Source organism: Enterobacter sp. PL1, assembly GCF_945957325.1.
GTDB lineage: Bacteria > Pseudomonadota > Gammaproteobacteria > Enterobacterales > Enterobacteriaceae > Enterobacter > Enterobacter roggenkampii.
Window position 1 is genome coordinate 1 of sequence record NZ_CAMFKT010000002.1, and the last position, 57,671, is coordinate 57,671.

Here is a 57,671-nt window from a genome sequence, read left to right on the forward strand (position 1 = left end):
TCTCTTCAACCGAACCGCTTGTTGTGTAAAGTGATTCACATCCGCCGTGTCGATGGAGGCGCATTATAGGGAGCCGCCGAGGAATGACAAGCGGAAAAATGCATTTTTATTTCAACCGCTCACCTTTTCACCAAAAAGGCTATTTTTGGTGCTTTTTAATCTCTTTTGGCAGATCGGCCAGACTATTAATCACCCAATCCGCCGCATTCTCAGCTTCTGGCGTCACTGGCTTGCCGGTACGCACTAATATTTTAGTCCCTACACCCGCGGCTGCGGCTGCCTGCATATCTTCCAGTTTATCGCCCACCATATAAGAAGCCGCCATATCAATGTGCAGGAACTCCTGCGCAGAGATAAACATCCCCGGATGCGGCTTACGGCAATCACAGGTCTGACGATACGCTTCTACGGTGCCCTGCGGATGATGCGGACAATAGTAGATGCCATCGAGATCCACACCGCGGTCGGCAAGTGACCAGTCCATCCATTCGGTCAGCGTCTCGAACTGCGCTTCGGTGAATTTACCGCGTGCAATACCAGACTGGTTCGTCACAACCACCAGCGCATAGCCCATCTCTTTCAGCTGGCGCATGGCATCTATTACGCCCTCGATAAACTCGAACTCATCAATCTCATGGACATAACCGTGATCCACATTAATAGTGCCGTCACGATCGAGAAAAATTGCGGGTACTGATTTTGCCACCGGTTTGCTCCTGAAAAAGGCATGTTCAGCTAGTATCTCATGAATCGCAGCGCAATAAAGTGCTCATCGTACAGAGTTGGATTGATTTAGACGTCTGGATGCCTTAACATCCGTTTTGTTTACGGTCATCACCCGTATCTGGCAGAAGAAAATGCCACGGCTAACTTACATACGATAAAAATAATCTAATGATTAAACTTTCCAATATCACCAAAGTGTTCCAGCAGGGGAACCGAACCATTCAGGCGCTGAACAACGTCAGCCTGCATGTTCCTGCTGGTCAAATTTATGGCGTCATTGGCGCATCGGGTGCAGGTAAAAGTACGCTGATCCGTTGTGTTAACCTGCTTGAGCGCCCAACCCAGGGCAGCGTAGAAGTTGGCGGCCAGGAACTTACCGCCCTTTCAGAGAAAGAACTCACCAAAGCGCGTCGTCAGATTGGCATGATCTTCCAGCACTTTAACCTGCTGGCTTCCCGCACCGTGTTCGGCAACGTTGCCTTACCGCTTGAGCTGGATAACACGCCGAAAGAAGAAGTGAAGCGTCGCGTCACCGAGCTGCTCGACCTCGTAGGTCTGGGCGACAAACAGGATAGCTACCCGGCAAATCTGTCCGGTGGGCAAAAACAGCGTGTGGCCATTGCCCGCGCGCTGGCAAGCAATCCTAAGGTGCTGCTGTGTGATGAAGCCACCAGCGCACTGGATCCGGCAACCACGCGTTCGATTCTGGAACTGCTGAAAGACATTAACCGTCGCCTGGGCCTGACGATCCTCCTTATTACGCACGAGATGGATGTGGTGAAACGCATCTGCGACTGCGTGGCGGTCATCAGTAACGGTGAACTGATCGAGCAGGACACGGTAAGCGAAGTGTTCTCGCATCCGAAAACCCCGCTGGCGCAGCAGTTCATCCAGTCCACGCTGCATCTGGATATTCCGGAAGACTATCTGGAACGTCTGAAAACAGAATCCACAGCTGACAGCGTCCCGATGCTGCGCATGGAGTTCACCGGTCAGTCCGTTGATGCTCCCCTGCTTTCCGAAACCGCACGTCGCTTTAACGTGAATAACAACATCATCAGCGCGCAGATGGATTACGCCGGTGGCGTGAAGTTCGGCATCATGCTGACAGAAATGCACGGCACACAAGAAGAAACCCAGGCAGCCATTGCCTGGCTGCAAGAACATCACGTAAAAGTAGAGGTACTGGGTTATGTCTGAGCCGATGATGTGGCTGCTGGTTCGCGGCGTTTGGGAAACGCTGGCAATGACCTTTGTCTCTGGCTTCTTTGGTTTTGTGATTGGCCTGCCGGTCGGCGTGTTGCTGTACGTGACGCGTCCGGGTCAAATCATTGAGAACGCGAAGCTGTACCGTACGCTCTCTGCGCTGGTGAACATCTTCCGTTCTATCCCGTTCATTATTCTGCTGGTGTGGATGATTCCATTTACCCGCGTGATCGTCGGAACGTCTATCGGTCTGCAGGCGGCGATCGTTCCGCTGACCGTTGGCGCTGCGCCGTTTATCGCCCGTATGGTGGAAAACGCCCTGCTGGAGATCCCAACCGGTTTGATCGAAGCGTCCCGCGCGATGGGCGCCACGCCGATGCAGATCGTCCGCAAGGTTCTGCTGCCTGAGGCACTGCCAGGGCTGGTGAATGCGGCAACCATTACGCTTATCACCTTGGTCGGTTATTCCGCGATGGGCGGTGCCGTAGGCGCGGGCGGTTTAGGTCAGATTGGTTACCAGTACGGCTATATTGGATATAACGCGACCGTGATGAATACCGTTCTGGTATTGCTGGTTGTTCTGGTTTACTTAATCCAGTTCTCTGGCGATCGCATCGTCAGGGCTGTTACGCACAAATAACGTTACACACAACATAAACTCTACGAGTTAAGGATAAAACATGGCGTTTAAATTAAAGACCTTCGCAGCAGTAGGCGCGCTGATCGGCTCTCTGGCACTGGTGGGTTGCGGTCAGGATGAAAAAGATCCGAACCACATTAAAGTGGGCGTTATCGTAGGTGCAGAACAGCAGGTTGCAGAAGTTGCTCAGAAAGTAGCGAAAGAGAAATATGGCCTGGACGTGGAGCTGGTGACCTTCAACGATTACGTTCTGCCGAACGAAGCGCTGAGCAAAGGTGATATCGACGCGAACGCCTTCCAGCATAAACCATACCTGGACCAGCAGATCAAAGATCGCGGCTATAAACTGGTGGGCGTGGGTAATACCTTCGTTTATCCAATTGCCGGTTACTCTAAGAAAATTAAATCCCTGGACGAACTGCAGCCGGGCTCTCAGGTTGCCGTCCCTAACGACCCGACTAACCTTGGTCGTTCCCTGCTGCTGCTGCAGAAAGTGGGCCTGATCAAACTGAAAGACGGTGTTGGCCTGCTGCCAACCGTTCTGGACGTCACCGAGAACCCGAAAAATCTGAAAATTGTTGAGCTGGAAGCACCGCAGCTGCCACGTTCTCTGGACGATGCGCAGATTGCCCTGGCCGTTATCAACACCACGTACGCCAGCCAGATTGGCCTGACGCCAGCTAAAGACGGTATCTTCGTTGAAGATAAAGACTCTCCATACGTAAACCTGATCGTGACTCGCGAAGACAACAAAGACGCGGAAAACGTGAAGAAATTCGTACAGGCCTATCAGTCTGACGAAGTTTACCAGGAAGCCAACAAAGTGTTTAACGGCGGCGCTGTTAAAGGCTGGTAATCTCACCTCAGTGTAATATCATCAGGACGGGCTTATGCCCGTCTTGTCATTTGTGCAGTCAACTGATTCAATATCTGACGTTTTGATTATCCATTGAGGAAATATTATGCGTGCTTTACCGATCTGTCTTTTAGCACTCATGCTGAGCGGCTGTTCTATGCTAAGCAGATCTCCCGTTGAACCTGTTCAAAGCACGGCAACCCCGCCAAAGACCGAGCCTGCGAAACCGAAAGTGGTTCGCCCTGCGCCGGTTCGCATTATCACGAAAGCGGATGAACTCGTCGGTAAACCGTTCCGTGAACTGGGCGAAGTGAGCGGCGAATCCTGTCAGGCGACCAATCAGGACTCACCACCGAATATCCCGACAGCGCGTAAACGCATGCAGATTAATGCCGCAAAAATGAAAGCCAACGCGGTCCTGCTGCACAGCTGTGAAGTCACCAGCGGCACGCCGGGCTGCTACCGTCAGGCGGTGTGCATCGGTTCTGCGCTGAACATCACGGCGAAATGAGTGCATTTCAGTTCGAGCAGATAGGCGTTATCCACTCTCCTTACAAAGAGAAGTTCGCCGTCCCCCGCCAGCCCGGTCTTGTCACCAGCGGACGCGGTGAGCTTCACCTGATTGCGCCTTACAATCAGGCCGATGCGGTACGCGGGCTTGAGGCGTTCAGCCACCTGTGGGTGGTGTTCGTGTTCCACCAGACGATGGAAGGCGGCTGGCGTCCTACCGTGCGTCCTCCTCGTCTTGGCGGCAATGCGAGAATGGGGGTGTTTGCGACGCGCTCGACCTTCCGTCCAAACCCGGTTGGCATGTCGCTGGTTGAACTGAAAGGCATACGCTGCCAGAAAGATCGGGTGATACTGGAGTTAGGTAGCATGGACCTGGTAGACGGCACGCCGGTGATCGACATCAAACCCTATTTGCCCTTCGCCGAAGCCCTTCCGGACGCGCGTGCAAGCTATGCTCAGGACGCCCCACAGGCGGACATGCCTGTATATTTTACGCCTGAGATAACCGCTCAGTTCGGCCAACTGGAGAAACGCTATCCTCGCTTACGGGATTTCATCACCGAAGTTCTGGCACAGGACCCGCGTCCGGCCTACCGTAAAGAAGAGGAAGCAGGTAAAACGTACGCCGTCTGGCTGCTGGATTTTAACGTTCGCTGGCGCGTCACCGGGGCAGGTTTTGAAGTGTTTGCCCTTGAACCCAGGTAATTTTGTTCTCCTCTCTTTTGGCATCTTTGCCACACTGGTAAACTAAACCACTTTTTTTGTGTCAGGCTGGTGTTTCAGCCTGTTCCAATCGTCGAAATGGAACCGTAACAACATGCGTACTAGCCAATATCTGCTCTCCACTCTGAAGGAGACGCCTGCCGACGCCGAAGTGATCAGCCATCAGCTGATGCTGCGCGCCGGGATGATCCGCAAGCTGGCCTCCGGGTTATACACCTGGCTGCCGACCGGCGTGCGCGTCCTGAAAAAAGTCGAAAACATCGTGCGTGAAGAGATGAACAACGCCGGTGCTATCGAGGTGTCCATGCCCGTGGTTCAGCCCGCTGACCTGTGGCAGGAGAGCGGTCGTTGGGAACAGTATGGTCCTGAACTGCTGCGCTTCGTCGATCGTGGCGAGCGTCCGTTCGTTCTCGGCCCAACGCATGAAGAAGTCATCACCGACCTGATTCGTAATGAGCTGAGCTCTTACAAACAGCTGCCGCTGAACTTCTTCCAGATCCAGACCAAGTTCCGTGACGAAGTTCGCCCGCGTTTCGGCGTCATGCGCTCTCGCGAATTCCTGATGAAAGATGCCTACTCTTTCCATACCTCTCAGGAATCCCTGCAAGAGACCTACGACAAAATGTACGCGGCGTACAGCAAAATCTTTTCCCGCATGGGGCTGGATTTCCGTGCTGTGCAGGCTGATACCGGCTCCATCGGCGGTAGCGCATCTCATGAATTCCAGGTACTGGCGCAGAGCGGTGAAGACGATGTGATCTTCTCTGACTCTTCCGATTACGCGGCGAACATCGAATTCGCAGAAGCGCTTGCACCAAAAGAACCACGTGCTGCGGCAACGCAAGAGATGACGCTGGTTGATACGCCAAACGCGAAAACCATTGCCGAGCTGGTTGAGCAGTTCAACCTGCCGATCGAAAAAACCGTGAAGACGCTGCTGGTGAAAGCCACCGAAGGGGGCGCTTACCCGCTGGTTGCCCTGCTGGTGCGTGGCGATCACGAGCTGAACGAAGTGAAAGCTGAGAAGCTGCCGCAGGTCGCCAGCCCGCTGACGTTCGCCACGGAAGCGGAAATCCGCGCCGTGGTCAATGCTGGCCCAGGTTCTCTCGGTCCGGTGAATATGCCGGTGCCTGTTGTTATTGACCGCACGGTAGCCGCGATGAGCGACTTCTCCGCCGGTGCTAACATCGACGGTAAACACTACTTCGGCATCAACTGGGATCGCGACGTGGCGACGCCGGAAGTAGCAGACATCCGTAACGTGGTCGCAGGCGATCCAAGCCCGGACGGTCAGGGTACCCTGATGATCAAGCGCGGCATTGAAGTCGGTCACATCTTCCAGCTGGGTGATAAATACTCTCGCGCGCTGAACGCCGCTGTTCAGGGTGAAGATGGCCGTAACCAGATCCTGACCATGGGTTGCTACGGTATCGGGGTGACGCGCGTGGTAGCTGCCGCCATTGAGCAGAACTATGACGAGCGCGGCATCGTCTGGCCAGACAACATCGCGCCGTTCCAGGTTGCGATTCTGCCAATGAACATGCACAAGTCTTACCGCGTGCAGGAGCTGGCCGAGAAGCTGTATGCCGAGCTGCGTGCGCAGGGTATCGAAGTGCTGATGGATGACCGTAAAGAGCGTCCGGGCGTGATGTTTGCCGATATGGAACTGATCGGTATCCCACACACCGTCGTGATCGGCGACCGTAACCTCGACAGCGACGAGATTGAATACAAATACCGTCGCAGCGGCGAAAAACAGATGATCAAGACCGGCGACATTCTTGATTACCTGGTGAAAGCCATCAAAGGCTAAACAAAAAACCCCGCTCAGGCGGGGTTTTTTTAATGGCTCAGCGTCAGCTTATTTACTGTTACAGTCTTTACCCGCAACAAACTTCGCGTCTTTATCTGCCACCAGCGTTTTCACCATCTCTCCACTATCCGGGTTTGGCTCCAGCGTAAAGTGACCGTCCACCGTCAGCAATACCGGTTTGCTGTCATTGCCGCGCGCCACCGCGTAATCACGTTCAAGCTGCGCATTGTTTGCCACGCTGACCTTCTTACCGGTTGCGCAGTCGGTAAAGATCGCCGCATCCGCCATATAGAAGTACATCCCCCGCATCGCCATCGGCGTCGCGGGCAGAGCCGCTTTTACCGGTGCCAGCGTGTAGTTGAACTGGGATTCAATTGGATTGCCTTCACGATCCAGCATCTCCATCCCCTCGCCTTTGGCGCGGAAATAAGTTTTCTCGCCAGCGGTATCCGTCAGAACCAGCTTCTCCGCCGTTCGCGCCCATGTTCCATAAGTTGCAAAAGAAGAAGGCTCTTTTGCACCCTGATAGCGCTGGTTCATCACCCAGGTGCCGTCTTTTTGCAGGAACAGGGACGTTTCAATGCCTTCACAGTCCGCGCAAGGCAATACGCCGCGCCAGCTCTGCTGCATCGGTTTTAATTCTTCCGTCTGCGTGGGTTGTAAAACCTGCGTTTCGGAGCGGTTGTTACACCCGAAAAGCGCAAACAGCGTACTCACTGCCAGCGCTGACCATAATGCTTTTTTCACAATGAATTCCTTATGAAAAGTGTGTTCCCTTTCGTCACTCTGTGGGGCGACGAACTTTACCGCGTAGTGCTTTCACTGTGGATTTTTGGGCCTTCGAGGCCAGCCGACGCTCTTTCGATGCGCGGGTTGGCCGCGTTGCCCGGCGGCTTTTTTGTACTGCCGTTAATTCTTTGATGACCGCCACCAGCCTGGCTATCGCCGCTTCCCGGTTGAGCTCCTGGCTGCGGTATTCCTGGGCTTTGATCACCATCACGCCATCGCTGGTGATCAGGTGATGGCTGGCAGCAAGCAGACTTTCTTTATAATACTCTGGCAGGCTTGAGGCCCGAATGTCAAAACGCAAATGGATTGCCGTTGAGGCCTTGTTGACGTGCTGCCCACCTGCCCCCTGAGCACGGATGGCGGTGATCTCCAGCTCGTTGTCCGGAATGCTGACGTTTCGGGACAGGACGATCATGAGGCCGGTTGCCACGCCGTCAAATGAATTTCCAGATTATTCTGAGAATCAGAGAGCCAGATGGCACCGTCCTGAATCGTCGCCTGCAACACCATGGTCCGGCTGGCAAAGTCGCTCAGCTGCGCCAGTTGCTCATCATCCAGATACCAGACCGTGAGATTTTTATACTGTCCGCACTTGCTCTTGTTTTGCTGCCACCAAATCTCCGCAGCGCGCTGATTATACGCGAATAAGGCCACTTCAGCGGACTGAGTGCAGGCCTTCTTAATTCTGCGCTCGTCCGGCAGTCCAAGTTCGATCCACAAATCGATACCCAGATGATCGTTGCGCAGCCAGGCTTCTGGCTCGTCTTCTGCGCTTAACCCACGGGTAAACTGCAGACGCTCGTCAGCGTACTTAATCCACGCCAGCAGGCGCAGCATCATGCGCTCCTGGGTTTCGGAGGGGTGGCGAGCCAGCGTCAGCGAGGCGTCCAGGAACTGGTTGCGATCAAGATCGGCCACATTGACCACTGCTTTATAAATTGTCGCTTTCAGCGCCATGAGAGAACTCCATTCGAATCAGGCGCTCATTGTAGCGAAAACCGTGGCAAAAGGCTGTTGTAGGGTGATAAATACACCGCTATCAAGGCGCTGATATTGCTTAAATGAGTATGGTATAGTCACCTTGCTAAACCGAGTTTATCTTCGTAGGCTTAATGATATCTCACAGTAAGTCAGTGCGCTGGCGGGAGGGGATGTGAATAATTATTGTGAGTTAATTCGCAAACGGTATGCGGAAATCGCCAGCGGAGATCTGGGGTATGTCCCGGACGCGTTGGGCTGTGTATTGAAAGTGCTTAATGAAGTGGCCTCTGATGAGAGCCTTTCAGAGTCGGTCAGGGAAAAAGCAGCGTATGCTGCGGCGAATTTACTGGTGAGCGATTATGTCGATGAATGATACTTATCAACCCATCAATTGTGATGACTATGACAACCTCGAACTCGCCTGCCAGCATCATTTATTACTGACGCTGGAGCTAAAAGATGGCGAAGTGTTGAAGGCGAAGGCCAGCGATCTGGTTTCACGTAAGAATGTGGAATACCTGATAGTGGAAGATGCCGGTGCGACGCGTGAGCTGCGTCTGGATAAAATAGCCAGCTTCAGCCACCCGCAAATCGGCACCGTCGTGGTGAGCGAATCCTGATGACATTAACGGGCAGCCAGGCTGCCCGTTACGCTTTCTGCCACTCAAACCTAGCACCCTCTTCCGCCCATCCCGCTTCCGTGATGAAAATGCCCGCAGCAGCAATCAATGTTTCACCATAGAACAACAGCGGCGTGGTGTCGCGCAGCCACGGCGGCACGTTGCACTCCTGCCAGATTTTCTTCAGCTTGCGTCCCCCGTTGCGTCCGACAATATGCAGCATGCCGCCAGCCCTAAAGCGTACCGTTACCGGTTCACCTGCCTCTGGCAGCCTCACATGACCAGACGGTATAAGAGAGACACGTCCTGCCTCACTGGGCAATATCAGCGGAAGCGCAGGTGAAAGCCAGTCGAGCACCACATCGGTCAGTGAAGGCGTTGATTTTACCCACCAGAGTTCCCCTTTGTAGCGCCTTACATCAAAACCGTTCAGGTGGACGCACGGGGAAGCATCCTCCCGCGCCAGGGCAACCTCGTCCCAGATACGGTTTAGCATCGCCCGCGACGGCATCGCGGCGTGATGAGAGGCCAGCCAGCGCCGTAGCAGCGCGGCGCGGCGCACCGGGCTCATCGCTTTCAGCGGTGCAATCGCCAGCGCTCCGTCTTCAGAAATCAGTTCAGCCAGCTCGTCACTCAACAGCTCGTCCAGCAGCGATTCCTGTTCGGCGCACAGCATAGCGCTTCTTGCCGTCGCGTCGGCGAAATGCGGCCAGCGCTCGCTCAATAGCGGGAGGACACGCAGACGCAGAAAGTTACGGTCATAGCCGTCATCCTGGTTGCTCTCATCTTCAATCCAGCTGAGCTGATGTTCTCGCGCCCAGGCCTCAAGCGAGGCGCGCGTCTCGCCAAGCAGCGGACGCAGTAACGTTGTACCGGCAAACTCAGAACGCTCAGGCATGGCTGAAAGCCCTGCCGGTCCGCTGCCCCGCTTAAGCGCCAGCAGAAAGGTTTCACACTGATCGTCCAGATGCTGGGCCGTGACCAGGGCTTCTCCTGTACGCAATGCCTCGGCAAAGGCGGCATAGCGAGCTTTACGCGCCTGCGCCTCAATGCCCAGCCCTTCCTCCGCAAGCGTGACGCGCTCGACGAGAAGCGGGATCGCCCACGCCGCACACAAGGCTTCGCAGTGCGCCACCCACTCCTCTGCGTGAGGACTTAATCCGTGATGAATATGTATCGCCCGCAGCTGGACGTCAGGCTCCTGGTCGCGCCAGCGTTTAAGACGATGGAGCAGAACGGTGGAATCCAGGCCACCGCTAAACCCCACCAGCAGCTGGCGGTACGGTGAAACGGCGTGTGCGATAGCGGGTAAGGTCATAGGGAATTACACATAAAAAATGCCCGAACTGAGCGGGCATTATCACACAGGACGAAGATTACTGCTGATAAAGCTCCAGCGGCAGGCCGTCCGGGTCGTTGAAAAAGGTAAAGCGCTTGTCGGTAAACGGATCGACGCGGATTGCTTCACACGTCACGCCGTGCGCTTCCAGATGTTTTACTGCGCTATCCAGGTCATCGACGCTGAAGGCAAGATGGCGCAGGCCACAGGCTTCCGGACGGGACGGACGCGCAGGCGGAAAAGGAAAAGAGAACAGTTCAATCACATACTGCCCGTTTAACGCCAGGTCGCCCTTCCAGGAGTCGCGCTCCTCACGGTAGGCCTCGCTCAACAGCGTGAAGCCGAGAATATCGCAGTAGAAGGCCTTACTCTTCGCGTAATCGGTCGCAATGATCGCAATATGATGAACCTGTTTTAAACCCAGCATAGCTTCTCCTTTTTATGATGCCTGAACGTTACAACCGAAAACCCGCACCTGGCAAGCGGTCACCCTTATTTTAGGACTCGCACCCAGTACACGCCGTTTTCGTCGCGCTTCGCACCGTGGATATCCGTCTCAAAACCGGGATAGTGACGCCCTACCGAACAGAGCATCAGCAGGAAATCGAGCACGGCCCGACTCTCTTCGGTAATCATCTCTCCCGGCATCAGGAGCGGTACGCCCGGCGGATACGGCAGGATCATGTTGGCCGATACGCGCCCAACCAGATTTTCCAGCTCGACGGTTTCGACCTCCCCCCTCACCTGGCGCTGCCACGCCTTGTGCGGGGTAAACTTCATCTCCGGCAACACATCGAACGCCTGTAGCATCAGACGCGGCAGATCGTGCTGACGGATCAGCCTGTGGATCCCCTGGGCCAGATCCTGAATACGCATATTGCGGTAGAAGTCAGGATCTTCCGCGTAGAGATCCGGCAGCATGTTCTTCACCCGCAGGTTGAGATCGTAGGCGCGCTTAAATTCCATCAGACCGCGCAGCAGCCCCATCGCCCGGGTTTTATCAATCCCGATGCTGAACAGAAACAGCAAATTATAGGGGCCTGTTTTCTCCACCACCACGCCGCGTTCATCAAGGAATTTCGCCACCAGCGCAGCCGGGATCCCTTCCTCGCTCATCTTGCCCTGCTCATCCATACCCGGCGTCAGGATCGTCACCTTAACCGGATCGAGGAACATATGGTCACTATCGGCATCCCGGAAGCCATGCCAGTCTTCGGCGGGCGAAACCGGCCAGCATTCTGCTTCATCAATCTCTTCCGGCTGCCAGATATCAAAGAACCAGCCGTCGGCTTCCTCTTTCAGCCGCTGAACCTCTTTACGGAAATGCAGCGCGCGCTCCACAGAGCGATTGATAAGACGTTTACCGGGATTGCCGCGCAGCATCGCCGCAGCCGTTTCGATAGACGCCACCAGCGGATAGCTTGGTGAGGTGGTGGTATGCATCATAAAGGCTTCGTTAAAGGTCTCTTCGTCGTATTCGCCTTTGATGTGAATCAGCGAAGCCTGGGAAAACGCGGCCAGCATTTTGTGCGTCGACTGCGTTTCGAAGAACACTTTACCCGGCACGCGTTCACCGCTCATGCCGCTTTTACCCGCGTAAATCGGGTGGAAATTGGTGTACGGTACCCACGCGGAATCGAAGTGGATCGACGGCACGTCCAAAGTCTTTTTGATCCAGTCCGTGTTGTACAGCAGACCGTCATAGGTCGAGTTGGTGATCACCGCATGGACAGGCCAGCCTGCGCCGGGCACTGCCGCGACCTTGCGTTCAATCGCGTCATGGGCGAACTCCCGGCGTGGAATGCCGCCAAGAATACCGAGCGCGTTGCGCGTGGGCGACAGCCAGAGCGGTACAACGTCGCTCATCATCAGCAAGTGCGCCAGCGATTTATGGCAGTTACGGTCAATCAGCAGGGTGCTCCCCGCAGGCGCGGCATACATTCCGACGATTTTGTTCGAGGTCGAGGTGCCGTTGGTCACCATATAGCTCTGCTCGGCCCCAAAGGTGCGGGCGATATACTCTTCAGCTTCCAGATGCGGTCCGGTATGATCCAGCAGCGAGCCTAGTTCGGTGACTGAAATGGACACGTCCGCTTTCAGCGTGTTGCCACCAAAGAAATCATAGAACAGGCAGCCCACCGGGCTTTTTTGGTAGGCCGTTCCCGCCATATGCCCAGGCGTACAGAAGGTATATTTCCCCTCTTTCACGTAGGTGAAGAGCGCCCGGGTAAAGGGCGGCGTAATGTTATCGAGATATTCATTCGTGTATTGCTGAATTCGGGTCGCAATGTCTTCCGCCACGCCGAGGGAATATTCAAAGAACCACAGTGCCATACGCATATCATTGGCGCTGACGTCCATGGTTGAGTGGGTATTAATAAACGCGTACAGCGGGAGATATTCGTTCAGCTTGTTGATGTCGCTGCACAGTTCGAGGTCATATTCATCCCAGTCGAAGATCACGCCGCAGATACGCGGGTTATGCTCGATGAACTTCAGCAGATCGGCGCTGTTGTGCGGCCAGATTAGCTGATACCCACGCGACTGCAGGGCTTGCTCCAGCTCCTTAATCGGCTCATCTTTATAAAAGACGCCGTGTGGCCCCATAACGGCAATGATATTCATGGGCTTCCTCCTTAAAAAACATTAGCTAAGCATAGTCCGGCTAAACCGCAGGTATAAAAAAAGCCGCAACATTGTGCGGCTTTTCAGATAATTGTGAGGCTTACGCGTAGCCGTAGGTCATCAGACGCTGGTAACGGCGGTTGAGCAGATCTTCTTTGCTCAGCACATCCAGGTCTGCCAGATCGGCCAGCAGCTGCGCTTTCAGAGACGCTGCCATCACTTCCGGCTTACGATGAGCCCCACCCAGCGGTTCCGGGATGATGGAATCGATCAGCTTAAGCTCTTTCAGGCGTGGCGCAATGATGCCCATCGCTTCGGCAGCCAGAGGCGCTTTGTCGGCACTCTTCCACAGAATGGACGCGCAGCCTTCCGGGGAGATTACGGAATAGGTGCTGTACTGCAGCATATTCACTTTATCGCCCACGCCAATTGCCAGCGCACCACCGGAACCACCCTCACCGATAACGGTACAGATGACCGGCACCTTCAGACGAGACATCTCGCGCAGGTTGCGTGCGATGGCTTCAGACTGACCGCGCTCTTCCGCGCCCACGCCTGGGTATGCACCCGGGGTGTCGATGAAGGTGATGATTGGCATGTTGAAACGCTCAGCCATCTCCATCAGACGCAGGGCTTTACGGTAGCCTTCTGGTGCTGGCATACCGAAGTTACGACGGATTTTCTCTTTGGTTTCACGGCCTTTCTGATGACCAATGATCATCACCGGGCGTCCGTCCAGACGCGCGATACCACCAACGATAGCTTTGTCGTCAGCGTATGCGCGATCGCCTGCCAGTTCGTCAAATTCGTCAAACGCCAGGCGGACATAATCCAGGGTGTACGGACGCTGTGGATGGCGTGCCAGCTGGGCCACCTGCCATGCGCCGAGATCGGCAAAGATTTTGCGCGTCAGCTCTACGCTTTTCTCGCGCAGACGATGCACTTCTTCGTCGATGTTAATATCCAGTTTTTCATCCTGACGGCTTACCGCTGTCAGAGAATCGATTTTCGCTTCCAGCTCAGCAATCGGCTGTTCGAAATCAAGGAAATTCAGACTCATAGTATTCCTGTATTAGTCAAACTCCAGTTCCACCTGCTCCGAACCAATGAGGCCACGGAGATCGTTCAGTAAACGATCGCTCGGAGAGACACGCCACGTTGCACCAAAGCGCAACCGCGCACGTGCATCCGCCCTCTGATAGTAGAGATGTACTGGAATTGTCCCCGAGCGGTGGGGTTCCAGAGACTGACGGAGTCGGTTTAAAAGCTGGTCATCAATTTGCCTGTCCGTCAGCGAGATAGCAAGCCCGCGAGCATATTTTTCCCGGGCTTCGTCAATGTCCATCACTTCGCGGGCGGTCATTTTAAGCCCCCCACTGAAGTCATCAAAGCTGACCTGTCCGCTGACGATAAGTATGCGGTCTTTTTCCAGCAATTGCTGGTATTTATCCAGCGCGTCGGTGAACAACATCACCTCCAGACGCCCGGAACGGTCATCCAACGTACAGATGCCGATACGATTGCCGCGCTTGGTGACCATAACCCTTGCAGCAATCACGAGCCCCGCAGCCGTGGTGATTTTACCACGTTCTGTCGGATGCATGTCTTTTAGCCTGTGGCCGCCGACATAGCGCTCAATTTCTTTAATGTACTGGTTGATCGGGTGACCCGTCAGGTACAAACCTAACGTTTCACGCTCGCCGTCCAGCACCACCTGTTCTGGCCACGGCTGGCAGTTGGAATACGACTGCTCAATCTGCTCCGGCTCTTCCGCCAGCACCCCGAACATATCCGCCTGGCCAATGGCTTCCGCTTTCGCGTGCTGATCCGCCGCTTTCAGGGCGTCGCCCAGCGAGTTCATCAGCGCGGCGCGGTGCGGCCCCAGCCTGTCGAACGCGCCGGACATGATCAGTTTTTCCAGCACGCGGCGGTTCAGCTTTTTGGTATCGGTACGGGCGCAAAGATCGAACAGCTCGCGGAAATACCCGCCGTTGTTGCGCGCTTCGATGATCGCCTCGATCGGCCCTTCACCTACGCCCTTGATCGCGCCGATCCCGTAAACGATCTCCCCGTCGTCGTTGACGTGGAAATGGTAGAGACCTGAGTTAATATCCGGCGGCAGGATCTTCAGCCCCATGCGCCAGCACTCATCCACCAGGCCCACCACCTTCTCGGTGTTGTCCATATCGGCGGTCATTACCGCAGCCATAAACTCCGCAGGATAGTGCGCCTTCAGCCACAGCGTTTGATACGACACCAAAGCATAGGCGGCTGAGTGAGATTTGTTAAATCCGTACCCGGCGAATTTCTCCACCAAGTCGAAGATTTTCATCGCCAGCTCGCCGTCGACGCCGTTTTTCTTCGCCCCGTCTTCAAAGATGGAACGCTGCTTTGCCATCTCTTCCGGCTTTTTCTTACCCATTGCACGACGCAGCATGTCCGCGCCGCCAAGCGTATAGCCGGAAAGCACCTGGGCGATCTGCATCACCTGTTCCTGATACAGGATGATGCCATAGGTTGGCTCCAGTACCGGCTTCAGGCTTTCGTGCTGCCACTGAACGTCCGGGTAGGAAATCTCTTCGCGCCCGTGCTTACGGTCGATAAAGTTATCTACCATCCCTGACTGCAAAGGACCCGGACGGAACAGGGCCACCAGTGCGATCATATCTTCGAAGCAGTCGGGCTGCAGGCGCTTAATCAGATCTTTCATGCCGCGGGATTCAAGCTGGAAGACAGCAGTGGTCTCCGAGCGCTGCAGCATGTCGAAACTTTTCTTGTCGTCCAGCGGGATGGCCGCGATATCCAGCGGCGGCTCGCCGTTCTTCTCGCGGCGGGCGTTGATCATCTCCAGCGCCCAGTTGATGATGGTCAGCGTACGCAGGCCAAGGAAGTCAAACTTCACCAGCCCGGCGTATTCTACGTCGTTCTTGTCGAACTGGGTGACCGGATGCTGGCCCGCTTCGTCGCAATACAGCGGCGCGAAGTCGGTGATTTTGGTCGGGGCGATAACCACGCCCCCCGCATGCTTACCGGCGTTACGCGTGACGCCTTCCAGCTTGCGCGCCATGTCGATCAGCGCTTTGACCTCTTCGTCCGCTTCATAGATTTCCGGCAGCTGCGGTTCAGCCTCAAAGGCTTTTGCCAGCGTCATGCCCGGATCGGGCGGCACCAGTTTAGAGATGCGATCGACAAACCCGTAAGGGTGGCCCAGCACGCGGCCCACGTCGCGGATAACCGCTTTCGCCGCCATCGTACCGAAGGTAATGATCTGCGATACCGCATCACGGCCGTACATGTCGGCCACGTGCTCGATCACCTGGTCACGTTTCTCCATGCAGAAGTCGACGTCGAAGTCGGGCATCGAGACACGTTCCGGGTTGAGGAAACGTTCGAACAGCAGGTCGAATTCCAGCGGATCGAGGTCGGTAATTTTCAGCGCATACGCCACCAGCGAACCTGCGCCGGAGCCACGCCCCGGTCCAACCGGCACGCCGTTATCCTTCGACCACTGGATGAACTCCATAACGATCAGGAAGTAGCCCGGGAAGCCCATCTGGTTGATCACCTGGAGTTCAATGTCCAGGCGTTCGTCATACTCCGGGCGACGCTTTTTACGCTCTTCTTCATCCGGGAACAGGAATTCCAGACGCTCTTCCAGACCTTCTTTCGATTTCATGACCAGGAAATCTTCCGTGGTCATGTCACCCGTCGGGAACTGCGGCAGGAAGTATTCGCCAAGGCGGACGGTGACGTTGCAGCGCTTGGCGATCTCTACGCTGTTTTCCAGCGCTTCGGGGATATCGGAGAAGAGCTCACACATCTCCTCCTCGCTGCGCATGTACTGTTGAGCGGAGTAATTACGCGGCCGCTTCGGATCGTCGAGGGTAAAGCCATCGTGGATCGCCACGCGAATTTCGTGAGCGTCAAAATCGCCCGCCTCAAGGAACCGCACGTCGTTGGTGGCCACTACGGGCAACCCGCGCTCTTCTGCGAGCGCCACCGCGGCATGAAGATAGCTCTCTTCATCCTGACGGCCGGTACGGATCAACTCCAGGTAATAACGATTAGGGAAATATTCTTCATAGAACGAGACGCATTGATCCACCAGCGCGCTGTTACCGCGCAGCAGGGATTTGCCGACGTCCCCCATCCGGCCGCCTGAGATCAGGAGCAGCCCTTCGTTCAGTTCAGCCAGCCAGTCGCGGTCGATCCACGGGCCCAGCGCACCATATCCGCGCTGATAGGCTTTTGAGATAAGCAGTGTGAGGTTTTGGTAACCCGTGTTGTTCATCGCCAGCACGGAGATTTGCGTCAGTTCATCCCCGATGAGGTCGCTCTGCACGTGGAAATCTGCGCCGACGATCGGCTTCATCCCCGCGCCGTGCGCCGTTCCGTAGAACTTCACCAGACCACACAGGTTGGTAAAATCGGTGATCGCCAGCGCAGGCATGCCAAGCGAGGCCGCCTTTTTTACCAGCGGCCCGGTCTTCGCCAGCCCATCGATCATGGAGTAGTCGCTATGCACCCGCAGGTGTACGAAACGTGGTTCAGCCATCTTCAGATTCCGCGTTACTTAATTGCTTGCGTAATGATTCAGGACACCCGTCCCAGGGCGCGTTTTACCGGGCCAAAACTGCGCCGATGGTGTTCGGTTGCGCCATGTTCAGCCAGCCTCTCCAGGTGGAAAGGTGTGGGATATCCCTTATGCTGGGCGAAACCATACTGAGGGTAAGTGAGATCCAGCGCGGCCATTTCGGCGTCGCGTGTCACTTTGGCAATAATAGAAGCTGCGCTAATTTCTGCGACCCGGCTATCGCCTTTGACCACTGCCATTGAAGGCATGGGCAATGCCGGACAGCGGTTGCCGTCAATCAGGACATATTCAGGGGAAATTTTCAGCCCCGCCACCGCACGCTGCATCGCCAGCATCGTGGCATGCAAAATATTCAGCTCGTCTATCTCATGCGGTTCAGCACGCCCGAGGCTCCAGGCCAGCGCTTTCTCCTGAATCTCACTAAACAGCGCCAGCCGGCGCTTTTCAGACAATTTTTTTGAGTCATTCAGCCCGACGATCGGCCGAGCCGGATCGAGGATCACCGCAGCGGTCACCACGGCTCCCACTAACGGACCACGACCCACTTCGTCCACACCCGCCACAAGGTGGGTGTGAGGATAAACAAATTCCATCATTTTGCTAACTCCAGCACCGCATCGGCCGCTTGCTCATCAGCATTACAGCGGATCAGTTGATGCAGTTCGCGGAAGGTATCGTGCATCTGGTGGCTGGTTTTACCGTTGGCGAGCAGCGGCAGCAGGGCCTCCGCCAGCGCCTGTGGCTGGCATTCATCCTGCAGGAGCTCTTTCACCAGCTCGCGACCCGCAAGCAGGTTTGGCAGGGAGACGTAATCTGTTTTCACCAGACGTTTTGCCAGCCAGAAGGTAAACGGCTTCATGCGGTAACCGACCACCATCGGGCATTTCGCCAGCATACACTCCAGCGCCGCCGTGCCGGAGGCCAGCAGTGCGGCATCGCTCGCATACATCGCTTCCCGCCCCTGCCCGTCCAGAAGACGGACGTGAAGATCCGGGGCGACGTCAGCTTTGATGCGCTCAAACTGCTCGCGGCGTTTGGCATTCACCAGCGGCACGACCACTTCAAGATCGGGATAGGTCTGGCGAAGAATTTGCGCAGTCTTAAGAAAATCGGCGCTCAGCATCTCAACTTCTGCGCCACGGCTGCCTGGCAGTAAGGCCAGACAGTGCACATCATGCGGGATGCCCAGCGCGTCGCGCGCCGCGTTTTTATCCGGATCCAGTGGCATCGCATCCGCCATGGTATGACCGATAAAACGGCACGGAACATTAAATCTGTCGTAAAACGCTTTTTCGAAAGGCAGGAAAGCCAGCACCAGGTGGGTGGACCGTCCGATTTTGAAAACGCGTTTCTGTCGCCACGCCCAGACGGACGGACTGACGTAGTGAATCGTTTTAATGCCCTGCTTTTTCAGGTTCCCTTCGAGGGTAATGTTGAAATCAGGTGCATCGATACCGACAAACACATCGGGTTTGAGTTCGGTAAAGCGGCGGGTGAGATCGGCACGGATGTGCAGCAAACGGCGTAACCGTCCCAGCACCTCAACGATCCCCATCACGGCCAACTCTTCCATTTCATACCAGGCCTCACAGCCTTCGGCCTGCATCAGCGGGCCAGCAACACCGACGAAGCGAGCATTGGGTACGCGAGCCTTAAGCGCACGGATGAGACCGGCACCAAGAATATCGCCGGAGGTTTCTCCGGCGACCAGGGCTATCGTAAGCGGACGACTGTCGACCATTAACGAATCAGACCCCTTGTTGAACGGTCAAAGAACTCCATGAACGCGTCCACTTCCGGGTGCTTTTTCGCCAGTTCGGCAATTTCCGGCTTCGCCTCTTCCAGCGTTTTACCGCTACGGTACAGCAGTTTGTACGCGTTGCGGATGGCAGTAATCGCTTCGCGACTAAAACCACGACGCTTGAGGCCTTCGATGTTCACGCCAAACGGCGTGGCATGGTTGCCCTGCGCAATCACATACGGTGGGACGTCCTGCGCCACACCGGAGCATCCGCCGACCATCACGTGCGCACCAATGATGCAGAACTGATGGACTGCGGTCATGCCGCCAATAATTGCGAAGTCATCAACTGATACGTGTCCTGCCAGCGTGGCATTGTTGGCAAGGATACAGCGGTCACCCACGGTACAGTCGTGCGCGATATGCGCATTCACCATAAACAGGTTATCGCTGCCCACCTTCGTCAACCCACCACCCTGTACTGTTCCACGATGAATGGTGACGCTTTCGCGAATACGGTTACGATCGCCGATTTCCACACGGGTCGACTCACCAGCATATTTCAGATCCTGGTTAACTTCGCCGATGGAGGCGAACTGATAGATCTCGTTATTGCAGCCAATGGTCGTGTGACCATTCACCACAACGTGAGATTTCAGTACTGTACCCTCACCAATTTCGACATGGGGTCCAACAATACAAAACGGGCCAATGTGGGCGTTAGCACCAACGATGGCACCCGTTTCCACAATGGCGGTAGGATGAATAAAGGCGGATTTATCAATCACGTATCAGGACTCCCGGCTACGAGCACACATCATCGTCGCTTCGCAAACAACTTTACCGTCAACCAGCGCTACGCCTTTGAAGCGAGTCAGGCCACGACGCGTTTTTTCAAAAGTGACTTCCATGATCATCTGATCACCAGGCACGACAGGGCGCTTAAAGCGCGCTTCGTCAATACCCGCGAAGTAATACAGCTCACCGGGTTCCAGTTTACCGACGCTTTTAAACGCCAGAATACCGGTAGCCTGAGCCATCGCTTCCAGAATCAACACACCCGGGAAGATAGGTTTACCAGGGAAGTGCCCCTGGAAGAACGGCTCATTCACGGAAACATTTTTCACTGCGCGCAGAAAACGACCTTCTTCAAAATCCAGCACACGGTCTACCAGCAGAAACGGGTAGCGGTGCGGCAGAAGTTCTAAAATCTCTTCAATATGCAGAGTATGAGTGTCAGTAGTCAAAATACTCTTCCTGTCAAAATGTACTGATAACAATAATAACACGGCCTGCCGGTTTATTAGAAAGCCGACAGGCCGGGAAAAATAGCGTTAAACGGATGACGCTTAGTCTTGTTGATCGATCTTGCGCTCAAGGGACTTGAGGCGCTTGCTCATATCATCAATGTTCATCACCAGAGCTGCTGTTTTACGCCATACTTTGTTGGGCTGGAGCGGAATGCCAGAGGAATAGACGCCAGGTTCAGTGATAGGACGCATTACCATGCCCATTCCCGTCACGGTCACCTTGTCGCAGATTTCCATATGGCCATTAATCACGCTCGCACCGCCAATCATGCAATAACGGCCAATTTTCAGGCTGCCCGCCATGATGACGCCACCCGCAACCGCGGTATTGTCGCCAATCACAACGTTATGCGCAATCTGGCACTGGTTATCGATGATAACACCATTGCCAATGATCGTGTCGTCAAGCGCGCCACGGTCAATGGTGGTACAGGCGCCGATCTCCACGCGATCGCCAATAATAACGCGACCAAGCTGCGGGATCTTAACCCAGTTACCGCGATCGTTAGCGTAACCAAAGCCATCAGAACCAATCACGGTGCTGGACTGGACGAGGCAGTTTTCGCCAATTTCAACGTCATGGTATACGGACACATTCGCCCATAAACGGGTCCCGGCGCCGATTTTCGTATTTTTCCCAACGAAGCAGCCCGGGCCAATGACGACGTTATCGCCCAGCTCGACGCCGGATTCGATAACCGCATTCGCACCAACGGCGACGTTGTTACCCAGCCTGGCCGTCTCATCAATCGCTGCGCTGGCAGCAATGTTCTGGGCCGGTTGCGGCGTGGTATCAAGAATTTGAGCCATGCGTGCATACGTCAGGTAGGGGTTTTTCACTACCAGCGCGCTTACAGTGGCAAATGGAAGATCGTCCTGCGTCAGAACAACAGCTGACGCCTGGCATTGAGCCAGTTGCTCACGGTACTTAGGGCTTACCATGAAGGTAATCGTGCCAGCTTTAGCAGATTGCATGGACGCAACAGCGGTGATGACGATATCGCCATCACCGTGTAATTCTGCATCCAACTGCTGAGCTAAATCAGCCAGTCGAATTGAAGGCATTACTTATTTAACCTGTTTCAGAACGTCAGCAGTGATGTCTTTAACATCTTTGCTGTTGAAAGCGACGGCGTTCGCATCAACAACCAGATCGATGCTCTGATCGGCAGCCACTGCTTTAACAGCGGTCTGAATGCGAGTCACCAGCTTGCCGCGTTCTTCGTTAGAACGACGCTGACGATCCTGCTCGAAAGCCTGCGCTTTCTGGGAGAACGCCTGGCGCTGAGCCATTACGTCTTTTTCCAGCTTGCTGCGGTCGCTTGCCTTCATGGTAGAACCATCACGCTGCAGACGCTGCATTTTGGACTGAAGATCGTTTTCCATACCCTGCAGTTCGCTTGCACGGCCTTTGAATTCGTTTTCCAGCGTCGCAGAAACACCTGTTTTCTGTGCAACCTGCTGGAACAAATTACCCATGTTGACGATTGCAATTTTGTCTGCTGCCTGAGCAGAAGTTGCCATCGCTAAACCGAGACCTGCAGCTAATAACCACTTTTTCACAATTAACTCCTTACCATCCCATTGGCACCAGAAGGTACCGTTCTTTGCGTGGCAAGGCGACCGTTTTACCGATCGCCAGTTGTCAGCGCTACACTGCCAACGCATTCCTTTGCAGCGGATTATTACCAGGTTTTACCAATGTTAAACTGGAATTGCTCCGCTTTGTCTCCATCATATTTCTTAAACGGCTGGGCGTAAGAGAAGACCAACGGCCCCAGCGGTGACATCCATTGTAATGCGATACCGGCAGACATGCGAATATTGCTCGGATCGCTGTAGTCAGGAACGCCAGCTGCACGCATCTGGGCAGTGTTCTCCCAGTTGGTATCCCACACCGTACCCGCATCCCAGAAGAAGGATGTACGGACGGAGTTCGCATATTTATCACTAATAAACGGCGTTGGCGTGATGAACTCCAGGCTCGCCACGGCCATAGCGTTACCGCCGACTGCGTCATCAGAACTACAGACTTCTGATGAGGAAGACTTATCGCAGTTATCTTTGTCGTTCCCGCCGTAGTAAACCGCTTTCGGACCAATGTTGTTGGACTGGAAGCCACGAACGGTACTGGAACCACCGGCATAGAAGTTTTCATAGAACGGCATCTCTTTGCCGCCTAAACCATCACCATAACCCCAACGGGTACGACCCAGAACCACCCACTTGTGATCGTCATCGATCGGGAAGTAGGACGCAGTATCGAGCGTCACCTTATAGAACTCGTTATCGGAACCCGGGACGGTAATTTTACCGTTCAGGTTGACGCGAGAACCTTCCGTTGGGAAGTAACCACGGTCGAGACGGTTATAGGTCCAGCCGTAGTTGAAGGTGAAGTCATCCGCAGCGAAACCGTTGTTATCGCTGTTTTTGCTCGCCGACTGACCGATAGAGTCCAGATAACGCCACATGGCCACCTGCGGTTGCATATTGGACAGGTCGTTATGCACGTAACCTAAGCCCGCTCGCAGGGTGTTGTATTCGTTAATCGGGAAGCCAAGCGTTCCGTCCACACCGTAACTCTTGTTGGTGTAGGAGGACAGATCCGCATCGTCGGCTTTAAAGTCGTTATAGAAGATACGACCGCCCAGGCTCACACCGTCAACGGTGAAATATGGGTTCGTTACAGAGAACTCAGAGTAGGTCTGATAGTCGTTTTTGGTACCGTTAATTCCAACAGAGTAACCCGTACCCAGCCAGTTATCCTGCTGCACGCCAACCTGGAAGCTGACGCCGCTTTCAGTACCGTAGCCCACACCAAAGTTAAAGCTACCGGTGTTACGCTCTTTCACTTTATAAACGACATCAACCTGATCCGGGCTGCCCGGTACGCGCTGGGTATCAGTATCAACCGTTTCAAAATAGCCCAGACGGTTCAGACGCTCTTTACCCTGATCAACGAGATCGCTACCTAACCATGCGCCTTCCATCTGACGCATTTCGCGACGCAGAACGGAGTCTTTGGAGGTGTCGTTACCGACGAAGCGGATCTTACGCACGTAGAAACGGTTACCCGCGTCAACATTCACGTGCAGCTTAACGGTTTTATCCGCGTCATTGATTTCCGGCTGAGTCTGTACGCGCGGATAGGCATAACCATAGCGGCCGAGCAGCTTCTTAATGCTGTCTTCCATTTTGGTGACTTTGGATCCGCTATAGAGATCGCCTGGCTGAATTTTGGTCAGCGATTCGATTTCAGCAGAATGCCCCGCCAGGTTACCGCTCACCTCAACACCCGAAAGCTTGTACTGATCGCCTTCCGTGATGTTGATCGTAATGTAGATGCCTTTCTTGTCCGGCGTCAGACTCACCTGCGTCGAGTCGATGTTGAAACGCGCGTAACCACGATCCAGATAGTAGCTGCGCAGGGTTTCAAGGTCGCCCGCCAGTTTCTGTTTCTGGTATTTGCGATCGCCCACCACGTTCCACCACGGCACTTCATCGCGCAGCTGGAAGGTGGAGATCAGTTCGTCGGTGCTGAACGCGTGGTTACCAACAATGTTGATCTGCTGGATCTTCGCAGAGACACCTTCCTGGAAGACCAGCTTCAGGTCAACACGGTTACGCGGCAGCGGAGTCACAACCGCTTTCACGCTGGCGCTGTATTTACCGACGCTGTAGTAGAAGTCTTCCAGACCTTTTTCAATGTCTGAAAGGGTTGTGCGGTCCAGAGACTCACCCACACGAACACCGGATGCTTCAAGGTTTTGCTTGAGCATGTCATCTTTCACCGACTTGTTGCCGGAGAAAGTGATACTGGCGATCGTTGGACGTTCTTTTACCTGTACCAGCAGGGTATCACCATCACGCAGGACGCGGACATCCTCGAAGTTGCCGGTGGCAAACAGAGCACGGATGGTATTACTGATATCATCATCATTAACCGTATCGCCGGGGCGCACAGGCATACTGAGGAGGGCCGCACCAACGGCGACACGCTGAAGGCCTTCGAAATGAATGTTTTTCACTACGAACCCGTCAGCACCGTATACGGTGGCGCTGCTAAACAGCAGCGACGCTATGAGCAACTTTTTCATCGCCATCGTTATTATGCGTTCTTCCTAACTAACTCTCTTACAACCGAGAGAAATCATTGAAAAGTGCAAGCCCCATTAACAGCACCAGCAAAATCGAGCCAATGCGATAACTAAAGTCTTGAACTCGCTCGGATACCGGCCCGCCTTTTAGCTTTTCAATCGCTAAAAACAGCAGATGACCCCCGTCTAAAACGGGAAGCGGGAACAGGTTGATTATCCCAAGGTTCACGCTAATGAGCGCGAGGAACATGAGATAGTAAATCACCCCGAATTCCGCTGACATCCCAGCCCCCTGGGCAATCGAAATTGGCCCACTGAGGTTGTTCAGTTTCACATCACCGGTTATCAATTTCCCCAACATGTTGACCGTCAGCTTCATCAGTTGCCATGTTTTATCCGTGGCTTCAAGGATGGCGCTGAACGGCCCATACTGGCGTATTGTCTTGTACTCATCTGGCAGCGGGATCACTTTTGGCACAACGCCTGCAAACCCTTCTGCCTTCTTGCCGACCGACTTCGTATCCGGGATCAGCGTCAGCGAAAGCGGACTGCCCTGCCTTTCAACTTCCAGCGCGAGAGACGTACCCGGATTATCGCGCACCAGAGTAACAAAGGTCATCCACTCTGTTAATGGTTGACCATCGACTTTAACGATCCTGTCGCCTGCTTGCAAACCCGCTTTGCTCGCCGCCGAGTTTGCCTGTACTTCGGCTAATACCGGCTCGATCTGCGCGCCGCGCGGACGAATGCCCAGCGCAGCGACGGGATCCTCTTTGTCTGGCTCGAAACGCCATTGACGTAAATCGAGCACTTTGTCCTGACGGGCGTCTGACCCAAATGGCGATACGCTGATGGTGGTCTGCGGATCGCCAATTTTAGCAACCAGCTGCAGTCGCACGGCATCCCAATCAGGGGTTTCGATGCCATCAATCGCTTTAAGTTCCATCCCGGATGTAATTTGCGCACTCGCCGCGATGGAGTTGGGGGCAATGTCACCTACTACCGGACGCACGCCAGGGACGCCGATGATAAACACCAGCCAGTAAGCGAAAATTGCAAAGATGAAGTTGGCTACCGGTCCGGCAGCGATGATGGCGGCGCGTTGTCCAACGGTTTTATTGTTGAATGCGCTGTGTCGCAGTTCAGGCGCGACAGGCTCGACGCGTTCGTCGAGCATTTTGACGTAGCCACCCAGCGGGATAAGGGCGATGACAAATTGCGTACCGTGGCGGTCGGTGCGCGTCCAGAGTGATTTACCAAAACCGATGGAAAATCGCTCTACGCGCACGCCACAGCGGCGAGCAACCCAGAAATGGCCAAATTCATGCACGGTAATCAGTACACCCAGTGCAACTATGAACGCCGCCAGATTCCAGAGAATGCTCAGCATAAAACCTTCCGTTAAATCGTCCCGAATACCAGTAAAAGCAAACACGCAAACACTGGAACAGCCGCTGTCAGGCTATCAATGCGATCCAGTATACCGCCATGCCCTGGAATCAGGTGTCCACTGTCCTTAATCCCTGCTTCACGCTTGAACATACTTTCGGTTAAATCACCGAGCACGGAGGCAAGCGCAGCAAAAATCGAGCACACCAGCAGTATTGATGGTGCCACTTCAAGATTCGCCCAGACGCCGTAGCCCCAGGAGATGATCGCGGCCGTAAACAAACCGCCGATAAATCCTTGCCAGGTTTTGCCCGGAGAAACCTTCGGTGCCAGCTTATGTTTGCCAAACAGTTTACCAAACATATAGGCCCCGGAGTCAGCCCCCCAGACGAGAATCATCACATAAAGCAGCCAGATCGCACCGCTGTAGTGGTTTTCGTCGTAGTGCCAGGCGCGCAGCGCAACCATACCCCAGAAAAAAGGAATAATAGTGAGCAAACCAAAAATCAGTCGCAGCACTTTTGAATGACGCCACAACGCCGCGGAGCCGGGATAAAACAGCACCAGCAACAGCGCGGCAACCCACCAGGCCAACGATATCCACAAGGAACCAGCCACCAGAGGCTGATGAATATCATGATGATATTCAGGCAACGTGAACAGCATTACGGCCAGAATAAAGCCACAAAGTACCGCAAGCCATACTCGCTGCGTACGCGAGGTAAAGCCGCTAAACTGTCCCCATTCCCACGCGGCGAGCATGCACACCACCAGCGTAACAATAGCGAATCCCACCGGGGGCAGCAAAAACAGCGCCGCAATGACAATGGGTATTAATACAAAAGCGGAAATCAGGCGATACTTCAGCAAAAGCTACCCCCATCAGGCGTTGTCGCCACCAGGCTCGGTGCCGCCGAAACGACGCTCTCGATTGGCAAAGGCATGCAGCGCACCTTCAAAGTCTTGTTCATCAAAATCGGGCCAAAGAACATCTGTAAAGTAAAGTTCGGCATAGGCAATTTGCCATATCAAAAAGTTACTTATGCGATGTTCTCCCCCTGTCCTAATTACTAAATCCACAGGTGCCAGTTCATTCATGCAGATTTGCTTGCTCAGCGCTTCTTCATCAATTTGGTCGGGTCTCAACAGCCCTTCCTGAACCTGTTCGGCGAGATGCCGAACGCCCTGGATAATATCCCAGCGTCCGCCGTAATTCGCCGCAATATTCAGCGTCAGACCGGTATTATTTTCAGTCAGCGCCTCTGCTTTACGAATCCGTTCCTGCAAACGTGAGTTAAAACGACTGGTATCGCCAATGATACGCAGGCGGACGTTGTGGCGGTGCAGGCTTTTTACTTCGCTGTCTAGCGCCCACACAAACAATTCCATCAACGCAGTCACTTCCTGCAGCGGTCGATTCCAGTTTTCACTGCTAAAAGCATAGAGCGTTAACGCATCAATGCCGTTATTGGCGGCAAAAGAAACGGCGCGGCGAACGGATTTCGCCCCAGCTTTATGCCCAAAGGCTCGTATCTTCCCTTGTCTTTTCGCCCAGCGGCCATTGCCATCCATAATGATTGCTACATGACGGCAGCCATGAGCTGGCAAGTTTTCGCTTATTGGTTGATTCGCAGACAACATAACGCGTTTTTTGTCCCTGAAAAGGATTTAACGGTACTCAGGAATACTGAAGCCGATACATAAAAAAGCCGTGTCAAACCACGGCTCACCTGACCACGTAAAGTCAAATACCTGCGATCAGGTGGCGCAGACTATATCACTGAAGCCCAACGCTAACAAATAGCACGACGACTAGTGGTTGCTTTATCACCAGCTTGCGAGACGTGTCACCTGTTGGCGCGCAATATTACGCGCAGCTGCATCCACCGTTAGCACCTCTTCCACGCTCTGTGGTTCGCGCAAATCCATCATCTCCAGTACCGATAAATTTAACGCCGCAATATCGGTAAAACGAATTTGCTGATTCAGAAATGCTTCAACGGTAATTTCATTGGCTGCATTCAGTGCCGTTGTCGCCGCCTGCCCCTGGTCAAAGGCCGTCATTGCAAGCTTCAGACAAGGGTAGCGGTCGTAGTCTGGTTCACTGAACGTCAGGGAACTTAGCTTGCAGAAATCAAGCGGCTTCACGCCGGACTTCACTCGATTCGGCCACGCCATGGAATGGGCAATCGGCGTACGCATATCCGGTTCGCCCAGCTGCGCCAGCACGCTGCCATCCTGATAACGCACCATCGAATGAATCACCGATTGCGGGTGAATCAGTACTTCCATCTGTTTCGCTGACGCATTAAACAGCCAGCGCGCTTCAATGTATTCCAGACCTTTGTTCATCATGGTGGCAGAGTCAACGGAGATTTTACGCCCCATTGACCAGTTCGGATGACGGCACGCCTGATCCGGCGTCATCGCACGCAGTTCAGACAGTGGCGTTTCACGGAACGGGCCACCAGACCCGGTAAGCAGAATCGACACGACGCCATTCTGCTCCAGGTCAGCGTACCCCAGGTTCTGTTGAAAAGGTTGCGGTAAACTCTGAAAAATCGCGTTGTGCTCGCTGTCGACGGGCAAAAGACGCGCGCCGCGCTGCTTCACCGCCTCCATGAACAGGCGTCCGCAGGTGACCAGCGACTCTTTATTGGCCAGCAGAACGTCCTTACCGGCATCAATCGCGGCAAGCGTCGGCAATAATCCTGCCGCCCCGACAATGGCCGCCATCACCTGATCCACCTCATCCAGCGCCGCCATCTCGCAGGCCGCCTGTTGGCCACTCAGCACCTCGGTTCGACTGCCCTTCTCAAGCAGCTGTGCTTTCAGCAGGCGCGCGCTCTCTTCGTCATCCATCACCGCATAGCGGGGCGTAAACTCCAGGCACTGCTCAACCATTCGCTGCACATTCTTACCGGCCACCAGCGCTGTCACGGTGTAAAGTTCAGGATTATGGCGAACAACGTCGAGAGTGCTGCAACCAATAGAGCCGGTTGAGCCAAGGAGTGTTAAATGCTTCATGAGATGCCCGAAAAGTTAGACCAGATAAAAGCAAAACGCCGCCAGCAAGACCCAAAGTCCCTCTGAACGGCGTTTATCAGTGTACGACAGAAATCAGAACTGCATCAGTTCCGCTTCTTTATCTGCCAGCGCCGCATCAATTTTCTTGATGGCAGCGTCAGTCATTTTCTGAATGTCGTCCTGAGAACGACGATCGTCATCTTCACTGATCTCTTTTTCTTTCAGCAGCGCTTTTACTTTATCATTCGCGTCGCGACGGACGTTACGCACGGATACACGACCCTGCTCAGCTTCGCCACGTACCACTTTGATCAGGTCTTTACGACGCTCTTCGGTCAGCGGTGGCAGTGGAACGCGGATGTCAGCCCCCGCAGAGCTTGGGTTCAGACCGAGGTCAGACGCCATGATCGCTTTCTCAACCGCCGGGCCCATAGAACGATCGAATACGTTGATTTTCAGCGTACGGGTATCTTCTACCGTCACGCTCGCCAGCTGACGCAGAGGGGTTGGCGTACCGTAGTACTCTACGATGATGCCATCCAGCAGGCTTGGGGAAGCACGGCCAGTACGGATTTTGCTGATTTGGGTTTTGAACGCTTCTACGCATTTTTCCATGCGTACTTCAGCATCTTTTCTGATGTCGTTAATCACGTTACGAATCCTTGAAAACTTGTCTCAGGCAGACTATCCGCCAGCACAGCGCTACAGGTGTGCTAAGTATAGTCGCGTTTAATTCATGACAACGCCAAAGGCGCGCCCGGGTAAGATACCACTACAAAATAAAGCGGAATCTTACCTGTATTTATCGTCAACGGAAATTATTCCGTGATCAAAGTGCCTTCTTTTTCGCCCATGACCACGCGACGCAGTGCGCCAGGTTTGTTCATGTTGAAGACACGAATTGGCAATTTGTGGTCGCGAGCCAGCGTGAAGGCGGCAAGATCCATCACTTTCAGCTCTTTATCCAGCACTTCGCTGTAGCTCAGCTGATCGTACATGGTGGCAGAAGGATCTTTTGCCGGGTCGGCAGTAAACACGCCATCGACTTTGGTCGCTTTCAGTACCACATCAGCTTCGATCTCGATACCGCGCAGGCAGGCAGCGGAATCGGTCGTAAAGAACGGGTTACCCGTACCGGCGGAGAGGATCACCACGCGGTTGTTGCGCAGCAGGCTGATAGCTTCTGCCCAGCTGTAATTATCGCATACGCCATTCAGGGGGATCGCGGACATCAGGCGGGCGTTCACATAGGCGCGATGGAGCGCATCACGCATCGCCAGGCCATTCATCACGGTTGCCAGCATACCCATGTGGTCGCCCACAACGCGGTTCATCCCCGCTTTCGCCAGACCAGCACCACGGAAAAGGTTGCCACCGCCAATGACCACGCCAACCTGGATGCCCAGTTCGACCAGTTCTTTGATTTCCTGTGCCATGCGATCAAGGATGCTTGCGTCAATACCGAAGCCTTCCGATCCCTGCAGCGCTTCGCCACTCAGCTTAAGCAGAATGCGTTTGTACACGGGTTTTGCATTGGTAGCCATGTTTCTTTCCTGAGACTGTCAACGATTAAGATGGGGGTTAATTCTGGCGACATGATATGCCGCAAATCAGTACAGCGATACTGGAGCCTGTCTGATTTCCTGTGACGGGTGACAAAAAGAAGCCGCCCTCAGGCGGCTCCTTTTCAATCATTAAGACTGCTTGGACATTGCAGCAACTTCTGCTGCGAAGTCAGTCTCAACTTTCTCGATGCCTTCGCCCACTTCGAAGCGGATGAAGCCAGTTACGTCAGCGTTGTGCTCTTTCAGCAGCTGAGCAACAGACTTGCTTGGGTCCATTACGAATGGCTGGCCAGTCAGAGAAACTTCGCCGGTGAATTTCTTCATGCGGCCTTCAACCATTTTCTCTGCGATTTCTTTTGGTTTACCAGACTGCATCGCGATGTCCAGCTGAACCTGGTACTCTTTCTCTACCACTTCAGCAGACACGTCTTCTGGCTTAACGAATTCTGGCTTGCTTGCAGCGATGTGCATTGCCAGCTGTTTAACCAGCTCTTCGTCAGCGCCTTTAGCCGCAACCAGAACACCGATACGAGCACCGTGCTGGTAAGAACCCAGAACGTCGCCTTCCAGAGAAGCAACGCGACGGATGTTGATGTTCTCACCGATTTTAGCAACCAGCGCAACACGCTCTTCTTCGAACTGTGCTTTCAGAACTTCAACGTCAGTGATTTTGCCAGCAACCGCTGCGTCCAGAACTTTGTTAGCAAATGCCTGGAAACCACCATCTTTAGCAACGAAGTCAGTCTGGCAGTTAACTTCCAGAATGATGCCGTAGGTGCCGTCGATCTTAGTGATGATCACGCCGTCAGCAGCAACGTTGCCTGCTTTTTTAGCTGCTTTGATCGCACCGGATTTACGCATGTTTTCGATTGCCAGCTCGATGTCGCCGTTCGCTTCAGTCAGCGCTTTTTTGCAATCCATCATGCCTGCGCCAGTACGCTCGCGCAGCTCTTTTACCAGGGATGCGGTAATTTCAGCCATTCTTAAATCCTCGGGAGATGTGAACTGCCCGGCCGGGGGCCAAACAGTGTAAATTGAAAAAAGGGGCCGGTAATGGGCCCCTATTCATACACGGTACTAATAAGGGGTAAAACCTTATTATTCAGCTTCTACGAAGCTTTCTTCCGCCTGAGAAGCCAGATCCTGGGAACGGCCTTCACGAACGGTAGCAGCTACAGCGCTCAGGTACAGGCTAACAGCACGGATTGCGTCGTCGTTACCCGGGATAACGAAGTCAACACCGTCCGGATCGGAGTTGGTATCAACGATAGCGAATACCGGGATACCCAGGTTGTTAGCTTCTTTGATAGCGATGTGCTCGTGGTCTGCATCGATTACGAACAGCGCGTCTGGCAGGCCGCCCATATCTTTGATACCGCCCAGGCTGTTTTCCAGCTTGTCCAGTTCACGAGTGCGCATCAGCGCTTCTTTCTTAGTCAGCTTGTCGAAAGTACCGTCCTGAGACTGGGTTTCCAGATCTTTCAGGCGCTTGATGGACTGACGAACAGTTTTCCAGTTGGTCAGCATGCCGCCCAACCAGCGATGGTTCACGAAGAACTGGTCGCAGCTGTTAGCAGCATCTTTCACAGCTTCGCTTGCAGCGCGCTTAGTACCAACGAACAGAATCTTACCTTTACGGGAAGAGATCTTGTTCAGCTCAGCCAGGGCTTCGTTGAACATTGGTACAGTTTTCTCAAGGTTGATGATGTGAACTTTGTTACGTGCGCCGAAGATGAAAGGCTTCATTTTCGGGTTCCAGTAACGGGTCTGGTGACCAAAGTGAACACCAGCCTTGAGCATGTCGCGCATGGAAACAGTTGCCATGTTTAAAACCTCTATATTGAAAGTTGGGGTTATGCCTCCACGTATCCCATATTACCGACCCCGAAGGGCACCCCGGAATATGTGCCGATACGTGTGTGTTGTTACACAAAGTGAGATTTGTCGCTCCCGTCCAGACTGTGTATCTGAGATGGATCGGAAGTCCGGCGCGCTTTATACCACAAAACACGACCAGAAACCAACAGTTGTTGGCGGAGTGTGCTGTTAATGATTCTCAATTTGGCACGGAGCGTGCCTGACTGATACCATTGACGACACTTAGACTAGTATTGTCGAAAAAATCGACACCGATGGACAGATTACATGGCTATCTCTATTAAGACACCTGAAGAAATTGAAAAGATGCGCGTCGCCGGTCGTCTGGCCGCGGAAGTGCTGGAAATGATCGAGCCGTTCGTGAAGCCGGGCGTCAGCACGGGTGAACTGGACCGCATCTGTAACGACTATATCGTGAACGAGCAGCACGCGGTTTCCGCCTGCCTCGGCTACCACGGTTTCCCGAAATCCGTCTGCATCTCTATTAATGAAGTGGTGTGCCACGGCATTCCTGACGATGAAAAACTGCTGAAAGACGGCGATATCGTCAACATCGACGTGACCGTCATTAAAGACGAGTACCACGGTGACACCTCAAAAATGTTCATCGTTGGCAAGCCGACCATCCTGGGCGAGCGCCTGTGCAAAGTCACCCAGGACAGCCTCTACCTGGCGCTGAAAATGGTGAAGCCGGGTATTCGCCTGCGTACTATCGGCGCCGCAATTCAGAAATTTGTGGAAGCGGAAGGGTTCTCCGTGGTGCGCGAATACTGCGGTCACGGTATTGGCCGCGTCTTCCATGAAGAGCCGCAGGTTCTGCACTACGATGCAGACGACGGCGGCGTTGTGCTGCAAAAGGGCATGACCTTCACCATCGAGCCAATGGTCAACGCCGGTGACTACCGCATCCGCACCATGAAAGACGGCTGGACGGTGAAAACCAAAGACAGAAGCTTGTCTGCCCAGTACGAGCATACTATTGTGGTAACAGACAACGGCTGCGAAATTATGACGTTGCGCAAGGATGACACCATCCCGGCGATACTGACGAACATTGAGTGATAAGAAGCCGGCAAATGCCGGCTTTTTTAATGGCGATAGCTTTTTCTTATGGGTGGCGCACGATGAGTAATCTTTTACCCGAACAGTATGCTAACACAGCCCTTCCCACCCTCCCCGACCAGCCCGATAACCCGGGCGTCTGGCCGCCGCACGAGCTGACCTGCGCGCATATTAAAGCCCATATGGATGTTTTCCATCGCTGGCTGGGTAGCGCGTTCGATGCAGGCGTATCTGCCGAGCAGCTCATTGAGGCGCGCACCGAGTTTATCGACCAGCTCCTGCAGCGTCTGTGGATCGACTACGGTTTCGGGCAGGTTAGCGACATCGCGCTGGTTGCCGTCGGGGGCTATGGCCGCGGTGAGCTGCATCCGCTTTCCGATATCGATCTCCTGATCCTAAGCCGCAAAAAGCTGCCGGACGAACAGGCGCAAAAAATCGGCGAGCTTCTGACCCTGCTCTGGGACGTGAAGCTGGAAGTCGGCCACAGCGTTCGCACCCTGGAAGAGTGTCTGCTGGAAGGGCTATCGGACCTGACCGTCGCCACCAACCTGATTGAAACCCGTCTGCTGATTGGCGACGTCGCGCTGTTCCTGGAGCTGCAAAAACACATCTTCAGCGACGGCTTCTGGCCGTCAGAAAAGTTCTTCGCCGCGAAAGTCGAGGAGCAAAACCAGCGCCACCAGCGCTACCACGGCACCAGCTATAACCTTGAGCCCGATATTAAAAGCAGCCCCGGCGGCCTGCGCGACATCCACACGTTACAGTGGGTCGCCCGTCGCCATTTCGGCGCCACCTCGCTGGACGAGATGGTTGGCTTCGGCTTTTTAACCGAGGCGGAGCGTAACGAGCTCAACGAGTGTTTGCACCTGCTGTGGCGCATCCGCTTTGCCCTGCATCTGGAGGTCACCCGCTACGATAACCGTCTGCTGTTTGACCGCCAGCTCAGCGTGGCGCAGCGCCTGAATTACCAGGGCGAAGGTAACGAGCCGGTTGAGCAGATGATGAAGGATTTCTTCCGCGTCACCCGCCGGGTCACCGAGCTGAACCAGATGCTGTTGCAGCTGTTCGACGAGGCCATTCTGGCCCTGACTGCCGACGAAAAGCCGCGCCCGATTGACGATGAATTCCAGCTGCGCGGCACGCTTATCGATCTGCGCGACGAAACGCTGTTTATCCGCGAGCCGGAAGCGATCCTGCGGATGTTCTACACCATGGTGCGCAACAGCACCATCACCGGGATCTACTCCACCACCCTGCGCCATCTGCGCCACGCGCGCCGCCATCTGACGCAGCCTTTGTGTTACATCCCGGAAGCGCGCTCGCTGTTCCTGAGCATGCTCCGCCACCCGGGTGCCGTCAGCCGCGGGCTGCTGCCGATGCACCGCCACAGCGTGCTGTGGGCCTATATGCCGCAGTGGTCGCACATCGTCGGGCAGATGCAGTTCGACCTGTTCCACGCCTACACGGTGGATGAACACACCATCCGCGTGATGCTCAAGCTGGAGAGCTTTGCCAAAGAAGAGACGCGCTCCCGCCACCCGCTGTGCGTCGAGCTGTGGCCGCGCCTGACCCATCCGGAACTGATCCTGATTGCCGCCCTGTTCCACGACATCGCCAAAGGCCGCGGCGGTGACCACTCGGTACTGGGCGCGCAGGACGTGCTGAAATTTGCCGAGCTGCACGGCCTCAACTCACGTGAAACGCAGCTGGTGGCCTGGCTGGTGCGCCATCACCTGCTGATGTCGGTCACCGCGCAGCGTCGGGACATTCAGGACCCGGAAGTCATTAAGCAGTTCGCGGAAGAAGTTCAGACGGAAAACCGCCTGCGCTATCTGGTCTGCCTGACGGTGGCGGATATTTGCGCCACCAACGAAACCCTGTGGAACAGCTGGAAGCAGAGCCTGCTGCGCGAACTGTACTTCGCCACCGAAAAACAGCTGCGTCGCGGGATGCAGAACACGCCGGACATGCGCGAGCGCGTGCGTCACCACCAGCTTCAGGCGCTGGCGCTGCTGCGGATGGATAACATTGATGAAGAGGCGCTACATCAGATTTGGGCTCGCTGCCGCGCCAACTATTTTGTCCGCCACAGCCCAAACCAGCTGGCGTGGCACGCGCGGCATCTGCTCAAGCACGATCTGTCCCAGCCGATGATCCTGCTAAGCCCGCAGGCCACGCGCGGCGGAACGGAGATTTTCATCTGGAGCCCGGACCGGCCTTATCTGTTTGCTGCCGTCTGTGCCGAGCTGGACAGACGTAACCTGAGCGTGCATGACGCGCAGATTTTCACCACCCGCGACGGTATGGCCATGGACACCTTTATCGTGCTGGAGCCGGACGGCAGCCCGCTGTCGTCGGACAGGCATGAAGGGATACGTTTTGGTCTGGAGCAGGCGATTACCCAGCGCAGCTGGCAGCCCCCGCAGCCGCGTCGCCAGCCGGCAAAATTGCGCCACTTTACCGTGGATACCGAGGTCAATTTCCTGCCGACCCACACCGATCGTAAATCGTTCCTGGAGCTGATCGCGCTCGACCAGCCAGGGCTGCTCGCCCGCGTCGGCCAGGTTTTTGCCGATCTGGGAATTTCGCTTCATGGGGCCCGAATTACAACGATTGGCGAGCGAGTAGAAGATTTATTTATAATCGCCACCGCCGACCGGCGTGCCCTTAATAATGACCTGCAGCTTGAAGTGCAACAACGGTTGACAGCAGCCCTCAATCCAAACGATAAAGGGTGATATGTTTTTTAGTGAAATGGAAAGAGTAAACAATGCAGCAGTTACAGAACGTTATTGAGTCCGCTTTTGAGCGTCGCGCCGAGATTACCCCGGCAAATGTGGATACCGTGACCCGTGAAGCGGTAAACCAGGTGATTTCCCTGCTGGATTCCGGCGCACTGCGCGTGGCAGAAAAAATCGACGGTCAGTGGGTCACTCATCAATGGCTGAAGAAAGCCGTGCTGCTCTCTTTCCGCATCAACGATAACCAGGTTATCGACGGAGCAGAAAGCCGCTACTTCGATAAAGTGCCAATGAAGTTCGCTGACTACGACGAAGCGCGTTTCCAGAAAGAAGGTTTCCGCGTGGTGCCGCCTGCGGCGGTGCGTCAGGGTGCCTTCATCGCACGCAACACCGTGCTGATGCCATCCTACGTGAACATCGGTGCCTACGTTGATGAAGGCACCATGGTGGATACGTGGGCAACGGTTGGTTCCTGCGCACAGATCGGGAAAAACGTTCACCTGTCCGGCGGCGTGGGCATCGGCGGTGTTCTGGAGCCACTGCAGGCTAACCCAACCATCATCGAAGATAACTGCTTCATCGGCGCGCGTTCAGAAGTGGTGGAAGGCGTGATCGTGGAAGAAGGTTCCGTGATCTCCATGGGCGTTTACATCGGCCAGAGCACCCGTATTTACGACCGTGAAACCGGTGAAGTGCATTACGGTCGCGTTCCGGCGGGCTCCGTGGTGGTTTCCGGCAACCTGCCGTCCAAAGATGGCAAATACAGCCTGTACTGTGCGGTTATCGTGAAGAAAGTGGATGCGAAAACGCGCGGTAAAGTGGGCATCAACGAATTGCTGCGCACCATCGATTAATCGGGTATAACAAAAAGCGGGGGCAACCCCGCTTTTTTTATATCTGAGGGTGGCGAAAATAGATTTTTTCGTTAATTATTCAAAGGTTATGTTGAGATCAAGGGTACCGCTATGTACGATAATCTGAAAAGTCTGGGCATTACCAATCCTGATGAAATTGATCGTTACAGCCTCCGCCAGGAAGCCAATAACGATATTTTGAAAATCTATTTTCACAAGGACAAAGGAGAGTTTTTCGCCAAAAGCGTGAAGTTTAAATACCCACGCCAGCGTAAGACCGTTGTTGCTGACGGTGTAGGACAGGGATACAAAGAAGTACAGGAAATCAGCCCTAACCTGCGCTATGTGATCGATGAACTCGATCAGATCTGCCAGCGCGACCGCACCGAAGTCGATCTCAAGCGCAAGATCCTTGACGACCTGCGTCACCTTGAAAGCGTTGTTACCAATAAGATCAGCGAGATTGAAGCGGATCTTGAGAAGTTAACCCGCAACAAATAAGCCGTTTTATTGCCCGGTGGCGCTTCGCTTACCGGGCCTACGAACGCATGTAGGCCGGGTAAGGCGAAGCCGCCCCCCGGCAAACAGCATCATCTCTGTTCATCCAACTGCAGCGCCACATACAGCAGCAGCCTGTCATCGAAATTTCCCAGATCTAACCCCGTCAGCTCTGAAATTCGATTTAACCGATACTCCAGGGTATTGCGCTGGATAAACAGCGCTTTTGACGTCGCCAGCGGCTGCACGTTATGACGGAACCACGCCTGCAGCGTCCGGCGCAGCAGGCCGTTATTGTCCATGGCTTTCAGGCGCGCCAGTGGCCGCGCCAGCTCATTGGCCTGCCAGCCACCGCGCAGGCTGTCGAGCAGCACCGGCAGCATCAGGTCCTGATAAAAATAGCTGCGGCTCTCCGGCATTCGCTGCTTGCCCACCATCATGGTGGTGCGCGCGGTTCGCCACGAGCGGGCGATACTGCCCGGCCCGGTAAAGTAGTTGCCCAGCGCAACGCGAAAACGCAGCTGACCATTCTCTTTCATACGGGAAATTAACTGCTCCACGCGACGGCGATGATCGTCCGCATCCCAGCGGCCAAACGCATTGAGCGCCGGTTTGAGCACCACCATCTCCGTCAGAGAGACGATCGCCACCAGGTTATCGCGCTCCGGCGTCGCCAGTGCATTTTGCAGCTGCTGCAGCTCGGCCATCGCGCTGTCTACGCCCAGCTGGCCGCTGTCAACCTCAATGACCGCCACCACGCGCGGCTGGTTCAGATCGATCCCCAGACGCTGGGCCCATTCACTGAGCGCAGGCGTATGCTCCTCTGCCTGAATAAGGTTCATCACCAGCTCTTCGCGCAGGCGGCTGTCCTGAGCCAGCAGGTGCATCAGCCGCGACTGCTCCAGCATCATCTCCGCCGTCATGCAGACCAGCTCACCGTATTTTCGCAGTGACTCAGGCTCGCCGGTGAGGCCGATGACCCCCACAATCTCGCCTTCAAGGCGCAGCGGTAAATTGATGCCCTGACGGACGCCGTGCAGGTGTTTCGCTACCGCATCGTCGATATCGACCACGCGCCCCTGGGAGAGCACCAGCAGCGCGCCTTCGTGCAATTCCCCAATACGCTCGCGATCGCCACTGCCAATAATGCGCCCGCGGGCATCCATTACGTTGATATTGGTATCAATGATGCGCATGGTGCGCGCCACAATATCCTGCGCCATTTTGGTATCAAGATGCCAGCCAGCCATAGAACCCTCCCGTGAGCAGAGCTCAAGCATAGGGAAGTTCAGCGACGCCTGCATTGTGCAGATGCACAAAGAGAGAGGAAGAAGTGTGGACTTGTGTGAAAGGTCACAGAAACGAGGAAAGCCCCTGCGAACAGGGGCTTCAGAGGATTACTGCATCAGCAGGTAAATAGAGGTGTCACCACGCTGGATATTGAGCGCCAGCACGGAAGGTTTGCTGTCGAGGATCTTACGCAGTTCAGCGATGTTTTTCACCGGCTGCTGGTTAGCGCCCATGATCACATCGCCTTTTTTCAGGCCAATACGGGCTGCCGGTGAATTCGCCTTCACGTTATTCACCACTACGCCTTTATCTGCGCCTTTGTTGCTCATCTCGGCACCTTCAATACCGCTGAAGATGGTGCTGGAGTCCACCTGATTCTGGCTGCTCTGCTGCAGCTCCAGGCTGACGTTAACCGCCTTGCCGTCGCGCAGCAGGCCGAGGGTGACTTTACTGCCAATCGGCATGGAACCCACTTCCGCACGCAGGGCAGCAAAGCTGCTGATCGGTTTACCGTTCAGGGAGGTGATCACATCCCCCGCTTTAATGCCCGCTTTCGCGGCAGAGGAGTTCGGCATCACCTGGCTGACGAATGCCCCGCGCTGGGCGTCAACTTTCATTGCCTTAGCCAGTTCGGAGTTCAGTTCCGTACCCAGGATACCCAGCTCACCGCGTTTCACCTGGCCATACTGCACCATCTGCGCGGTCAGGTTTTTCACCATGTTACTTGGGATAGCAAAGCCGATCCCGATGTTGCCGCCGTCAGGTGCCAGGATAGCGGTGTTGATACCGATCAGCTCGCCGTTCAGGTTCACCAGCGCACCGCCGGAGTTACCGCGGTTGATCGCTGCATCCGTCTGGATGAAGTTTTCATAGTTTTCGGCATTGAGGCCGCTACGGCCCAGTGCAGAGACGATACCCGAGGTCACGGTTTCACCCAGACCGAACGGGTTACCGATCGCCACGGTATAGTCGCCAACGCGCAGCGCGTCGGAGTCGGCAATTTTAATCGCCGTCAGGTTTTTCGGATCCTGAATCTGGATCAGCGCGATGTCGGAGCGCGGATCTTTGCCGACCACTTTGGCGTCAAACTTACGGCCATCGCTCAGCTGAACCTTAATGCTGCTCGCGTTATCAACAACGTGGTTGTTGGTGACGACATAGCCTTTCGCTGCATCAATGATTACCCCCGAGCCAAGCGCCATGAATTTCTGTTGCTGGCCGCCGCCCTGGCTGTCATCCCCTGCGCCACCGCCCTGACAGAACGGAGAGCTCTGGAATGGCGAACCGTCCTGGCAGAACGGCGAGTTGTCGCCGAAGAACTGCTGGAAGTTACGCGGCATGCGCGGCGTATTGACGGTCGTGCTACCCTCAACGTTAATACTCACCACCGATGGCATCACTTTCTCGAGCATCGGTGCCAGGCTTGGCATCTGCTGCGCGGTTGCTGCCGACGACGCGGTCTCGGCTGCAGTAGCAGTCAGAGGAGACAGCGCTAAACCTAAACTCAGAGCCAGTGCACTCATTGCTAATGTGGTTTTTTTCATGTTTCTCAATCTCGATTTACAGGTAACGCAAAATTGCTGTGTAACTCAGATTCGTTTTATACCGCTTAGTTCCGGCGATAAGTTTATGGAAAAGGTAAAAATTTATTGGCCGTCTTTACAAAACTCCGGGTTATTCCACCGCCATCAGCTTGCGATATTCATCCCAGGCATACAAATCCGTCATGCCGCTGATATAGTCCTGGATAAGACGGCAGCGGTAATAATATTCCATCACCGGCCACTGCGGTGACTGGCGATCCAGCTTGCCAATCGCTTCGACATACGCCAGACGGTGTCGGGTAGAAAGTTTTTGATAAAGTCGTGATTCAATGGGAATACGGCGCACGCGCTCGTGTTCTACCAGCTCGCTGAATTCGTCGACCGACAGCTGGAGCAGCGGAGCATAAATTTCCAGTAACCCACTGATCACCCTATATCCCTGCAGCTCTAACTGTTCGACATCCGGATGGCTGAATACATGCCGCATCGCCACATGTTTATAAAGCTCGAGGAGCTGGCTGAAACTGCTGTCATCTTCCAGCAGGGCGTGGTTGAATTCCCCGCTGAAAATCAGCGGCAAATTATCAATAAAGCGTGACGCCGCGTACGGCACCAGCTTATTTAATGTATTGACCCGCAAATACATAAAGAACTGGTCTTCCGTACTGCGGCTTAATGTATTTGAGCGCGATTTTTCCCAGGCATTTTCGACAACCTGCGCAAACAGCGAGCCTTTTTCATGGGTGCCCCAGGCCGTATAAAGATGCTGATAAAGCTCCTCGACGCTGAAAATTCTTTTCTCAACGGCGTCTTCCAGATCGGCCACGCAATAGGAAATATCATCGGCGGCTTCCATAATCCAGGTCAATGGAAAACGGCCGTTTGGCGTCAATGAAAGTTCTTTACGTAACCGTTCAATATAAGCCTCTTCGGAAAGGTAATAGCCCGGTTTTTTCATTAAATAACTGTGGGACGCGGGCGTCTCCCCCATCCACCACGCGGGGCGCGTATATTTAAGAATGCAGCCGACCTGCGCCCAGGTCAGGTTCATACGCATCAGGGAATGCACCAGCCGGATCCCCTGCGCGTTACCCTCAAAGTGACAGAGGTCCTGGCGCACCTTGCGGCGCAGATCGTTCAGCCCCTCTTCACCTTCACGCAGGCGTAAATCGCGTACGATGCAGCGGTCGTCGCTCAGCGGCTGGCTTACCGCATCCGAAGGGTAAAGCCGTTGCTTAAACCAGTCATTGATAGCCGCCTCTCCAAAGTGACCGAAAGGCGGGTTGCCGATGTCATGCATCAGGCAGGCCATCTCAACGATGCTCTCAAAAGGCCCCGTCAGCTCGTCCAGACCATAGGTTTCCAGTAAGCGCTGCTCTTTGAGACGGCTTAAAATCTCTTTGGCGATGTAGCGCCCGACCTGCTGCACCTCCATGGAGTGGGTTAAGCGCGTGCGCACCGCGGCGTTACGCTCCAGCGGAAAGACCTGGGTCTTTTGCTGCAGACGGCGGATGGCGGGCGAGTTAATGATCCGCCCGCGATCACTTTCGAAGATACGCAGAATCTCATGTTCGCTCTTGTCGCCCTGCGGCGAACGGAAACGTCGGTGCCAGTTAATTTTAGTGCGAAAATCGATTGGTGACATGTGCTCCCCCGCGTGAGAATGCGTTTCCCCTTAACCGCATGATAGACTATGCATCTTAACAAGGCACATCGCGAGTAAATCTATGAAAATCGGCATTATTGGTGCAATGGAAGAAGAAGTTACGCTTCTGCGTGACAAAATTGAGAACCGTCAGACCCTCTCTCTGGGAGGTTGTGAGATCTATACCGGTCAGCTAAACGGTGTTGACGTGGCTCTGCTGAAATCAGGCATCGGTAAAGTCGCTGCGGCACTGGGTGCCACCCTGCTGCTTGAGCGCTGCAAGCCGGACGTGATCGTGAATACCGGCTCTGCGGGCGGCCTGGCGCCGACGCTGAAAGTGGGTGACATCGTTGTTTCCGACGAAGCGCGCTATCACGATGCGGACGTCACCGCGTTCGGCTACGAGTACGGCCAGCTTCCGGGCTGCCCGGCAGGGTTTAAAGCGGACGACAAACTGATTGCGGCGGCAGAGACCTGCATTGCGGAGCTCAACCTCAACGCGGTACGCGGTCTGATTGTCAGCGGTGATGCGTTCATCAACGGCTCCGTTGGCCTGGCGAAAATCCGTCATAACTTCCCTCAGGCGGTGGCCGTTGAGATGGAAGCGACCGCGATTGCGCACGTTTGCCATAATTTCAACGTACCGTTTGTAGTGGTTCGCGCCATCTCTGACGTGGCAGATCAGCAGTCCCACATCAGCTTCGACGAGTTCCTGACCGTTGCGGCAAAACAGTCCACCGTGATGGTGGAACGCCTGGTGCAGAACCTGGCACGTGGCTAAACATCCCCTCAGGGCGCTGGCCGCCCTGCTTCTGCTCGCACCGGCGTGGCTTTTTGCCGCGCCGCGTGTGATTACCCTCTCTCCCGCCAATACCGAACTGGCGTTTGCCGCCGGGATCACACCCGTTGGCGTGAGCAGCTTTTCGGATTATCCCCCTCAGGCGACAGGCATTGAACAGGTGGCAACCTGGCAAGGGATGAACCTTGAGCGCATCGTGGCGCTGAAACCGGATCTCGTGCTGGCCTGGCGCGGCGGAAACGCCGAGCGGCAGGTTAACCAGCTTACCTCCCTTGGCATCAAGATCATGTGGATTGATGCCGTCAGCATTGAGCAGGTCGCTCAGGCGCTACAGGCCCTGGCACCCTATAGCCCTACGCCCAAAAAAGCCGAGGCTGCAGCGAAACAGCTGCTCAGCGACTATGCCGCGCTGAAATCCCGATACGATACCCCTGTTAAAAAGCGCATCTTCCTGCAGTTTGGCAGCCAGCCGCTGTTCACCACCGGTAAAGGGTCGATTCAGAATCAGGTACTGGAAGTCTGTGGCGGTGAAAACATCTTTGCAGCCAGCCGGGTACCGTGGCCTCAGGTAAGCCGTGAGCAGGTTCTGGCGCGCCAGCCACAGGCCATCGTGGTGGTCGGAAATGCGAGCGAAATTCCCAAAATCGAGCAATTCTGGCAAAAGCAGCTAAAAATACCGGTAATACCCCTCAACAGCGACTGGTTTGAACGCGCCAGCCCGCGTATTATCCTCGCCGCAAAACAGCTCTGTGCCGCGCTGGCAGAGAGTCACTAACATAAGACCCTTTTCGAGGATTTAACGATGCTCGTTTATTGGCTGGATATTCTTGGCACAGCCGTTTTTGCTATCTCCGGCGTCCTGCTCGCCGGAAAACTACGCATGGATCCGTTTGGCGTGCTGGTGCTGGGCGTGGTGACCGCCGTGGGCGGCGGGACTATCCGCGATATGGCGCTGGCCAATGGCCCGGTATTTTGGGTGAAAGATCCAACCGACCTGGTGGTCGCGATGGTCACCTGTCTGTTAACCATTGTGCTGGTTCGCCAGCCCCGTCGATTACCAAAATGGATATTGCCGGTACTGGATGCCGTCGGTCTGGCCGTGTTTGTCGGTATTGGTGTCAATAAGGCGTTTAATGCGGGCACCGGTCCGATGGTGGCGATCTGCATGGGCGTATTAACCGGTGTGGGCGGCGGGATCATTCGCGACATTCTGGCACGTGAGGTGCCGATGATCCTGCGTACTGAAATTTACGCGACGGCCTGTATTGCGGGCGGCATTGTCCACGCGACCGCGTATTACACCTTTGCCATTCCGCTGGAAAACGCCGCGATGCTCGGGATGATCGTGACGCTGGCGATACGTTTAGCGGCGATACGCTGGCACCTGAAGCTGCCGACGTTTGCGCTGGATGAAACTTCAAGATAGGCGTCGTTTATAAGCCCGGTGGCGCTTCGCTTACCGGGCCTACAATCCGCATTCAGGCTTAAATGCTGAACGAAGACCCACACCCGCAGGTGCTTGTTGCATTCGGGTTGGTCACCACAAAGCGTGAACCTTCCAGACCTTCGGTGTAGTCGACCGAACCACCTACCAGATACTGCAGGCTCATCGGGTCAACCACCAGCGCGACGCCCTGTTTCTCAATGGTCATATCGCCATCGTTAACCTGATCGTCAAAAGTAAAACCGTACTGGAAGCCGCTGCAGCCGCCACCGGTAATATAGACACGCAGTTTCAGATCCGGATTGTCTTCGTCGGCAATCAGGGTTTTCACTTTGTTGGCTGCTGCTTCGGTAAATTCCAGCGGCACAGCTACGTCATCACTCATCTTATGCTCCCATGAATACTGCTATTGGGTAAAATTCACCCAATTCTTTTCGTCATTATCTAATACCCTGGTAATTCATTCAAGTATTCTGCGCGGCGGCCCGCTCCGCCTCTTGTTTTGCCAGGGTACGCGCGAGGATGGTGGAGTATAGCGGTTTTCCACCCAGGAACTGGGCTAATAGTGTCGCCCCGAGACAGGTAATGATCATTGGCAAAATGAGCTGGTAATTGTCCGTCATCTCCAGCACCAGCACGATACCGGTCAACGGCGCGCGCAGGGAGGCGGCCAGCAGCGCCCCCATTCCGGCTACCGCAAAGGTCCCTGCATCAAGGTGATAGGCGGGAAAGCCCGCTTGAGCCGCCATACCAAACGCGGTGCCCAACAAGGTTCCCAGCGCCAGCATCGGGGCGAATATCCCGCCGGGCGCGCCGGAGGAGAAGCACAGCACCGTGGTGATGACGCGGGAGATAAACATAAACAGCAGCAGACCCACGCTGAAGTTCCCCGCCGCCGCAATGGGGATCAGCCCGAAGCCGCCGCCCGCGGCATTTGGCTCGATAAACCCGAGCACGCCACAGATTCCGCCAAGCAGGCCGCCCATCAGCACCCATTTAGTCGTATTCCCACCGTGAATACGCTGGAACATATCCTGAGCGCGCAGGATAAAGGTGTTAAACAGCGGTCCCACCACGCCAAAAATCATGCCGAGGATCAGGTAAAGCCACAGGGTGTTAACCGGCGCGTTGGTCAGTTTACCTACCTCAATGACCGCCCCTTCGCCATTAAAGAGGCGAAACACGATGCTCGACATAATGACGCCGGTAAACACCGCTTTAATGGAGATCAGGTTGTAGCGAAACTGCGCGCGCATCTCTTCGATGATAAACAAAATGCCCGCCAGCGGCGCGTTAAAGGCCGCCGATAGCCCCGCCGCCGCACCGGTAGCCAGCAGCGTATGGCGCGCTTCGGCGCTGCGCATCCGAAACAGATCGCCCACCATGCGGCCGACGTTCCCGCCCAGCTGAACCGTGGGCCCTTCCCTGCCGAGCACCATTCCCGCACCCAGCGTACCCATGCCGCCGATAAATTTCACCGGAATGACTCGCCACCAGCGCACAGGACGCAGCTCCTCCAGCGCCCCTTCAATTTCCGGGATGCCGGACCCGCCCGCCTCCGGCGCGAATTTACGCACCAGAAAATACCCCACCATGGCGAACAGCGCCGACAGCCCGAACGCCGCAACCCAGACCAGCCATCGGCTGTCGGCGAAACCGGCCACGGTTCCCACTCGCCAGTTGAGTACGGCATTAACCGCTTTTTCAAACGCCACGCCCACCAGACCGGCGAGCGTTCCCACCACGGCAGCGGCCAGCAGGATCGCCAGCGGCGTTTTATCGCGATTGAGCAGCCGACGAATACTGATTCGATGCTGGGCGCGCGTAAACTGTTGTTCTTCAAAAGACGGAGAATCTGATTTCATGTCCTGTACTTATTCGTCATACAAAAGCCGCGTGGATTTTACCAGAGACTGCCCCACCGTCTCCTGAAAATTACTTAACAAATCTTAAAGCATTACCAGGCTAAAAATTTCATAACCTTCCCCGAATCACTTAGAATAGTGGGCTTAATCATTTTATACGAACCAGGAACGACGCCATGACCAAGTCTGAAAACCTCTACAGTGCAGCCCGCGAGCTTATTCCGGGTGGCGTGAACTCACCTGTGCGCGCCTTTACCGGCGTGGGCGGCACGCCGCTGTTTATCGAACGTGCTGACGGCGCGTATCTGTATGATGTCGATGGCAAAGCCTATATCGATTACGTCGGCTCCTGGGGCCCGATGGTGCTGGGTCACAACCACCCGGCCATTCGTAACGCGGTAATTGAAGCCGCCCAGCGCGGCCTGAGCTTCGGTGCGCCTACCGAAATGGAAGTGAAGATGGCGGAACTGGTCACCGAGCTGGTCCCGACCATGGACATGGTGCGCATGGTGAACTCCGGTACCGAAGCCACCATGAGCGCCATCCGCCTGGCGCGCGGTTTTACCGGCCGCGATAAAATCATCAAGTTCGAAGGCTGCTACCACGGCCACGCGGACTGCCTGCTGGTGAAAGCAGGTTCCGGCGCGCTGACGCTCGGCCAGCCAAACTCGCCTGGCGTGCCTGCGGATTTCGCGAAGCATACCCTGACCTGCACCTATAACGATCTGAACACCGTTCGCGCGGCGTTCGAGCAGTATCCGCAGGAGATCGCCTGCATCATCGTTGAGCCGGTTGCGGGCAACATGAACTGTATCCCACCGCAGCCTGACTTCCTGCCGGGCCTGCGCGCCCTGTGCGATGAGTTCGGCGCGCTGCTGATCATCGACGAAGTGATGACCGGCTTCCGCGTGGCGCTGGCGGGCGCCCAGTCTTATTACGGCGTGGAGCCGGACCTCACCTGCCTGGGTAAAATCATCGGCGGCGGCATGCCGGTCGGCGCGTTCGGTGGTCGTAAGGACGTCATGGAAGCGCTGGCACCAACCGGCCCGGTTTACCAGGCGGGCACGCTCTCCGGTAACCCTATCGCCATGGCGGCGGGTTTTGCCTGCCTGACCGAAGTGGCTCAGCCAGGTATTCACGAAACCCTGACCGACCTGACCACGCAGCTGGCAAACGGCCTGCTGGAAGCGGCAGAAGAGGCCGGCATTCCGCTGGTGGTTAACCACGTAGGCGGGATGTTCGGGATTTTCTTCACCGAGGCGAAAACCGTGACCCGCTATCAGGACGTGGTGAAGTGCGACGTTGAACGCTTCAAGCGCTTCTTCCACCTGATGCTGGAAGAAGGTGTGTACCTGGCACCGTCCGCATTCGAGGCGGGCTTTATGTCCGTGGCGCACAGCGAAGAAGATATCAATAACACCATTGACGCGGCGCGTAAGGTGTTTGCCAAGCTCTAAGGGCATTGCCGGGTGGCGCTAACGCTTACCCGGCCTACGGTGTTCTCCCTCTCCCCGTGGGAGAGGGAATAAGGCCGCATCTGATTACCGACTCTGCTTTCTCAACAGATAAATAAAATACGGCGCACCAATAAAGGTCGACAGCAGCCCCGCCGGGATCTGATACGGGAACAGCACCATTCTTCCGCACCAGTCTGCAAACACCAGCATCACGCCGCCCGTGAGGGCCGACATGACAATATGCGGCATCGTCCGGCGGAACCCCATCATTCTGGCGATATGCGGCGCCATTAACCCCACAAAACTCAGCGGGCCAATCGTCATGGTGGCCGTCGCCGTCAGGCACGCGGCGAGCAGCAGCAGCGCTACACGTGCTGGCGTCAGCGCCATTCCCACCGCACGTGCGGTTTCACCGCCGAGCGGCAGAATAGTCAGCCAGCGTCGGCACAGCGGCACCATCGCCAGCAGCACGACCATCACGATCCCGGACCCGATCGCCTGGCTGCCGGTCGCGCCGTACGTTGAGCCGGATATCCAGGTCAGGATCTTCGCCATACGCGGATCGCCGCTTGCCTGCAGCATCATCAGCAGCATGGTGAACGCGGTGCTGAGCGCCATCCCGGCCAGCAGCATACGGTGCGGTGAAAACCCGCCGCGACCAGCGGCAATCAGGATAATCAGCAGCGTAACGGCCGCACCGAGACTGCCGGCAGGCATCAGCCAGCCAAACGCATTGCCCGGCACAAAGAACAGCATCAGCACCACGCCAAAGGCGGCGCCAGAGCTGATCCCAAGCACTTCCGGGCTCGCCATCGGGTTGCCGGTCAGACGCTGAATAATGCACCCCGCCACCGCCAGCATTACCCCTGCGATCAGCGCAGCAAAGATACGCGGCCAGCGCCACTGCAGCAGATCGTTGAGTAAATTGCCCGTTGCCCAGTGCCAGCCCGCGGCATCGCGACCGAATGAGAGCGCCGCGAACGAGGCGATAACCAGCACCGCCAGCCCGGCAAGGCTAAACCACAGTACCGACTGACGTTCAGCATGGACTTTATCGCCCGCATCCATCGCCGGCGCGCTCATGCTGCGCAGACGCGGCAGCAGCCAAAGCAGCAGCGGCGCACCGATAAGCGCCGTGACCGAGCCGGTAGAGACTTCCCGCCACACCCGCGCCAGCCAGAGAATAAGCTGATCGGAAAGCCAGAGGATCAGCGCCCCAATCAGCGAGGCCAGCAGCAGACGCGCCAGCAAACGACGCGCCCCAAGCATTTTCGCCAGCAGCGGCGCAAACAGGCCGATAAACCCGATGATGCCAACCGCATTCACCAGCAGGGCGCTCAATACAATCGCCAGCGTCAGCGCCGCCAGTCGAGCCAGCGACAGCGCCAGCCCCAGGTTACGCGCCACGCCATCATCCAGTCCCATCAGCGTCAGGGGACGCAGGAGCAGCAGCGTCAGCACGACACCGCCAGCCAGCTGCGGCCACAGGCGCAGCACAACGCTCCAGTCGGTTTGGGTGAGCGTACCGGTACTCCACAGGAACATGCTTTGCAGCCGATCGTGGTGGAAAAGCACCAGCAGCTGGTTAATGGCGCCACAGTAGAGGCTCACCACCAGCCCGGCCAGGATAAGCGTTACCGGAGAAAGGCGTTTACCCCAGGCCACGCCAAAGACCAGCGCGCCCACCACGCACGCCCCCGCGAGTGCCGCAAACTGCGAGGTTAACGCTCCCGGCAGCGCCCACAGCGTGGTGATAGTGATCCCAAGCTGTGCGCCGGTCGCGACGCCGAGCGTGGTTGGCTCCGCCAGCGGGTTACGTAACACCTGCTGGAACAGCACGCCTACCAGTCCTAAACCGGCACCGACTAAAAGAGAAATTGCCAGACGCGGCAGCAGGCTGTAGTGGAACAGCATCTGCTGAATATTGTCGATATCCGGCGAGGCCAGCGCGGCTCCCCATTGCGCGCGCGGTAACGCGGCAGAGAGGTTGAACCCGGTTAACGCCAGCGCGGCAAGAAAAATCAGCATCAGCAGAAGCGCCGGGAAACGGGCAATACGCGTACTCATGCTTTACCTCCCAGGGCGTTATCCAGCACGCGGGCAAAATGCATCGCCGACAGCGTCGCGCCGTAGAACCAGACCGCCGGAGCGCGCTGGAAGCGCCGCTCGCGCACAAACGGCATCGCCTGCCAGAGCGGGGTCGCCATCAGGGTTTGCATGTCGCGCTCGTTGCCGTGATCGAAGCACAGCACATCCACATCGCGAAACGCCGCGAGGCGATCGATACCCACAGCGGTACTGCCCCAGAACGTCATCTCCCCTTCCCAGGCGTTGCGAATGCCGAAGCTGTCCAGCACCTCCTGGAACAGGCAGTTTTTACCAAAGACCAGCATATGGCGGGCATCCAGCAGCGTCACCATCAGCAGCGGACGATCGCCCCGGTGAGCAAAACGCGGCTTCAGGGAGTCGATCAGGGCATCAAATTCGTCGAGATGCCGTTTGGCCTCCGCTTCCCGGTTAAGGAAATGCGCCATCTCGCCAATCGAATTTTTCGCTACGGCCAGCGGTTTTTTACCGTCGCTGAAAGCGAATCCGCGCCCGGGCGCAATGCGCGCCATCACCTCTTCTGACGGACCGTAGCCCGCGGACCAGAACAGGAACGAGGGTTTCATCTGGGTGAGCAGCTCGAGGTTTGGCTCCGTACGCAGGCCAACGTCGATCACCGAGTCCGGCAGCTTCGGCTCGTTCACCCAGAGGTTATAGTTGGGAATGTCCGCGACGCCGTAGGGCGTAACGCCGAGCGCCATCATCAGCTCGACCGGCAACCACTCCAGCGCCACTATGCGGTGCGGATCGACGGCGGCGGCACGCGCCGTATTCATTTTTAACAGCAGCGGTGAGAGGGCCATCGCCGTCAGCAGGCGACGGCGGCTAATGCGCATGTTGTCCAGCATCAGTACACGAAGCTCACCGGTGCAGCCCCGGCCGGGTGAGGCAGAATACCCATCGGAATACCATAAATCTGTTCCAGCGTTTCGCTGCGCATCAGCTCGGACGGCGTTCCCTGCGCAATCATTTCGCCGCCGCGCAGCGCAACAAGGTAATCGCAGTAGCGTGCCGCCATGTTGATATCATGCAGCACCGCAATCACCGTCAGACCGCGCTGCTGGCTTAAGCGGTGCACCAGCGCCAGAACATCGACCTGATGGGCGATATCAAGTGCGGAGGTGGGTTCGTCGAGGAGCAGGCAGCGGCTGTCCTGGGCCACCAGCATTGCAATCCACGCGCGCTGGCGTTCACCGCCGGACAGGCTATCCACCAGACGGTGCGCCAGCGGCTTAAGCCCGACCAGCGCAATCGCCTCTTCCACTTTCTCTCTGTCGGCCACGCCAAAGCGTCCAAGCGCGCCATGCCACGGATAACGCCCAATCGCCACCAGCTCTCGCACCGTCATCCCCTCCGCCTGCGGCAGCTGCTGCGGCAGATACGCCACTTTGCGGGCAAAGGCTTTACTGCTCCAGCTCTCCAGCGGTTGGTCATCCAGCAGGATGTCGCCTTCTGACGGCGGCTGATGGCGTCCCAGCATCTTGAGCAGCGTGGACTTACCGGAACCGTTGTGACCAATCAGGCCAGTGACTTTACCTGCGGGAAACGTCAAAGAGAGCGGATGCAGCAAGGTGCGCCCGGGTACGCGAAAGGAGAGATGGTTGAGCGTAAAGGTGGTGTCGGGTTGCGTTTGATTATCCTGCATATCAGCCAACTTAAATAAAAAGGGCACGGCGAACCGTGCCCGAAGAGAGATTAGAAGCGGAAGGTCGCGGTAGCAACAACCTGACGTCCTGCTCCCCAGTAGCATGCATATTCGCTGTAGCAGCTGGAGACGTATTCGCGATCGAAGATGTTGTTCACGTTGACGCCGACAGAAGAGCCGGGAAGTCCAAAGCGCGCCAGGTCGTATTTCACGGTGGCATCCGCCAGGGCATAGCCCGCGACGTTGAACGACTGGTAGGCTTTTGGCGACGAAGCAGAGTAATAGGACACGGTGTTACCGATGTAACGGGTGCCAGCCCCTACCGTCAGACCGCTCAACGCCGTCTCGTGGAAGGTGTAATCTGCCCACAGAGACGCCATATTGCGCGGCACTTCCGCCGGACGACGGCCTTCATACCAGGTATCGTGCGTGTATTTGGCATCAGTGAAGCTATAGGAAGCCGTCACGTTCACGTTGGCAGAGACGGCAGCTTTCGCTTCCAGTTCGAAACCGCGAGAGCGAATTTCACCGCCCTGCACGCTAAAGCCGCTGGTTGGGTTCGCCGGATCGGCCGTCAGGTTGTTGTTTTTGGTTAACTGATAAACAGCAGCCGTGACCACAACAGGCAGATCTCTCGGTACGTACTTCACGCCCGCTTCATACTGCTTGCCGCGTGCAGGATCGAACGGTTTGCCGCCCTGAGTGGTACCCGAAATCGGTTCGAACGATTCGCTATAGCTGAAATAAGGCGTGATGCCGTTGTCGAACAGGTAGTTAATCCCGCCGCGCCACGTGAATGCCTGATCGTTGATTTCCGCGGTAGTACCGGTTGTACGCGTCAGTGCTGAGGTTTTCGCAAAGTCATAGCGGCCACCCATTGTGAGTACCCACTTATCCCATTCAGCCTGATCCTGCGCATAAAGGCCGGTTTGTTCCTGACGGTTGAGCACTTTGTAAAGGTAGTAAACGTCGACATTTGGATTGCCGTACGCAGGCTTCGTCATACTGATGGGATCGGCCGTGCCGTAGTCAGCATCAATATCATTACGCATGCGGAGGTAATCAACGCCCGTCAACAGGGTATGATCCACTGCACCCGTCGCGAATTTGGACTGAAGCTGAGTATCAACGGTAAACGAGTTGAGGTCCTCATCGGAGCGCACATACGCGCGGCTGATCTGAGCCGGTGCAATATAGCCGTTACCGTAGACGGAACGGTAAAGCGTATTGATTTTGGTGTAGCGCAGGTTTTGACGCACGGTAAAGGTGTCATCAAACTGATGCGAGAAGCTGTAACCCACCATTTTCTGACGACGGGAGATCTTGTTATCTTCTTCACCTTCGTTGAAATCGGTCGGCAGCTTGTGTGCTTTGCCGTTGGCATCGTAGTAAGGCACAACGGTACCTTCCCGCGGCAGCCAGCCGTAATAGCCTGCATCCGGATCGCTCTGGAAGTTGCTCAGGAAAGTAAAATCGGTTTTATCGTCAGGACGCCAGCTGAAAGCAGGTGCAATGGCGTAGCGGGAAGATTTCACCATCTCCTGCTGCGCATTTTCGCTGCGCCCCAGTCCGGTCAGACGGTATGACCACACGCCGTCATCATCAATCGCATCGCTGAAATCAAACCCGGTCTGCCACAGGTTATCGGTACCCATTTTGAACTGAATTTCTTTCAGTGGCTCGGTGGTTGGGCGCTTGCTGACCATGCTGACCACGCCGCCCGGGTGGCTTTTACCGTACAGAACGGACGTTGGGCCACGCAGCAGCTCGACGCGCTCAAGGAAATACGGATCCATAGACGCTTCAGAATAGTTATCTCCCTGCAGCTTCATCCCGTCCAGATACTGGTTAGTATTCACGGTGCTGGAGGTGGTGAACCCACGAATAGAAACAACGTCATACGTTGTAGACGCCCCGCGTGTTGCGAACACGCTCGGCGTATAGGCCAGCGCCTGTTTAACCGTCCCCGGCTGCTTCATGTCCATCTCTTCACGGGTGACGACAGAAATAGACTGCGGGGTTTTCTCAATCGGGGTATCGGTCTTGGTCGCGGTGGCGGTGCGTTTAGCCGCAATCGTGGGTGCCGGTCCCCAGGCACTTTCCTGTGCCGCAGGTGCTGCGGTTACCGTAATGGTTTCTTCTTTTTTCGGGGTTTCGGCAGCATGTGCATAAGCCGACATGCCGGCAACCGCTGTGGCGACGACGACCGCGATTTTACGCAGCGACGTATTGATTGGCTGAGCAGTATTGGAAAGCGCCATGGTGTATCTCTGATGGAAAAGTGAATGATAACGTAAACGAGAATTATTATTATGACCGCAGCATAATAGGCGAAACGCTGACTGCATAGCAAGCAGTAAGCGGCCCTACGAGAATTAAGGGTTTAAGAAATAACCAGGAGAGAACGAAGGGTTAATCAATATTAAAAAGAGGGTTAAAAAAAGGGGGGAATGGGTAAAAAAATCCCCCCTTGCGGGGGGACCTCACGCGGTTAGTTACCGCCGAACATATCTTTAATCCAGCCTGCGACACCATCGCTGTCTTTCTTCTCGTTCTGCTGCTGCGGCTGTTGCTGCTGCGGCTGCTGTGGCTGAGAAGACTGCTCAAACGGGTTACCCGTTGGCTGTTCTGGCTGGCTTTGCTGGCACAGGGAATCCGGGTTGGTTGTCCAGACCGGCAGAGTACGCATTCCGCCGCCGCAGACGAAGTTACCGGAACTGTCCACGCCCATATCGACGATATCTTCCGGCGCAACCAGGTTCAGCGGCACCGGGGACTGATTCGCCAGATAACGCTGGTAAATCGACATCGCCCCGCTAGCGCCGTACAGTTTCGTCGGCTGGTTGTTGTCGCGGCCTACCCAGGTGATCACCACTTCACGACCATCAATACCGGCAAACCAGGTGTCAACGTTGTTGTTGGTGGTCCCGGTTTTACCCGCCAGATGCAGGCCCGGATACTTCGCTCCCAGCTGACGGCCGGTACCGCGCTGCACCACCTGCTGCATCGTCCACAGCGTCATATAGGCTGCCTGCGCAGGAACGGCACGTTCCGCCTGCGGGAAGCTCTGATACAGCACGGAGCCATCTTCGGCAATCACCGAACGCAGGGCGGAGAGCGGCGCGCGGTTACCGCCGCTGGCGATCGTCTGGAACGCCTGCGCCACTTCGATCGGCGTCAGGTTGAGCGCCCCCAGGATCATCGCCGGTACCGGGTGCAGCTGATCTTTCGCCACGCCCAGCTTCTGCCAGGTATCGACAATCGCTGGCAGACCCAGCGACATGCCCAGGTTCACCGTCGGCACGTTCATGGAGCGCGTCAACGCATCCACCAGCATCACCTGACCGCTAAACTGCTTGTCGTCGTTCTGCGGTGACCACACCTGGCCGTTAGGCTGGCGCAGGGAGATCGGCGCATCCGCAATCCAGGTATTCAGACGATACTGGTTTGGCTGACTCAAGGCAGTGAGATAGGTCGCCGGTTTTGCCAGAGAGCCGATCGAGCGACGCGCCTGCATGGCACGGTTATAGCCAGCAAACTGCGGCTCGGCACCGCCCACCATCGCACGAACTTCGCCGGAGTTACGGTCAACCACCACCATCGCGGTTTCAAGATCGGAGAGCTTACGCTGTTTCTTCAGCGCCGGAATGCCTTCCACCGCCGCTTTTTCTGCCGCATCCTGCGCCACGGAGTCAAAGGTCGTAAAGATCTTCACGCCGGAGAGATCTTTCACCTTATCGCCAAGCTTGCTCTGCAGCTCCTGACGCACCAGCTGCATAAACGCAGGCTGAGGCGAGATCACCCCACCGCGCGGCTGCACGCCGAGCGGACGTGCGCTCAGCATGTCGTACAGCTCCTGGTCAATCACCTGCTGCTGTTGCAGCAGACGCAGAACGAGGTTACGACGCTCCAGCGCCAGTTTCGGGTTACGCCACGGGTTATAAATGGATGCCCCTTTCACCATGCCCACCAGCAGCGCCTGCTGGTCCAGACTCAGCTCTTCGACCGGACGACCAAAGTAGTACAGGCTCGCCAGCGGGAAGCCGCGGATTTCGTTGTCGCCGCTCTGACCGAGGTACACCTCGTTCATATACAGCTCAAGGATACGATCCTTGCTGTAGCGCGCATCCATCAGCACGGCCATATACGCTTCGTTCGCTTTACGCCAGTAAGAGCGCTCGCTGGAGAGGAACAGGTTCTTCACCAGCTGCTGGGTCAGCGTACTTGCCCCCTGCACGGTACGGCCCGCGGTCAGGTTAGCCAGGACCGCACGGCCAATCGAGTAGAGGCTGATGCCGTCATGCTCGTAGAAGTGGCGGTCTTCGGTTGCCAGCAGGGTATCAACCAGCAGATCCGGGAAGCCGTTACGCGCCACGAACAGACGCTGTTCGCCGTTCGCCGACGAGAGCATGGTGATCAGGCGGGGATCGAGACGGAAGAAACCGAACTGACGGTTGTTATCCATGTTCTCGATGGTATCCAGACGATCGCCGTCAAAGGTCAGACGCGCGCGCACCTGACCCTCTTTGCTGTCCGGGAAATCAAACGGACGGCGGATCATCTCAATGCTGTTGGCCTGCACGGTAAATTCGCCAGGGCGCGTCATTTTTGACACCTGACGATACTGGGTGGCTTCCAGCAGTTTTACCATTTCGTTTTTCGTGATGGACATATCTGGCTCAAGGTTCACCATGCGGCCATACACTGCCGCAGGTAACTGCCAGACTTTACCGTCGATACGGCTGCGGATCTTCTGATCCAGATAGACGCCGTAAATTGCCATCAGCACAACAAAAACAATAAAGAGCTTCAGCAGCAGCCAGAACCAGCCGCGTTTGCCCCGAGGCTTGCGCCCTTTGCCTTTCCCTTTACGCGGCATCGGTTCTTCATCCTCATCATCGTCTTCATAGTCATCGTCATAGTCCTCATCTCTGAGGCGACGACGGCTTACCTTTTCTTTCGCCGGACGCGTTGGTCTTCCCTTACGTCCTATTGGCTCGCGGTCATTCCCCGCCATGCTTTTTCTCCGCAACTTTCAGGCGCAAAGGCCCGATTCTCTTTTCTTCCACCGGTCTGTGAAAGAAGAAATCTCTCAAAATTAGTTCTCCCTCTCCCTGTGGGAGAGGGCCGGGGTGAGGGCATCAGGCCGCACATCCCTATCAGGAATACTTCTTCGTCCGCTTCGTCGGCGCCGTATTCGCCGGATCGTCCGGCCAGACGTGTTTGGGGTACCGCCCTTTCATCTCTTTCTGCACGTCACGGTAGCTCCCCGCCCAGAACGCCCCCAGATCGCGAGTGATCTGCAAGGGTCGATGCGCAGGCGACAGCAGTTCAAGCACCAACGGCACGCGCCCTTCAGCGATAGACGGCGTAGTTGCCTCACCAAACATCTCCTGCATTCGAACCGCCAGCGCCGGCGGATTATCCTCATGATAACGGATGGCAATCCGGCTTCCGGTCGGCACAGTGTAATGCCCTGGCAGTTCACTATCCAGACGTTGACGCAATGACCAGTCCAGTAAATTCTGTAACGCGACCTTAACATCAAGCGCTTTCAGCGCCCGCAGGGAGTGTACGCCACTCATCTGCGGCAGTAGCCAGGTCTCCAGCGACGCGAGTAACGTTTCGTCATCCACCGCTGGCCAGGCGTACTCCGGCAACCAGCGAGCGGCGCAGTGCAGGCGAATGCGGTACTGCTCAGCCTCCGGCGTCCAGTTCAGCACGCTCAGCCCTTTTTCCCGAATGCCGTTCAGCATAGCCTGATGGAGCTCGTCTTCCGACGGCTTCGCCAGCGGCTTCGTTCCGAGTGTCAGTTTGCCAATCTGGCTACGACGAAACGCCTTCAGCGTGCCCTGGGCGTCATCCCACTCGACGATGTCCGATTGCTGGAGCAGATGCGGACAGGTACGGGTCAGGGCGTCAATATCGACGGCAATCGCCTGCAGGATACGCGCATCCGGGGAGTTGCTCCCCTGCAGCAGGAGCGGCGCAATCAGCCACTCATGACGCGTCAGGGCATCATCGCTGTCCAGCATCGCCCCCATACCGTTTGCCAGCTGGTAGCGACCGTCCAGCCCGCGCCGACGCGCAATCCGGTCCGGAAACGCCTGCGCTAACAGCCGGGAGATGCTCTCACTGTCTGGCACGCCGCCGCGGCTGTTAAGCCGCTTACAGAGCTGCTGCGCCCGCTGCTGCCAGTTCCCCTGATTGCGCGAAAACGCCTGCCCCAGATCGCTACTGCCTCCGCGCGGCGGCTCCTCAAGGATAGCCGCCAGTTTGGCCGCTGTGGCAA

At 55.8% G+C, this 57,671-nt stretch carries 51 protein-coding genes (1 of these 51 running past the window's edge); 16 read left to right on the top strand and 35 right to left on the bottom strand.

Annotated elements, in window-relative coordinates:
- Positions 1–139 precede the first annotated feature (139 nt).
- Positions 140–706, bottom strand: a complete 567-nt coding sequence (gene gmhB, locus N6P30_RS01830) for a D-glycero-beta-D-manno-heptose 1,7-bisphosphate 7-phosphatase (RefSeq protein WP_008501879.1) — start codon at positions 704–706, stop codon at positions 140–142.
- A gap of 188 nt (positions 707–894) precedes the next feature.
- Here gmhB and metN point away from each other — a divergent pair, with 188 nt between their 5' ends.
- The 6 genes from metN to proS all read left to right on the top strand — a co-directional run bounded on the left by metN (position 895) and on the right by proS (position 6,474).
- Entirely contained in the window at positions 895–1,926 is a 1,032-nt protein-coding gene (gene metN / locus N6P30_RS01835) for a methionine ABC transporter ATP-binding protein MetN (RefSeq protein ID WP_023293225.1), read from the top strand.
- Positions 1,919–2,572, top strand: coding sequence for a methionine ABC transporter permease MetI (locus tag N6P30_RS01840; RefSeq protein ID WP_003856130.1), 654 nt, complete (start codon positions 1,919–1,921; stop codon positions 2,570–2,572). Before metN ends, N6P30_RS01840 begins: the two co-directional genes overlap by 8 nt.
- Before the next feature lie 40 nt (positions 2,573–2,612).
- Entirely contained in the window at positions 2,613–3,428 is an 816-nt protein-coding gene (gene metQ / locus N6P30_RS01845) for a methionine ABC transporter substrate-binding lipoprotein MetQ (protein WP_014168729.1), read from the top strand.
- Between the two features lie 106 nt (positions 3,429–3,534).
- Positions 3,535–3,939 carry an Rcs stress response system protein RcsF gene (rcsF, locus tag N6P30_RS01850; protein WP_008501883.1) on the top strand — a complete coding sequence of 135 codons (405 nt, stop codon included), beginning with the start codon at positions 3,535–3,537 and terminating at the stop codon, positions 3,937–3,939.
- Positions 3,936–4,643 carry a tRNA (N6-threonylcarbamoyladenosine(37)-N6)-methyltransferase TrmO gene (gene tsaA, locus N6P30_RS01855; RefSeq protein WP_023293226.1) on the top strand — a complete coding sequence of 236 codons (708 nt, stop codon included), beginning with the start codon at positions 3,936–3,938 and terminating at the stop codon, positions 4,641–4,643. The genes rcsF and tsaA overlap by 4 nt, the downstream gene beginning before the upstream one ends.
- Positions 4,644–4,755: 112 nt before the next feature.
- Positions 4,756–6,474: a proline--tRNA ligase gene (proS, locus tag N6P30_RS01860; protein WP_023293227.1), complete on the top strand. Its 1,719-nt coding sequence runs from the start codon at positions 4,756–4,758 to the stop codon at positions 6,472–6,474.
- Between the two features lie 48 nt (positions 6,475–6,522).
- On the opposite strand, the gene nlpE is transcribed toward proS, so the two are convergent.
- From nlpE to N6P30_RS01875, 3 genes are read right to left on the bottom strand one after another with little or no spacing between them, the layout of a single operon-like run.
- On the bottom strand, positions 6,523–7,221 hold the full coding sequence (gene nlpE / locus N6P30_RS01865; RefSeq protein ID WP_021240479.1) for an envelope stress response activation lipoprotein NlpE: 699 nt from the start codon (positions 7,219–7,221) through the stop codon (positions 6,523–6,525).
- Positions 7,222–7,255: 34 nt separating this feature from the next.
- The gene (gene arfB / locus N6P30_RS01870; RefSeq protein WP_008501887.1) at positions 7,256–7,678 is read right to left on the bottom strand and encodes an alternative ribosome rescue aminoacyl-tRNA hydrolase ArfB; all 423 of its coding nucleotides are present in this window, start codon (positions 7,676–7,678) and stop codon (positions 7,256–7,258) included.
- Positions 7,675–8,220 (bottom strand): YaeQ family protein, encoded by a 546-nt coding sequence (locus N6P30_RS01875; RefSeq protein WP_023293228.1) that lies wholly within the window; start codon positions 8,218–8,220, stop codon positions 7,675–7,677. Before N6P30_RS01875 ends, arfB begins: the two co-directional genes overlap by 4 nt.
- Positions 8,221–8,416: 196 nt before the next feature.
- Between N6P30_RS01875 and N6P30_RS01880 the strand changes: the two genes are divergently transcribed.
- Complete coding sequence (locus tag N6P30_RS01880) at positions 8,417–8,617, top strand: YaeP family protein (protein WP_008501889.1); 201 nt, start codon at positions 8,417–8,419, stop codon at positions 8,615–8,617.
- Positions 8,604–8,864: a Rho-binding antiterminator gene (gene rof, locus N6P30_RS01885; RefSeq protein WP_008501890.1), complete on the top strand. Its 261-nt coding sequence runs from the start codon at positions 8,604–8,606 to the stop codon at positions 8,862–8,864. Before N6P30_RS01880 ends, rof begins: the two co-directional genes overlap by 14 nt.
- 28 nt (positions 8,865–8,892) lie before the next feature.
- On the opposite strand, the gene tilS is transcribed toward rof, so the two are convergent.
- From tilS to rpsB, 20 genes are all read right to left on the bottom strand, one after another.
- Positions 8,893–10,182 (bottom strand): tRNA lysidine(34) synthetase TilS, encoded by a 1,290-nt coding sequence (gene tilS, locus N6P30_RS01890; RefSeq protein ID WP_023293229.1) that lies wholly within the window; start codon positions 10,180–10,182, stop codon positions 8,893–8,895.
- 58 nt (positions 10,183–10,240) lie between these two features.
- Positions 10,241–10,630, bottom strand: a complete 390-nt coding sequence (locus N6P30_RS01895; protein WP_023293230.1) for a VOC family protein — start codon at positions 10,628–10,630, stop codon at positions 10,241–10,243.
- Positions 10,631–10,695: 65 nt separating this feature from the next.
- Positions 10,696–12,828, bottom strand: coding sequence for a lysine decarboxylase LdcC (locus N6P30_RS01900; RefSeq protein WP_023293231.1), 2,133 nt, complete (start codon positions 12,826–12,828; stop codon positions 10,696–10,698).
- Between the two features lie 100 nt (positions 12,829–12,928).
- Entirely contained in the window at positions 12,929–13,888 is a 960-nt protein-coding gene (gene accA, locus N6P30_RS01905) for an acetyl-CoA carboxylase carboxyl transferase subunit alpha (RefSeq protein WP_008501895.1), read from the bottom strand.
- A 12-nt stretch (positions 13,889–13,900) separates the two neighbouring features.
- On the bottom strand, positions 13,901–17,383 hold the full coding sequence (gene dnaE / locus N6P30_RS01910; RefSeq protein ID WP_008501896.1) for a DNA polymerase III subunit alpha: 3,483 nt from the start codon (positions 17,381–17,383) through the stop codon (positions 13,901–13,903).
- Positions 17,384–17,421: 38 nt separating this feature from the next.
- Positions 17,422–18,018 carry a ribonuclease HII gene (gene rnhB, locus N6P30_RS01915; RefSeq protein WP_008501897.1) on the bottom strand — a complete coding sequence of 199 codons (597 nt, stop codon included), beginning with the start codon at positions 18,016–18,018 and terminating at the stop codon, positions 17,422–17,424.
- Entirely contained in the window at positions 18,015–19,163 is a 1,149-nt protein-coding gene (gene lpxB / locus N6P30_RS01920; protein WP_023293232.1) for a lipid-A-disaccharide synthase, read from the bottom strand. The genes rnhB and lpxB overlap by 4 nt, the downstream gene beginning before the upstream one ends.
- Positions 19,163–19,951, bottom strand: a complete 789-nt coding sequence (gene lpxA / locus N6P30_RS01925; protein ID WP_008501899.1) for an acyl-ACP--UDP-N-acetylglucosamine O-acyltransferase — start codon at positions 19,949–19,951, stop codon at positions 19,163–19,165. The genes lpxB and lpxA overlap by 1 nt, the downstream gene beginning before the upstream one ends.
- Positions 19,952–19,954: 3 nt before the next feature.
- A complete protein-coding gene (gene fabZ, locus N6P30_RS01930; protein WP_010426706.1) occupies positions 19,955–20,410 on the bottom strand; it encodes a 3-hydroxyacyl-ACP dehydratase FabZ in 456 nt (151 codons plus the stop codon).
- Positions 20,411–20,512: 102 nt separating this feature from the next.
- Positions 20,513–21,538 carry a UDP-3-O-(3-hydroxymyristoyl)glucosamine N-acyltransferase gene (gene lpxD, locus N6P30_RS01935; RefSeq protein ID WP_008501901.1) on the bottom strand — a complete coding sequence of 342 codons (1,026 nt, stop codon included), beginning with the start codon at positions 21,536–21,538 and terminating at the stop codon, positions 20,513–20,515.
- A 3-nt stretch (positions 21,539–21,541) separates the two neighbouring features.
- Positions 21,542–22,036 (bottom strand): molecular chaperone Skp, encoded by a 495-nt coding sequence (gene skp, locus N6P30_RS01940; protein WP_008501902.1) that lies wholly within the window; start codon positions 22,034–22,036, stop codon positions 21,542–21,544.
- Between the two features lie 122 nt (positions 22,037–22,158).
- A complete protein-coding gene (bamA, locus tag N6P30_RS01945) occupies positions 22,159–24,576 on the bottom strand; it encodes an outer membrane protein assembly factor BamA (RefSeq protein WP_023293233.1) in 2,418 nt (805 codons plus the stop codon).
- A gap of 31 nt (positions 24,577–24,607) precedes the next feature.
- Positions 24,608–25,960, bottom strand: a complete 1,353-nt coding sequence (gene rseP / locus N6P30_RS01950) for a sigma E protease regulator RseP (RefSeq protein WP_008501905.1) — start codon at positions 25,958–25,960, stop codon at positions 24,608–24,610.
- Between the two features lie 11 nt (positions 25,961–25,971).
- Positions 25,972–26,829, bottom strand: coding sequence for a phosphatidate cytidylyltransferase (gene cdsA, locus N6P30_RS01955; protein WP_008501906.1), 858 nt, complete (start codon positions 26,827–26,829; stop codon positions 25,972–25,974).
- Between the two features lie 12 nt (positions 26,830–26,841).
- Positions 26,842–27,600: a (2E,6E)-farnesyl-diphosphate-specific ditrans,polycis-undecaprenyl-diphosphate synthase gene (ispU, locus tag N6P30_RS01960; protein WP_021240487.1), complete on the bottom strand. Its 759-nt coding sequence runs from the start codon at positions 27,598–27,600 to the stop codon at positions 26,842–26,844.
- A 186-nt stretch (positions 27,601–27,786) separates the two neighbouring features.
- Positions 27,787–28,986, bottom strand: a complete 1,200-nt coding sequence (gene ispC / locus N6P30_RS01965; protein WP_008501908.1) for a 1-deoxy-D-xylulose-5-phosphate reductoisomerase — start codon at positions 28,984–28,986, stop codon at positions 27,787–27,789.
- A 93-nt stretch (positions 28,987–29,079) separates the two neighbouring features.
- Positions 29,080–29,637, bottom strand: a complete 558-nt coding sequence (gene frr, locus N6P30_RS01970; RefSeq protein ID WP_008501909.1) for a ribosome recycling factor — start codon at positions 29,635–29,637, stop codon at positions 29,080–29,082.
- Positions 29,638–29,804: 167 nt separating this feature from the next.
- Positions 29,805–30,530 carry a UMP kinase gene (gene pyrH, locus N6P30_RS01975; RefSeq protein WP_008501910.1) on the bottom strand — a complete coding sequence of 242 codons (726 nt, stop codon included), beginning with the start codon at positions 30,528–30,530 and terminating at the stop codon, positions 29,805–29,807.
- Between the two features lie 150 nt (positions 30,531–30,680).
- Positions 30,681–31,532: a translation elongation factor Ts gene (gene tsf / locus N6P30_RS01980; RefSeq protein ID WP_014830708.1), complete on the bottom strand. Its 852-nt coding sequence runs from the start codon at positions 31,530–31,532 to the stop codon at positions 30,681–30,683.
- A 117-nt stretch (positions 31,533–31,649) separates the two neighbouring features.
- Entirely contained in the window at positions 31,650–32,375 is a 726-nt protein-coding gene (rpsB, locus tag N6P30_RS01985; protein WP_003856207.1) for a 30S ribosomal protein S2, read from the bottom strand.
- 321 nt (positions 32,376–32,696) lie between these two features.
- Here rpsB and map point away from each other — a divergent pair, with 321 nt between their 5' ends.
- The 4 genes from map to N6P30_RS02005 all read left to right on the top strand — a co-directional run bounded on the left by map (position 32,697) and on the right by N6P30_RS02005 (position 37,587).
- Positions 32,697–33,491, top strand: coding sequence for a type I methionyl aminopeptidase (map, locus tag N6P30_RS01990; protein WP_008501913.1), 795 nt, complete (start codon positions 32,697–32,699; stop codon positions 33,489–33,491).
- Positions 33,492–33,553: 62 nt separating this feature from the next.
- The gene (gene glnD, locus N6P30_RS01995) at positions 33,554–36,229 is read left to right on the top strand and encodes a bifunctional uridylyltransferase/uridylyl-removing protein GlnD (RefSeq protein ID WP_023293234.1); all 2,676 of its coding nucleotides are present in this window, start codon (positions 33,554–33,556) and stop codon (positions 36,227–36,229) included.
- A 32-nt stretch (positions 36,230–36,261) separates the two neighbouring features.
- Entirely contained in the window at positions 36,262–37,086 is an 825-nt protein-coding gene (gene dapD, locus N6P30_RS02000; RefSeq protein WP_008501915.1) for a 2,3,4,5-tetrahydropyridine-2,6-dicarboxylate N-succinyltransferase, read from the top strand.
- A gap of 111 nt (positions 37,087–37,197) precedes the next feature.
- Positions 37,198–37,587, top strand: coding sequence for a DUF3461 family protein (locus tag N6P30_RS02005; protein WP_008501916.1), 390 nt, complete (start codon positions 37,198–37,200; stop codon positions 37,585–37,587).
- Positions 37,588–37,676: 89 nt separating this feature from the next.
- Here the strand turns inward: N6P30_RS02005 and cdaR are convergent, their stop codons facing one another.
- From cdaR to dgt, 3 genes are all read right to left on the bottom strand, one after another.
- Complete coding sequence (gene cdaR / locus N6P30_RS02010) at positions 37,677–38,834, bottom strand: DNA-binding transcriptional regulator CdaR (RefSeq protein ID WP_023293235.1); 1,158 nt, start codon at positions 38,832–38,834, stop codon at positions 37,677–37,679.
- Positions 38,835–38,981: 147 nt separating this feature from the next.
- Positions 38,982–40,418 carry a serine endoprotease DegP gene (gene degP, locus N6P30_RS02015; RefSeq protein WP_008501918.1) on the bottom strand — a complete coding sequence of 479 codons (1,437 nt, stop codon included), beginning with the start codon at positions 40,416–40,418 and terminating at the stop codon, positions 38,982–38,984.
- A gap of 130 nt (positions 40,419–40,548) precedes the next feature.
- Positions 40,549–42,063 carry a dGTPase gene (dgt, locus tag N6P30_RS02020; protein WP_008501919.1) on the bottom strand — a complete coding sequence of 505 codons (1,515 nt, stop codon included), beginning with the start codon at positions 42,061–42,063 and terminating at the stop codon, positions 40,549–40,551.
- An 82-nt stretch (positions 42,064–42,145) separates the two neighbouring features.
- On the opposite strand from dgt, the gene mtnN reads away from it, so the two are divergent.
- The 3 genes from mtnN to N6P30_RS02035 are packed head-to-tail and all read left to right on the top strand — an operon-like array spanning position 42,146 to position 44,288.
- Positions 42,146–42,844, top strand: coding sequence for a 5'-methylthioadenosine/S-adenosylhomocysteine nucleosidase (mtnN, locus tag N6P30_RS02025; RefSeq protein WP_008501920.1), 699 nt, complete (start codon positions 42,146–42,148; stop codon positions 42,842–42,844).
- Positions 42,837–43,637, top strand: a complete 801-nt coding sequence (btuF, locus tag N6P30_RS02030; protein ID WP_023293238.1) for a vitamin B12 ABC transporter substrate-binding protein BtuF — start codon at positions 42,837–42,839, stop codon at positions 43,635–43,637. The genes mtnN and btuF overlap by 8 nt, the downstream gene beginning before the upstream one ends.
- A 27-nt stretch (positions 43,638–43,664) precedes the next feature.
- Positions 43,665–44,288, top strand: coding sequence for a TRIC cation channel family protein (locus N6P30_RS02035; protein WP_008501922.1), 624 nt, complete (start codon positions 43,665–43,667; stop codon positions 44,286–44,288).
- A gap of 58 nt (positions 44,289–44,346) precedes the next feature.
- Here N6P30_RS02035 and erpA read toward each other — a convergent pair whose 3' ends face one another.
- Together erpA and clcA are read right to left on the bottom strand one after the other, a co-directional pair.
- The gene (erpA, locus tag N6P30_RS02040; protein WP_008501923.1) at positions 44,347–44,691 is read right to left on the bottom strand and encodes an iron-sulfur cluster insertion protein ErpA; all 345 of its coding nucleotides are present in this window, start codon (positions 44,689–44,691) and stop codon (positions 44,347–44,349) included.
- Between the two features lie 79 nt (positions 44,692–44,770).
- Positions 44,771–46,171: a H(+)/Cl(-) exchange transporter ClcA gene (gene clcA / locus N6P30_RS02045; protein WP_008501924.1), complete on the bottom strand. Its 1,401-nt coding sequence runs from the start codon at positions 46,169–46,171 to the stop codon at positions 44,771–44,773.
- A gap of 176 nt (positions 46,172–46,347) precedes the next feature.
- On the opposite strand from clcA, the gene hemL reads away from it, so the two are divergent.
- Complete coding sequence (hemL, locus tag N6P30_RS02050) at positions 46,348–47,628, top strand: glutamate-1-semialdehyde 2,1-aminomutase (protein WP_023293239.1); 1,281 nt, start codon at positions 46,348–46,350, stop codon at positions 47,626–47,628.
- Between the two features lie 84 nt (positions 47,629–47,712).
- Here hemL and fhuB read toward each other — a convergent pair whose 3' ends face one another.
- The 6 genes from fhuB to hrpB all read right to left on the bottom strand — a co-directional run.
- On the bottom strand, positions 47,713–49,695 hold the full coding sequence (gene fhuB, locus N6P30_RS02055) for a Fe(3+)-hydroxamate ABC transporter permease FhuB (RefSeq protein ID WP_023293240.1): 1,983 nt from the start codon (positions 49,693–49,695) through the stop codon (positions 47,713–47,715).
- Positions 49,692–50,582: a Fe(3+)-hydroxamate ABC transporter substrate-binding protein FhuD gene (gene fhuD / locus N6P30_RS02060; protein ID WP_023293241.1), complete on the bottom strand. Its 891-nt coding sequence runs from the start codon at positions 50,580–50,582 to the stop codon at positions 49,692–49,694. The genes fhuB and fhuD overlap by 4 nt, the downstream gene beginning before the upstream one ends.
- On the bottom strand, positions 50,582–51,379 hold the full coding sequence (gene fhuC / locus N6P30_RS02065) for a Fe3+-hydroxamate ABC transporter ATP-binding protein FhuC (protein ID WP_008501928.1): 798 nt from the start codon (positions 51,377–51,379) through the stop codon (positions 50,582–50,584). The genes fhuD and fhuC overlap by 1 nt, the downstream gene beginning before the upstream one ends.
- 50 nt (positions 51,380–51,429) lie before the next feature.
- On the bottom strand, positions 51,430–53,640 hold the full coding sequence (gene fhuA / locus N6P30_RS02070) for a ferrichrome porin FhuA (protein WP_058673388.1): 2,211 nt from the start codon (positions 53,638–53,640) through the stop codon (positions 51,430–51,432).
- Between the two features lie 230 nt (positions 53,641–53,870).
- Positions 53,871–56,396 carry a bifunctional glycosyl transferase/transpeptidase gene (gene mrcB, locus N6P30_RS02075; protein ID WP_008501930.1) on the bottom strand — a complete coding sequence of 842 codons (2,526 nt, stop codon included), beginning with the start codon at positions 56,394–56,396 and terminating at the stop codon, positions 53,871–53,873.
- Between the two features lie 142 nt (positions 56,397–56,538).
- Positions 56,539–57,671, bottom strand: the end of a protein-coding gene (gene hrpB / locus N6P30_RS02080) for an ATP-dependent helicase HrpB (protein WP_023293243.1). Its footprint extends 1,297 nt past the window's final position; only the last 1,133 of its 2,430 coding nucleotides appear in the window; its start codon lies beyond the right edge, outside the window — the gene reads right to left on this strand; the stop codon is at positions 56,539–56,541.

Excerpts from the sequence above, each read along its gene's own strand:
- pyrH (WP_008501910.1), bottom strand. The coding sequence starts at position 30,530 with ATGGCTACCAATGCAAAACCCGTGTACAAACGCATTCTGCTTAAGCTG.
- metN (WP_023293225.1), top strand. The coding sequence starts at position 895 with ATGATTAAACTTTCCAATATCACCAAAGTGTTCCAGCAGGGGAACCGA.
- accA (WP_008501895.1), bottom strand. The coding sequence starts at position 13,888 with ATGAGTCTGAATTTCCTTGATTTCGAACAGCCGATTGCTGAGCTGGAA.
- dgt (WP_008501919.1), bottom strand. The coding sequence starts at position 42,063 with ATGTCACCAATCGATTTTCGCACTAAAATTAACTGGCACCGACGTTTC.
- glnD (WP_023293234.1), top strand. The coding sequence starts at position 33,554 with ATGAGTAATCTTTTACCCGAACAGTATGCTAACACAGCCCTTCCCACC.
- map (WP_008501913.1), top strand. The coding sequence starts at position 32,697 with ATGGCTATCTCTATTAAGACACCTGAAGAAATTGAAAAGATGCGCGTC.
- N6P30_RS01875 (WP_023293228.1), bottom strand. The coding sequence starts at position 8,220 with ATGGCGCTGAAAGCGACAATTTATAAAGCAGTGGTCAATGTGGCCGAT.
- fhuD (WP_023293241.1), bottom strand. The coding sequence starts at position 50,582 with ATGCTGGACAACATGCGCATTAGCCGCCGTCGCCTGCTGACGGCGATG.
- rof (WP_008501890.1), top strand. The coding sequence starts at position 8,604 with ATGTCGATGAATGATACTTATCAACCCATCAATTGTGATGACTATGAC.
- tsaA (WP_023293226.1), top strand. The coding sequence starts at position 3,936 with ATGAGTGCATTTCAGTTCGAGCAGATAGGCGTTATCCACTCTCCTTAC.
- N6P30_RS02035 (WP_008501922.1), top strand. The coding sequence starts at position 43,665 with ATGCTCGTTTATTGGCTGGATATTCTTGGCACAGCCGTTTTTGCTATC.
- ispU (WP_021240487.1), bottom strand. The coding sequence starts at position 27,600 with ATGTTGTCTGCGAATCAACCAATAAGCGAAAACTTGCCAGCTCATGGC.
- fhuA (WP_058673388.1), bottom strand. The coding sequence starts at position 53,640 with ATGGCGCTTTCCAATACTGCTCAGCCAATCAATACGTCGCTGCGTAAA.
- fhuC (WP_008501928.1), bottom strand. The coding sequence starts at position 51,379 with ATGCAGGATAATCAAACGCAACCCGACACCACCTTTACGCTCAACCAT.
- degP (WP_008501918.1), bottom strand. The coding sequence starts at position 40,418 with ATGAAAAAAACCACATTAGCAATGAGTGCACTGGCTCTGAGTTTAGGT.
- proS (WP_023293227.1), top strand. The coding sequence starts at position 4,756 with ATGCGTACTAGCCAATATCTGCTCTCCACTCTGAAGGAGACGCCTGCC.
- mrcB (WP_008501930.1), bottom strand. The coding sequence starts at position 56,396 with ATGGCGGGGAATGACCGCGAGCCAATAGGACGTAAGGGAAGACCAACG.
- rseP (WP_008501905.1), bottom strand. The coding sequence starts at position 25,960 with ATGCTGAGCATTCTCTGGAATCTGGCGGCGTTCATAGTTGCACTGGGT.
- N6P30_RS01895 (WP_023293230.1), bottom strand. The coding sequence starts at position 10,630 with ATGCTGGGTTTAAAACAGGTTCATCATATTGCGATCATTGCGACCGAT.
- tilS (WP_023293229.1), bottom strand. The coding sequence starts at position 10,182 with ATGACCTTACCCGCTATCGCACACGCCGTTTCACCGTACCGCCAGCTG.
- N6P30_RS01840 (WP_003856130.1), top strand. The coding sequence starts at position 1,919 with ATGTCTGAGCCGATGATGTGGCTGCTGGTTCGCGGCGTTTGGGAAACG.
- mtnN (WP_008501920.1), top strand. The coding sequence starts at position 42,146 with ATGAAAATCGGCATTATTGGTGCAATGGAAGAAGAAGTTACGCTTCTG.
- fhuB (WP_023293240.1), bottom strand. The coding sequence starts at position 49,695 with ATGAGTACGCGTATTGCCCGTTTCCCGGCGCTTCTGCTGATGCTGATT.
- lpxD (WP_008501901.1), bottom strand. The coding sequence starts at position 21,538 with ATGCCTTCAATTCGACTGGCTGATTTAGCTCAGCAGTTGGATGCAGAA.
- rcsF (WP_008501883.1), top strand. The coding sequence starts at position 3,535 with ATGCGTGCTTTACCGATCTGTCTTTTAGCACTCATGCTGAGCGGCTGT.
- cdaR (WP_023293235.1), bottom strand. The coding sequence starts at position 38,834 with ATGGCTGGCTGGCATCTTGATACCAAAATGGCGCAGGATATTGTGGCG.
- bamA (WP_023293233.1), bottom strand. The coding sequence starts at position 24,576 with ATGGCGATGAAAAAGTTGCTCATAGCGTCGCTGCTGTTTAGCAGCGCC.
- dnaE (WP_008501896.1), bottom strand. The coding sequence starts at position 17,383 with ATGGCTGAACCACGTTTCGTACACCTGCGGGTGCATAGCGACTACTCC.
- clcA (WP_008501924.1), bottom strand. The coding sequence starts at position 46,171 with ATGAAATCAGATTCTCCGTCTTTTGAAGAACAACAGTTTACGCGCGCC.
- rnhB (WP_008501897.1), bottom strand. The coding sequence starts at position 18,018 with ATGATGGAATTTGTTTATCCTCACACCCACCTTGTGGCGGGTGTGGAC.
- rpsB (WP_003856207.1), bottom strand. The coding sequence starts at position 32,375 with ATGGCAACTGTTTCCATGCGCGACATGCTCAAGGCTGGTGTTCACTTT.
- dapD (WP_008501915.1), top strand. The coding sequence starts at position 36,262 with ATGCAGCAGTTACAGAACGTTATTGAGTCCGCTTTTGAGCGTCGCGCC.
- arfB (WP_008501887.1), bottom strand. The coding sequence starts at position 7,678 with ATGATCGTCCTGTCCCGAAACGTCAGCATTCCGGACAACGAGCTGGAG.
- metQ (WP_014168729.1), top strand. The coding sequence starts at position 2,613 with ATGGCGTTTAAATTAAAGACCTTCGCAGCAGTAGGCGCGCTGATCGGC.
- erpA (WP_008501923.1), bottom strand. The coding sequence starts at position 44,691 with ATGAGTGATGACGTAGCTGTGCCGCTGGAATTTACCGAAGCAGCAGCC.
- tsf (WP_014830708.1), bottom strand. The coding sequence starts at position 31,532 with ATGGCTGAAATTACCGCATCCCTGGTAAAAGAGCTGCGCGAGCGTACT.
- hemL (WP_023293239.1), top strand. The coding sequence starts at position 46,348 with ATGACCAAGTCTGAAAACCTCTACAGTGCAGCCCGCGAGCTTATTCCG.
- N6P30_RS02005 (WP_008501916.1), top strand. The coding sequence starts at position 37,198 with ATGTACGATAATCTGAAAAGTCTGGGCATTACCAATCCTGATGAAATT.
- lpxB (WP_023293232.1), bottom strand. The coding sequence starts at position 19,163 with ATGGTCGACAGTCGTCCGCTTACGATAGCCCTGGTCGCCGGAGAAACC.
- N6P30_RS01900 (WP_023293231.1), bottom strand. The coding sequence starts at position 12,828 with ATGAATATCATTGCCGTTATGGGGCCACACGGCGTCTTTTATAAAGAT.
- ispC (WP_008501908.1), bottom strand. The coding sequence starts at position 28,986 with ATGAAGCATTTAACACTCCTTGGCTCAACCGGCTCTATTGGTTGCAGC.